We start from the raw sequence: 56,387 nt of genomic DNA on the forward strand, positions 1-56,387 counted from the left end.
GGAGGGGCCAGAAGGCGTTCTGCTGGTGGACGTCGAAGTAGGCGTACGCCATCGAGCCGGAGGCGATCAGCGCGGCGCCCCGGGTGCCGAGGCCGAGCAGGACGAGCGCGCCCGCGACGAGCTGGATCACCGCCGCGTACCAGCCGGGCCAGCTGCCGGCCGGGACCGTCCCGCCGTGGGTGCCGACGGCGCCGCCGAGCACGCCGAAGAGCGAGGCCGCGCCGTGCACGGCGAACAGCAGGCCGACGACGATGCGGAAGAGCCCGAGGGCGTAGGGCTGGGCGGCGTTGAGCCGAGCGGACATGGGGGGTCTCCTCTTCGGTTTACGGCGCGCCCGCGCGTCCGGCGACGCTGCCGGACGGGGGCCGCCGGGCCGTTGGTGGGGGCGGCGGGTACCGAACGAGGGGAAAGGTTAGGTGAACCTAATTTGTGCTTGCAAGTTCAATATCAGGCCATGGTCGCGTTTCGTCATGCGCCTGACACAAGAGGCGGGGGGTGCGGGGTGGGTGTGGGTGCATCTGGGCGGGAATGGCGACGGCCCGCCTTCGCGGGCAGGCCGTCGGTGTGTCCTGATTCCGTTGTCCGGCCGTGCCGGTGTCCGCTCGCGTGCCGGTGTCCGCTCGGGTCAGCAGCCCGAGAGGTAGCTCGTCAGCGCGCTCTTCTCCGCGGAGTCGACGGACAGGTTGTAGTAGTACTTCACCTGCACCCAGGCGCGGGCGTAGGTGCAGCGGTACGACGTCAGGGACGGCATCCAGGTCGCCGGGTCCTGGTCGCCCTTGGACTGGTTGACGTTGTCGGTGACCGCGAGGAGCTGCGGGCGGGTGACGTCGTTGGCGAACGCCTGGCGCTGCGCGGTCGTCCACTGGCTCGCGCCCGAGTCCCACGCCTCGGCGAGCGGCACCAGGTGGTCGATGTCCACGTCCGAGGCCGCGCTCCAGGTCGCGCCGTCGTACGGCGAGTACCAGCTGCCGCTGGTGGCGACGCAGGCGGAGTCGGTCGTCACGTTCGTACCGTCCCGCTTGAGGATGTACTCGCGGGTGTTGCACGTGCCGCTGATGGTGATCCAGGTCGGGAAGAGGTCCCGCTTGTAGCCGGTGCGGTTCTCGGTGGCCACGGTCAGCTGGGAGAGGTAGCTGCGGGCGGTGGCGCCGCTGACCGGCGTCGGCAGGGCGGCGGAGGCGGTGGGGGAGTTGAACAGCGCGGCGGAGGCGATCAGGCCGGTGGCGGCGGCGAGCGTGGCCAGCCGTCGACGCGCGTAGAACCGAGGCATACGGGGCATACGGAACATCTGAACTCCCTTGTGGGGTGAGGGTTTTGGGGGTCCGGACCGGGGTGTGACGGACGTGCGCGAGGGAATGCTCGCGGTGCGGTGTTGCTGTGGGGTGAGCGCTCGGTTAGAAGTTAGTGACGTGCTCATGACAGGACAAGGTTGTGGGCGGAATTTTCACGGGGTCTGGCGGGGGTGGGGGGTGTTTTTGGGGGTGGGTGCGTGGTTTGTGCCCGGGGGTGATTGGCGTCCTGTGCTTGGGGTGTTGAGTGGGGGCCGGTGTTCAGGTGGTGCGTGTGGCGGCCGGTGTTCGGGTGTGCGTGGTGGCGTGCCTGGGTGAGTGGCGGTCTGTGCGCGGGCGGTGAGTGGCAGCCGGTGCTGGGGGGAGTGGCGGTCTGCGTCCGGGTGTGAGGGGCGGCCGGTGCCTGGCCGTGGGCGGGCGTGTACCTAGCCCTGAGTGGGCGTGCTGTGCCCGGGTGGGAGTGATCCAGCGCACCAGCTCGCCCGGCTCACGACCCGGAGGGCGACGTCCCGTACGATGGGAGGCGCAGAAGGGGAGTAGCTCTTCGCCGGACCGTCGACATACTGCTCAGCGAGCCTGAGCCGGCGCCCGGAGGCGGTGTCCCATGGGGACCGCCAGCGAGACCTTCGGCAAGCAGTGCACGCCCGTGCCCAGTGGCATGGGTGTCCGAGTGCGCTGCCGTGCCGAGGTCTCCCTTGTGAGGTGCAGCCATCTCGGCGGGGCAGCCCCGACCGATTGAGGAACCTTGATCAGCATCACCGTGACGGCGCTCGTCTTCGGCGTCATCTTCCTCGCCGAACTGCCCGACAAGACCGCGCTCGCCGGTCTCGTCCTCGGTGCCCGCTACCGCGCCTCGTACGTCTTCGTCGGCGTCGCCGCCGCCTTCACCCTGCATGTCGTCCTGGCCGTCGCGGCCGGCAGCGTGCTGACCCTGCTGCCGCAGCAGATCGTCCACGCCCTCACCGGCGTCCTCTTCCTCGGCGGGGCCGCCGTACTGCTGCTGAAGAAGGACGAGGGCGAGGAGGAGATCAAGAAGCCCGCCGACCAGTCCTTCTGGAAGGTCGCGGGCACCGGCTTCACCCTCATCCTCGTCGCCGAGTTCGGCGACCTCACCCAGATCATGACGGCGAACCTCGCCGCGCGATACGACGACCCGCTCTCGGTGGGCCTGGGCGCGGTGCTGGGTCTGTGGGCGGTGGCCGGTCTCGGCATCGTGGGGGGCAAGGCGCTGATGAAGCGGGTGCCGCTGCGGCTGATCACGCAGATCGCCGCGCTGTTGATGGTGGGGCTGGGGGTCTGGAGCCTTTACGAGGCTGTGGCGGGCTAGGGCTTGCTGGGGGGCGAGTGCCGTCGGGGCGTTGGGCCGGGCAGGTCCAGGGGGGTGTGGAGTGGTTGCCCGGGGGTTCCTGTGGGCGGGGGCCGCGTCCGCCGGGGGCCGGGGGCGACATCGAGTGCCGAGTGCCTTCGGGGCGCCGGGCTGAGTCGGATCCGGGGCGTCCGGAGCGATCGTCCCGGGAGTTCCTGCGCGTGGGCCGTGGGGTTCTGGCAGGCGACCCGCTGAGTCTCTGAGGGCGGGAGAGCCGCGCCTGCCGGGGCAGAGGTGAGGTCGCATGCCGAGTGTCTTCGGAGTGCCGGGGCGGGTCAGGCCGGGGGTGTCCGAAGCGGTCGACTGAAGAGTTCCTGTGGAGCGGGGCTGCGTCCGCCGGGGATTGGGGAGGTCGGGCCGAGTGCCTTCGGGGGTGTCGGCGGAGTCGGGCTGTGGGGTGTCCGGAGCGGTCGTTTCGGGAGTTCCTGCAGGTGGGCCTGTGTCAGGCGAGCAGGGAGCTGAGCTTCTGTGGGGCGCGGGCCGCGTGCTTGTGGGGGCGATGGAGCGCGCGCCAGTCCCCTGGTGCGGGATAGCCGTACGGCTCCCGGGCTCTCGCGGGGCGGCTGCTCGCGCTCCCGGCGTCTCGCGTGGGCGGCTTCTCAAGCTCCTGGGGGTCTGCGCGACACGTGTTTCAGGCCCGTGGGCGGCGCGCTGGCCCAGGCGGGGCACCGCACCGCGCTGAGGCCAGCCGGGCCGCCGAGTCCGCTCCCCCTGGACGAACGCGCGGTGAACGCTTCCCCGGTGCGCTGGCGGGATGCGGGCGCAGTTTTGTACCGTGGAGGAACAAAGTGGCTCCCGCCCGCTACCCCTGACCGGTGGGCGGGGCCGCCTTGTCCCTCTCAGGCCCCCTCCGACCGGGGGCCTCGCGTCTTCTGGAGCTGCCGATGCCGGTCACCGCCACGCCCGTCGTCCTGAACGCCCGCGCCCTCCTGCTCGACATGGACGGCACCCTCGTCAACTCCGACGCCGTGGTCGAGCGCATCTGGCGCCGCTGGGCCGCGGAGCACGGGCTGGACGGCGACGAGACGATGAAGGTCGTCCACGGCAGGCAGGGCCACGCCTCCATGGCACTGCTCCTGCCCGACCGCCCCCACGAGGAGAACCTCGCGGACAACGCCCGCATGCTCGCCGAGGAGACCGCCGACATGAACGGCGTCATCGAGGTCCCCGGCGCCGCCACCTTCCTCGCCGCGCTACGGGGGTTGCCGCACGCCCTGGTGACCTCCGCCGACGTCCCCCTCTCCACCGCCCGCATGGCCGCCGCCGGCCTCCCCCTCCCCGACCTCCGCATCACCGCGGAGTCCGTCGGCGCCAGCAAGCCGGACCCGGAGGGCTTCCTCAAGGCCGCCGCCGCCCTGGGCATCGACCCGTCCGACTGCGTCGTCTTCGAGGACTCGGGCGCGGGCATCGCGGCCGGTCGCGCCGCCGGGATGCGCGTGGTGGGCATCGGCGAGCGCGCCGGACAGCACGGCCCGGACGTGACGGTCCCCGACCTCACCCGAGTGAAGATCGCCGCGTCGACGGACGGCGGGATCCAGCTGACGGTGGGCTGACGACGGGAACCTTCGCGGAACCTGACACGCGGTGGCGCGTCCGGCGGCCGGTGCCCTCAGGGCGTCGTCGGTCACCGGACGCGCAATGGGGATGGAGCACCGCTCTCCTAAAGAGGGCGTCGCGGGTTCGAATCCTGCCGAGGCGCCACGGAGTACCACTTTGACCTGGGGATCGGTCGCCATCAACGAGGACTCCTCCCCGGCTGAGTCGACCGCCCGTTCCGTCCGATGAAGCCCGCGGACAGCAGCAGACCCAGCAGCAGCGTCGCTGTGGCGATGATTAGAGCGGTGCGGCTTCCGTCCGTGGGGCCGGAGGCGTGCAGCACTGAGCCGAGTACCGAGACTCCGATGACGGCACCGGTCTGACGTGCGGAGTTCAGCACGCCTGAGGCGATGCCGACCTGCTCCTTCGGTGTGGCCGACACGGTCGCCGTCACCAGGGAGGGGATCGCGAAGGACACGCCGAAGCCGAAGACCAGCATGCCGAACCCGATCAGCACGGTGTACGCGGTCCCCGTGTCCGTGATGCCGACCGCGAGAACGGCGGCGCCGAGCGTCAGGAGCCCGAAGCCCAGAACGGACGGCTTCCGCGGCCCCGATCGCGCGACCAGCCGACCGGTGTAGATGGGGTTGAAGGCCGTCGGCAGGGTGAGCGGCAGGAAGGCGCAGCCGGCCATCAAGGCGGAAAGGCCACGCGCCTGCTGGAAATACAGGGACATGACGAACAGCAGCCCGGAGAGGCCGAAGTTGACGAGCAGGCCGTTGAGCACGCTCGCCGAGAAGGTGGCGTTGCGGAAGAGCATCAGCGGGAGCATGGGGCCGCGCGGCCCGGCCGGCCGGCGTTCCACGACCAGGAAGACGACCCCGGCCACCAGGGCGACGGCGAGCGCCGCCAGTACGGGCTTCGAACTCCAGCCGAGATTCTCGCTCTGGATCACGCCGAACGTGATCCCGGCGAGCGCCAGCACCGCGCTGATCTGGCCGGGAAGGTCCACCCCGCGGCCGGTGTTCAGCTTGGTCTCGGGCGCGAGAGCGCGCGCGATGAGCACGCTGACCAGCGCCACGGGCACGTTGATGGCGAAGATGCTGCGCCAGCCGAGGGCATCGGTGAGCACGCCGCCGAGGACCGGCCCCGCGGCCAGTGCGGCACCGGTGATGGCCGCCCAGGAGCCGAGCGCGCGGGCGCGCTGAGCCGGGTCGGTGAAGGTGGTGGCGATGACGGCCATCGAGGAGGGCAGCAGCGCGGCACCCGCGACGCCGAGCAGGGCGCGCATGGTGATCAGCATGCCGAGGTTCGGCGAGAAGACCGTGATCAGTGACGCGAGCAGGAAGGCCCAGGTGCCGACGACGAAGACCCGGCGCCCTCCGAAACGGTCGGACAGGGCGCCCATGGTGAGCAGCAGTGCGGCGAACGTCAGGGTGTAGCCGTTGACCACCCACTGCAGCCCGGACAGTCCGCCTCCGATGTCGCTGCGGATGGCGGGCAGCGCGACGTTCACCACGCTGGTGTCGAGGAGAACCATGAAGTAGCCGAGCGAGAGCCCGATGAGCAGCAGCCGTCGGCGTGCGGGGTTCTCGGCCGACGTCTCGCCGGAGACGCCGGGGGCCTGCGTGGCTTGCGCGGACATGACATACCTTCCGTGAAGCGGAACGGCCGGATACCAGAACGGTGGCCGTCGAAGGGCTCGGTTCGAAGGGGTGAGAACTGAAGCCTGGCAAGAGCTGAAGTCGATCGGAAACGGGAGCTTCCGATGGCATCATCGGGAGAACCGATACCTATGCCGGGGGGACAGCACCATGCAGCTGCGGCAGCTCAGTACGTTCCGCACCGTGGCCGACGCCCTGAACGTCACTCGCGCCGCCGAGCGGTTGAACTACGCGCAGTCGAGCGTGACCGAACAGATCAAGGCGCTGGAACAGGATCTGGGGGTGCGCCTGTTCGAGCGGTCCAACCGGGGGCTACGGCTCACCCCGGCCGGTCGCCGTCTGGTCGACTACGCCGAGAGAATGCTCTCCCTCGCCGAGGAGGCCAGGGCAGCCGTCACCGAAGTCGGCAGTCCCGGAGGGGAGTTGCTGATCGGAGCGCCGGAGACCCTCTGCGTCTACCGGCTCCCCTCGCTGCTCACCCGCTTCCGGGAGGACTGCCCGAAGGTGCACGTGGTGCTTCGCCCCGGGAACCGGGAGGACTGCCGCAGCGGCGTGCGTGAAGGAGCCCTCGACCTCTGTTTCACCTTCGGCGCACCCCCGGACCACCCGGACCTGGAGAGCATGCCGCTGTTGCCGGAACCCGTCGTCGTCGTGGCCCCCAAGGACCACCCGCTGACGCGACAGGAGTCGGTGACCACCTCCGACCTCGCCGGTGTCGACTTCCTGGTGACGGAGTCCGGGTGCAGCTACCGGCTGATGTTCGAAGAGGCTCTCGGCTCCGCGCCGGGGCCCCGCCCCCGGGTCGCGGCGGAACTCACCAGCATCGGCGCCCTGCGGACCTGCGTCGCGGCCGGTATGGGGTGTGCGTTGCTGCCCCAGATCGCCGTGGCCGCGGACCTCGCCCGGGGGACCGTCGGCCTGGTTCCCTGGCAGGGGCTCCAGTACGAGGCCCCGATCCACGCGACCTGGCGGCGCGACGGGCCGCAGGCCCCGGCGCTGCCGCCCTTTCTCGACATCACCAGGACGCTGCTGGGCCGGGACACCGGGAGCTGAGGCACCGGCCGCACCTCCGGGGGCCGCCCATGGCACCCGACGACGGAGTCTCCGTCCCCACCCCCCAACAGGCCGTAATCCCCCCCACCCTCGACCATGGAAGGTGGTGGTCGAGTGCTGGGAGGTCTTCATGGCCCTGGATACGCATGGGGCGGCGGAGGGGGGGCGGCGGGGGGAGCATGTTTCGGCGAATGTGCTGGTTTCCATCAGCGCGCTGCTGCTCGGGCTGCTGCTGGCCGCGTTGGATCAGACGATCGTGGCGACCGCGTTGCCGACGATCGTCAGTGATCTCGGTGGGCTTGAGCATCTGTCCTGGGTCGTGACCGCGTATCTGCTCGCGTCCACCGCGGCGACACCCTTGTGGGGGAAGCTCGGGGACCAGTACGGGCGGAAGCGGCTGTATCAGCTGGCCATCGTGATCTTTCTGGTCGGGTCCGCGCTGTGCGGCATGGCGCAGAACATGGCGGAGCTGATCGGGTTCCGGGCGTTGCAGGGGCTCGGGGGCGGTGGGCTGATGGTGTTGTCCATGGCGATCGTGGGGGACATCGTGCCGCCCCGGGAGCGCGGGAAGTACCAGGGGCTCTTCGGGGCCGTCTTCGGGGCCACCAGTGTGCTGGGGCCGCTGCTCGGGGGGCTGTTCACCGAGCAGCTGACCTGGCGGTGGGTGTTCTACGTCAATCTGCCGCTCGGGATCATCGCCCTCGCCGTGATCGCCGCCGCGCTGCACATCCCGCGCCGTACCTCCCGGCACCGGATCGACTACCTCGGTACGTTCCTCATCGCCGCCGTCGCCACCTGTCTGGTGCTGGTGGCCTCGCTCGGCGGGACGACCTGGGCGTGGGGGTCGGCGCAGATCATCGGGCTCGCGGTGCTCGGCGTCGTCCTCGCCGTCGCGTTCGTCGGGGTGGAGCGGCGGGCCGCCGAGCCCGTGCTGCCGCTGAAGCTGTTCCGCATCCGGACCTTCAGCCTCTCGGCCGTGATCAGCTTCATCATCGGGTTCGCGATGTTCGGCGCGATGACCTATCTGCCGACGTTCCTCCAGGTCGTGCACGGCATCTCGCCCACCATGTCGGGCGTGCACATGCTGCCGATGGTGCTCGGGCTGCTGCTGACCTCGACCATGTCCGGGCAGATCGTCAGCCGGACCGGCCGCTGGAAGATGTTCCCCGTGGCGGGCACCGCCGTCACCGCCATCGGGCTGCTCCTGCTGCACCGCCTCGACGAGCACAGCTCGACCGCCGAGATGAGCCTCTACTTCTTCGTCTTCGGGCTCGGTCTCGGCCTCGTCCTCCAGGTCCTCATCCTCATCGTGCAGAACGCCGTCTCCTACGCGGACCTGGGCGTCGCCACCTCCGGCGCCACCTTCTTCCGCTCCATCGGCGCCTCCTTCGGCGTCGCGATCTTCGGCACCGTCTTCTCCAGCCGCCTCGGCGACAAGCTGGCCGACGCCTTCCGGGGCGTACGGCTGCCGCCCGGGGTCTCGCTCGGCGGCCTGGAGGCCGACCCGCGCGGCATCGGCGCGCTGCCCGCCGGACTGCGACCGCCCGCGCTGCACGCCTTCTCCTCCTCGATCACCGACGTGTTCCTCTACGCCGCGCCGGTCGCGGCGGTCGGCTTCGTGCTCGCCTGGTTCCTCAAGGAGGACCGGCTGCGCGGCTCGGTCACCGCGCCGGACGCCTCCGAGACGATCCCGCCCAACCCGGTCCAGCGCTCGTCCTACGACGAGGTGTGCCGCGCGCTGTCCCTGCTCGGCACGCGCGAGGGGCGCCGGGAGGTGTACGAGGACATCACCGCGCGGGCGGGGTACGACCTGCTGCCCGCGGCGAGCTGGCTGCTGCTGCGCATCCGGCGGTACGGGTCGGTGGAGCCGTATGTGCTCGCCGAGCGCAGCCCGGTGCCGTTGCAGACGGTGCTCGCGGCCGAACGGCAGGTGGAGGAGCGGCGGCTGGTCGAACGGCAGGGTCTCGACCTCACGCTCACCGACACCGGGCGGGTGGTGGCGGAACGGCTCGCCGCCGCGCGGGAGGACTCGCTGTCCGAGCTGCTGGGGGACTGGTGGGAGCCGGGGCGGTCCACCGATCTCACGCAGCTGGTCAAGGAGTTGACGTCCGAGATGTGCGGGGCGGCGAGCGAGCGCCCGCACAACGGGTCGGTCAAGCGGACGAGTTGATCCGTTCCGGCGACAACAGGTCTTTCCTGAACCAGTGTTCGGCGTAGACGTCGGTGTTGTGCGGGGCGGTCTCGGTGTAGCCGAGGCGGGCGTACAGGGCGCGGGCCTCGGTCAGGTCGCTGCGGGTGTCCAGGACCAGATGGCGGGCCCCGAGGTCGCGGGCAGCCGACTCGGCTGCGGTGACGAGGAGTTGGGCGGCACCCCGGCCGCGCAGGTGGGGGTGCACGAACACCCGGGTGAGTTCGGCGGTTCGGGGATCGAGGAGGCGTACGCCCGCCGAGCCCCCGGGTTCGCCGTCGTGCCGGGCGATCAGCAACTGGCCGTTCGGCGGGGTGAGTTCGGCGCCGGTGCGGGCGGTGATCCCACGTTCCAGTTCGGCCGGGTCGGTGCGATGGCCCTGGTGCAGCAGGTACCAGCGGTCGCTGACCTCGGTGTAGTACGCGCGCCAGAGGGCGGTGGCGGCGGGGGAGTCGTACGGCTCCGGGGCGATGGTCCAGGTCGTCATGGCAGGTATGCCAGCCGAGGGCGACGGGGGCGCGCAAGCGGTTATCGGGCGCCGGGGTCAGTCCTGTTCGCGGCGGCGGTGCCACTCGCGCACGACCTCGTCCACGTCGTACGGCTTCTTGCCGAGCGGCGGTCCCGGCGGCGGGCGGAACATCATGGCGCGGATCTTGACGTTGACGTCGGTGATGATCCGGCGGGCGGTGGCCTCGGAGGGGGCCGTGTACGCCGCCTCCAGCGCGTCCTCGGCCTCCTTGCGCAGGGCGAGGGCCGGGGGCAGGGCGGTCAGTCCCTCGCGGGCCATCTTCCGCTTGACCCACCACAGGTCGTCGTACGACGAGTCGAGACCGGCGGGGAGGGGTTCGCCCGCGCCCGGGAGGCGGTCGAACTCGCCGCGTCGCTGCGCGGCCGAGATCTGGTGGTCCACCCAGGACTCGAACGGCACACCCGGTGGCTTTCGCTCGGTCATGAGGCCATTGTGCCGGACGCGGCCGGGCCGGGCGTTCTATCATGCGGCGGCGGTGTGCGGCGACCGGCGTACGCACCGGACGTGTAGGGGGAAACGCGCGTGCTCGAACTCACCATGGCCTCCGTCTCCAGGGAGGAAGCGGGCGCCACGGCCGGAATGGTCATGGCGGAGGCGCCGAGCGAGCCGGGTGCCGTGCTGCGGGTGGGGCGGGACGCGGCGGTGTGCCGCCTGGTCACCCCGGAGGACTGGCTGTTCGTCTCCCGCGTCCACCTCGAGTTCCTGTGCGGCCCCGACGGCGTCTGGCAGGTCACCTGGCTCCGCGGCTCCCAGACCGAACCCTCCTCCGAGGTCCGCCTCACCGTCGGCGACTACGCCCAGCCGATCCCCTACGGCGGCACCGTCCGCCTCCCCCACGGCGCGGGCGGCGAACTGGTCGTCCAGGACCGGACGGCGCCGCGCAGCGTGAACGTGGGCTTCTACCACGAGGTGTGACCGCACGATCGCGCGACCGTGCCGCCCCACGGTCCGGGCCGTTCACCCCACCACCCGCGCCAGCGCGAACCCGTCGTACCCCTTCGGGCCCACCGTCTGCAGGGCTGTGCCGCTCAGGCGGGGGTGGGTGGCGATGAGGTCGATGGTGGCGCGGGTGCCGAGGGTGTCGGGGTCGGTGGTGGTGGAGTCCGTGACGCGGCCCTGGCGGACCACGTTGTCGATGACGATGAGGCTGCCGGAGCGGGACAGGCGCAGGGCCCACTCGACGTAGTGGGGGGTGTTGGCCTTGTCGGCGTCGATGAAGACCAGGTCGAAGGGGGGCGGGTTCTCGTCGGCCAGGTGGGGGAGGGAGTCCAGGGCCGGACCGGTGCGGACCTCGACGAGGCCGTCCAGGTCGGCGCGGGCGATGTTGCGGGTGGCGATCTCGGCGTGCTTGGGGTTGTACTCCAGGGTGATCAGACGGCCGTCGGAGGGCAGCGCGCGGGCCAGCCAGATGGTGCTGTAGCCGCCCAGGGTGCCGATCTCCAGGACCGTACGGGCGCCCTGGATCTGGGCGAGGAGCTGGAGGAGCTTGCCCTGGGTGGGGGTGACGGCGATGGGCGGCAGCCCGGCCGCGTCGCTGTCGCGCAGGGCCGCGCGCAGGACGTCGTCGTCGGCCGCCAGCCTGCTGGTGAAGTAGCGCTCCACGTCGTCCCACACCTGCGAGTCGCCCATGCGTCTGCCGCCCTTCCCGAGTGTCCGCTCAAGCCCTTCAGGCCCAGTCTCCCCGGGATGGGCGCGAAAACGGCGAAGTGGGCGCGGGGAACCTTGTGACCGGTTTCCCGCACCCACCCCGGGCGCCCCTGGCGTACGCCGGGCCGCCGTGAGCCGCGGATGATCAGGCGCGCTCCACCGAGGGCGCGGAGCCCGGCAGCGGACGGCCCGCGGACTCGCTCATCCGCCACACCGCGAAACCACCGATGACGGCGGCGCCCATCATGTAGTACGCGGGCATCATCAGGTTGCCGGTCGCGCCGATCAGCGCGGTGACCACCAGCGGGGTCGTACCGCCGAACAGCGACACGGAGACGTTGAAGCCGATGGACAGCGAGCCGTAGCGCACCCGGGTCGGGAAGAGCGCCGGGAGGGCGGCGGGCATGGCCGCGGTGAAGCAGACCAGGAGCAGGCCGAGCGCGCCCATGCCGAGGCCGACGGCGAGCAGGCTGCCCTGGCGGATCAGCAGCAGCGCCGGGATCGACAGGAACAGGAAGCCCGCGCAGCCCGCGGCGATGACCGGACGGCGGCCGACCCGGTCGGTCAGCGCACCGGCGAACGGCTGGACGATCATCATCAGCGCCATGACACCGAGCACGACCAGCAGACCGTGCGTCTCGTCGTACTTCAGCTCACTGGTGAGGAAGCTCGGCATGTACGACAGCAGCATGTAGTCGGTGACGTTGAAGACCAGCACCAGACCCATGCACAGCAGCAGCGCCTTCCACTGGCCCGCGACCATGTCGCGCAGCGGGACCTTCGGGCGGGCGGCCTCGGCCTTCTCGACCTCGGCGGCGAAGGCCGGGGTCTCCTCGAGGCGCATGCGCAGGTAGAGGCCGATGATGCCCATCGGGCCCGCGATCAGGAACGGGATGCGCCAGCCCCAGGAGAGCAGGTCGGCCGAGGACAGCAGGGCCGTCATCAGGGTGACCAGGCCCGCACCGCCGATGTAACCGGCCAGCGTGCCGAACTCCAGCCAGCTGCCGAAGAAGCCGCGCTTCTTGTCGGGCGCGTACTCGGCGATGAAGGTGGAGGCGCCCGCGTACTCACCGCCGGTGGAGAAGCCCTGCACCAGGCGGGCCGCGAGCAGGAGCAGCGGCGCGCCGACGCCGATCGTGGCGTACGACGGGATCAGGCCGATGGCGAAGGTGCCCGCGGCCATCATGATCATCGTGACGGCGAGGACCTTCTGGCGGCCGACCCGGTCGCCCAGCGGTCCGAAGACCATGCCGCCGAGCGGCCGGACCAGGAAGGCCGCGGCGAAGGCGCCGAAGGTGGAGAGCAGCTGCGCGGTCGGGTTGCCCGAGGGGAAGAAGACCTTGCCCAGGGTGACCGCGATGTAGCTGTAGACACCGAAGTCGAACCATTCCATCGCGTTGCCGAGCGCCGCCGCCTTCACGGCGCGCTTGACGAGCGCGGGATCGGTGACCGTGACATTCCCGGCCTTGGAGGCCCGGTGGGTCTGCGGACGGGGACTGACGGCAGTGGCGGTCGCCAAAACGGGGCTCGCCTACCTTTCGACGGGAACAGGACAGGCCCGGACGAACGGCGGCGACGCTGTGCACCGGGCAGAAAAGCGACGATAAGAGGAATTCGGCCCCTTACGTCCTGTGCACAAGTCATTGCATAGAGCACGTAAACCTTGTGTACGCAGGGACGTCTGCCCGTAAAGCCGCAGGTGATCCCGGCCGTAACTGTGATCCTTATCGCTCGATCCGGGTGCAACCACGCGCATCCCGGGCTATCGTCCTGCGGATAAAACGGGGTCCGGACGTCAGGTGAAGCGGGGGTTGCCCGCGTCCTGCCCCGTGGGGGCCGTGAGCGCATAGTGTTCGCGGGGGAACTCTCGGGCAGCGGCGCCCGGGGTGACGGGGCGGGAGGCCGACGGGGCGTGGTGAACGTGGAGCACAGCGGACGACCGGCGAACGGCCTCGGCCCGGCGGACGGGCCCGGAGCGCGGCTGCGCGCGGCCCGGCTCGCGCTGTGGGCGGTGGCGGCGATCCTCGCGGTACGGCAGATGACGGCCGTCCTGACCAGTCCCAGCGGCAAACGCCTCACCGATCTGGAGACCTGGGTCGGCCCGCAGGGCGTCCTCCATGTCAACGGCTCGCTCTACGACTCCACCCGCTTCACCGGCACCCCCTTCGCGGGCCTCGTCCTCAAGCCCCTCACGCGTGCGGCGGAGAACGCCCTCGGCTGGGGCTGGACCTTCGGCACCCTGCTCCTCGTCGTCGCGCTCGGTCTGGTCGCCGCCCGTGCGCTGCCCCAGCCGGTGAGCCGTCGTACGGCCCTGCTCGCGGCCCCGGTCGCCCTCAGCCTGCTGATGCTCTCGCTGCCGGTGCGCAACACGCTCTGGCTCGGGCAGACCAGCGTCATCCCGGTGCTCCTCGTCCTGCTCGGCTGCCTCGCGGTGCGCGACGAACGCGCGAGCGGGGTGCTCGTCGGGCTCGCCGCGGCCCTCCAGCCGACCGTGCTGCTCTTCGTGCCGCTGCTGTGGTTCACCGGGCGCCGCCGGGCCGCGGTGAGCACCGGGATCACCTTCGCCGGGGGCACCGCGCTCGCGTGGGCCGCGATGCCGCACGACTCGTACACCTACTGGGTCCACCACATGGCCGGGGCCGGGCTCGGCGGCCAGGCCGACGGGCTCGCCAACCAGTCCCTGCACGGCGCCCTGCTCCGCCTCGGCCTCACCGGACCGCTGGAGATCGCGCTCTTCCTGCTGCTCGGCGCCGCCGTCGCCGTCCTCGCGCTGCGCCGCGCGGTCGGCTACGCCCGCGACGGACAGCTTCTGCTCGCCGTCGCCGTCACCGGCTGCGCGGCGGTCGCGGTCTCGCCGACGAGCTGGCAGCACCAGCTGCTGTGGCTGCTGCTCGCGGTGGTGGGGCGGGTCGGCACGCGGGCCGCCGACCGCACCGTCTGGCCCGTCGCGGTGGTCCTGGTCACCACGCTCCCGGCGAAGATGATGCTGCCGAACACGCCGGTGCTCTTCCCGCTGCGCGACAACCTGGTCCTGCTCGCGGCCCTCGCCGCCGCCGTGGCCGTGCCCTTCCTGCCGCGCTCCTCCCCTTATTACGCGGCTCCCGTGCCCACCGACTACGCCCGGCAGCTCCCGGCCCGCTGGCGGCGCGTTCCGCTGCTGCCCTTCCTGCGGCGCTCGCTCACCCGCCCCAACCTGCTCCTGGAGCTGCTGCTCATCCGCGTCACCTACGCCGCCTACCAGCAGGTACGGCTCGCGGCGACCGGCGGCAGCAACGAACTCGCGCGGGCGACCGCCGAGCACCACGGGCGCATCGTCTACGACATCGAGCGGTTCCTGCACATCGACATCGAGCACGCCGTCAACCACGCGGTCGTGGGGGTCGGCTGGCTGCGGGGCTTCCTCGACTTCTATTACGAGTCCTTCCACTTCGTCGTACCCCTGACCGTCCTCGCCGTCCTCTACTGGCGCCGCCCGGTCGACTACCGCTGGGCCCGCACCTCCCTCGGCTTCGCCACCCTGCTCGCCCTCATCGGCTTCTGGCTCTTCCCGCTGGCCCCGCCCCGCCTGATGCCGGGCCTCGGCTTCGTCGACACCGTCCACGGCGTCCAGGACCTCGCCCACCCCGACTACGGCGCGATGACCGCCATCACCAACCAGTACGCCGCGATGCCCTCCCTCCACTTCGGCTGGTCCCTGTGGTGCGGCGTGGTCATCGCGATCCTGGCCCCACGCTGGTGGATGAAGGCGCTGGGGCTCCTCCACCCCCTTTTCACCGTCACCGCGATCGTGGCTACCGCCAACCACTGGGTGCTGGACGCGGTGGGCGGCGCGATGGTGGTGGGCGGCGGGTTCGCGCTCGGCTATCTGCTGATCGGGCCGCGCGGGGTGCTGGCCTCGACGGCCGCCGAGGGTGTGGGCCGGCCGCCGGGACAGCGGAAGGCCCCGGACGAGGAACGGTCCCTGACGACGAGCTGACCGGGGGACCGGGGTGACCAGCCAGTTACCGATACGGGAGCGGGCGGCGGACCGTCCGCCCGCTCCCACCCCGGAGCGCGGCGCGAGCCGCCCGCTCACCGCCGTCCCCCTTGGTCCTGCCCGCGCTCGCCGCCCTGCTCCTCGGGCTGTGGGGGGCTCACCCGGCAGGGCAGCCTGTGGCGGGACGAGTCGGTGACCTGGCAGGTCGCCCACCGCCCGCTCGACGACCTCGCCCTAGCCCGCACCCTGGCCGCCTCCCGCACCCTCCAGGGCACGGAACTGCCTCCCGACACGATCCGGCACCGCTTGCTGTCGGCGGACAGGGTGATAGCCCTGACCGACTCCGAGGGCCAGCCTCTCGCCCCCTTCGCACAGGAGGTGGTCAAGTGGCGCACGCTGGGGGAGGGGCGCCGAATCGTTGTGCTCGGGCGAGCCTGCCGTGTGGGCGGGGGAGTTCGCCCAGGTGGCCGACTGGCCGAGGCAGCCTCGTCAGGAGAGGCCGAGGACGGGCCCGCGTTGGGGTAGCGAGGCCGGCGCGACAAGCTCGTCGGGCGTCGGCTGGCGTTCTCTTCTACACGATCGGAGGGCGGCCGGCGCGGGTGAGGCGCCAGACGGTGCGCCAGGACATCGGTCGGCGGGCACCGTGTCCGCCTCGCAAGCCTTCGCGAAATCCGGTGAACCAGGTGGCGAGAGCCTTGCGGGAGCGGATTCGGGCGACGGTGATCAGGACCCACGCGGTCAGGTAGATGGGAATCAGCGGGGCAGGTAGGCGCCGGTAGGCGACCCAGACGCGGTTGCGGGCGACGAGGCGCAGGTAGAGGGCATGGCGTGCGGGATCGGTCGCGGGGTGGTGGATGACGATGTCCGGGGCGTACCAGCCGGTGTGGCCGTCGTCCCACAGCCGCCAACTGAGGTCGAGACCCTCGTGGTAGAGGAAGTAGTGGCCGGGCCAGCCGCCGGCCTGCTCGTAGGCGGCGCGGCGGACAAGGACGACGCCTTCGGCCATGACCGTGACGGTTCCCGGCCGGGTGGGGTCGCCGGCACGCAGTTGGGGCACCCAGCGGCGGACGGTGATGCCTGTGTCGGGGTCGGCGATGCGGGGCTGAATGTAGGCGGCATCGGGGTGTTGGCGGGCCTGGTCGACGAGCCGGGCCAGCACATGGGTGTCGGGCAGGTGAGCGTCGTTGTCGAAGAAGAAGATGTACTCGCCCGCGTCGGGTCCGGCAAGGGCGTCGGCCCCGACGTTGCGGCCTTCGGGGATACCCAGGTTCTCCGGCAGGGCGACGACCGCGACACCGTCCGGTACATGGTCGGGCTCGCAGCCGTTGCCGACGATGACCACCCGCAGGTCGATGTCCTGCTGGGCGAGGAGGGAGGCCATCGCCCTCGGGAACTCGGCCGGGCGGTCGTTCATGGTCAGCACGACCGCGTCGACGGTGGCCTTGGGACGGGAGGTCAACGGGTTCTCCGGGGTTGGACGGGCTCAGTGAGGCGGTCGGTGATGAGGTGGTGGATCTCGGCTGCGGCTGCGGCTGCGGGGCGACTGCCGCCGTTGGTGACGGTGAGCCAGTGCTGCTCGGTGGAGACCTCGCGCAGCCGGGTTGCGATGAGTTCGGTGAAGCGCCCGTAGCCGTCGGGATCGCGGCTGAGGCAGCCGGTGTGGTCGAGGTAAGGGTCGGGGCAGCCGTCGGCCCGGTACCAGGTGATGCGGTCCTGCTGGGTGGTGTCGATGTGGATGGTGAGTTGCTGCCGGTCGGGCGGGAGGAGGCTTTGCTGCCAGGCGGCGAACGCGTGCTGTTGCTCGGAACTCCAGCCGTGGTGGGTGGCTGCTTCAACACCCAGGCGGATCCGGGTCTTCTCCCACCAGCTCTCGGCTATGACGATCTCGCCGGCATCGAGGGCGGGGACGACCTGGGCGTGCAGGATGGACCGGTACTGGACGGCGGCTGCGAGGCTGAGGTGTTCCCAGCCGGCGTCGGTGGCGGTGTCGGAGCGGAACAGCTGGTCGATGGCGCGGACGAGGTCGGCGTGGGCGCGGTCGCCGTCGGGCCGCGCCCGGTCGATCCTGCGCACGGCCCTGCCTGTGCTCGCCAGGGCGGGCACGAGGTGGTCGACGATGGTGGTTTTGCCGGAACCGTCGGCGGCCTCTATGACGACGAACAGGCCCGTAACCGGGTGTTCAGCCACAGTGTGGCTCCTGTTCCGCCTCATGATGGGGCACCACCGTATAGGGCCGGGCGGCGTCCGGGGACGGGCCGCGTCCGGTGAAGGCGTCAAGCGCTGCTACCAGGAGCTGCTGCAGAGCGGCCCCGAGGCGGGGAGAGTCAGCGCGGGGTGTGCGATTGACCAGGCAGTCAGCGGTCGCGAACGCGGCGGCAGTCGGCAGGTGGCGGTGGTGGCCGACGGCGAACAGGCCGGCAGCCTCCATCTCCACGGTGAGGATGCCGTGCTGGGCGTACAGGTCTGCTTCGGCGGCGCTTTCGCGGTAGAGGGCGTCGGTGGTCCAGGCCGGTCCCCTGGTCCACGTCGCCCCGATGCCGCTCAGCGCTGTGGCGAGCGAGGCGGTGAGCTGCGGATCCGGGTGCGCGAAGAGGCTTGGCGGCAGGTAGTGGCGGGAGGTGCCTTCTCCGCGTAGCGCCTTCTCGCAGAGCACGAGGTCGCCCGGTCGCAGGGCGGGGATGAGGGCGGCTGCAGTGCCGATGGATATGACTGCGGGGACGCCGAGCGCGGTGAGCTGCTCGGTGACGAGCGCGGTGGCCGGTGCCCCGGCGCCAATGCCGGAGCACAATGCCACGGTCTGGCCACGGTGCTTCAGCAGGTGGAGGTCTGCGCTCGCCCACCCTGTGCGGAGCTGGGCGGCGGGGTGCGCGGCCAGGGCGTGGCGCAGCAGGCTGTTCTGGTGGACGAGAACGGCCCCGGCGGTGTGGGCGAGAGTGGCGCCGGGGCATCGGCTGCGGACGTAGGTGGCGTGCTCGGCCGGGTCGATCGCGGCGGCCATCGCGTGCTTGCCGGGCAACGTGGTGCGCAGGGCGGGGCGGCGGGTCACGCCGGGACCGCCGCGCGCGCTCGGAGGGCGTTGGCGAGGGTGTGCTCGTGCTCGGACCGGACGGTGTTGACGGTGTGCCAGGGCAGGAGACCGGTGTCCATGGCGCGCAGGTGGTGGTCGAAGCTGAGGCCGTGGAGGGCCAGGGCCTGGTGGAGTTGGGGCTTGGTGAGGCGGGTGAAGTCGGCGCCGATGTCGTGGAGGTGTTCCAGAACGTGGCCGACACGGCGGTCGCCGCGGTCGCAGATGGCTTCGAGCAGCAGACGGGAGTGCTCGCCCCACAGGACGCGGAAGCGGTCGTGGGCGGGGCCGGCCAGTTCGGTGAGACGGTCGCGGATCGCGGCGACCCACCCGTTGACGAGGTCGGGGTCCGCCATCGGCAGGCGCTGGCTGACGGTGCCGGGCTGGGGCATGAACTGCTGCAGCTTGACGATGACCGCGCCGTCCGGGCGGTCCAGGCGCTTGAAGACGCGCAGGGCGTAGTCGGCGATGGCCAGCCGGTCCGCGTGGGTCTCGCCGGGGGCTCCGAGCATGAAGTACAACATGACGGTGCCGAAGTGGGTTGTGGCACGGCACAGGTCCAGGGCACGCCCGACCTTGGCCTCGTCCATTGTCTTGCCGAAGATGCGCACGAGGTCCTCGGCGGCGAACTCCGGGGCGATGGTGATCACGCCGCGAGGGGCGTCCAGATTCAGCTCGGTGAACAGGTGGCCGGGGTCGAGGCGGGCGACTGCGTCGAGATAGCCGGCGGTGACCTCGTCGGCGCGGACCGAGCCAATGATCACGCTCACGGGCTCGGCGGCGCGGTTGGCGTAGGCCGCGATGCGGTCGAGCAGTTCGTCGCGGTACCGGTACTGGGTGAAGGTCGGCGAGCTGATGATGATCGTACGGATGCGATGACGCTCCAGTGTGTCGATGTAGGCGGTGAGCTGTTCGACCGGGGCGTTCCGAAAGGGCGGGGTGCCGAGCGTGCACATGTGGCAGGAGTGCCGACAGCCGAGGTTGGCGATGACCACCGCACAGGAGCCGTCGCTGATCGGTGATGTGAAGTGGGCGGCCCCGAGATCGCGGGGGGTGAGGTACTGCGGGTGAACGGTGCCGGGAGCGGCCGGGATACGAGGACGGATCGCGGCGGTTCCGCCACCGGGCAGCAGGGTGTGCTCGTAGAGGGAGGGGACGTACAGACCGGGGATGCGGGCGGCCTGTTCCAGCAGCGCGGCACGGGGACTGTCTCGGTGCTGGCGGGCGAGGCGGATCAGGTCGAGGAAGGAGCGCTCGGCCTCGCCGAGGGCCACGACGTCCAGGAAGTCGGCCATGGGTTCGGGATTGGCCAGGCCGCCACTGCCACCGACGACCAGCGGGTAGCGCCCCGCGACGCGGTCGGCGCTGCGCCGTGGAACGCCGGCGAGGTCCAGCAGGCGTAATACGGAGTGCAGGTCACCGGCGTTGGTGACGCTGACGCCGATGATGTCCGCGTCGGCGACGGGGGCAGGGTTCTCGATCGAGCGGTACGGCTCGCCATGGGGGGTACGCAGCCGGTTCCCGTCGGCGACGAGGCACTCGTAGGCGAGGGCTCGTTCGGCGGTGGCAGGGACGTCTGAGCGGCGGTTGACGAGGTCGTACAGGGCCATGGGGCCGGTTGCGAGCAGGCTGTAGGCGTGTCCGTACGGTGAGAGGAAGACTACGCGCAGGTCGTCGGGCCGTCGGGTACGGGAGTACGGGCCGTGGAGGTGGATCTCGTGGCGGCGGATGTGGGCGGTCTCGGTGGCGAGGGCTGCGGTCACGGGTGTGTCCTGTCGGGTCGGCGGGAGTGGGCGCAGGTGGCCGGAATGGTGTGCGGGGCGGGGCGGCTGGAGGGCGCCAGGACGGCGTGCACCGCGTCGGCGGCCATGAGCCCGGTCGGCTTTCGCTCACCGGTCAGGAAGGTCTCGGCGATGTAGTCGCTGGTGAGGACTCGGCGCGCTGAGGCCGGCAGCGGCTCGGGCCAGGTGGCAATGGGCCCGGCCAGGTGGGCAGCCGTGTGGTGGCGGAGCCAGGCGGTCCAGTCATCGGGGGCGTCGGCGATGACGAGGTGGTTGGCGAAGGGTTCCAGGGCGAGCAGGTCGGCGGTGGTCAGCGTGATGCCGAGCCGGGCCGGGCGCAGGCCGCTGTCGGAGAGGACGACCGGCAGACCGTGCTGGTGATGCAGGTGGCGGGCGACGGCGGTCAGCAGGGCGTGCCGGTCGGGGGTGGTGTCGGCCCACGGGAGGGCGATGGCGCCAAGCGGTTCGGCGAGGTACGCGGTGAGGCGGTCGATCCGGGTGGTGATGTCGGCCAGTTCGGTGGGAGCGGTGCCGTGTCCGGGCAGGGTGTGGTGACTGGCGCTCCACTGGCCGTCGGGGCGGAGGTCGGCCTGGGCGTAGCCGCGGGCGTACTCAAGGCCCTTGAGGACCATGGCCCGCCCGGCGGGGGTGGGGTTGTGGGCGCCGCTGTGGCAGTGGCCGGCGAAGACCAGGTCGAGGTGGGGGACCGCTTCGGCCAGGGCGAGGTCGTGGTCGAAGCCGGCGTGGCTGAGCAGCACCCACGAGTCCACGCCGGGGGTGGTGGCGGCCAGACGCTTCAAGGCGCGGGCAGGATCGACCAGATGGAGGCCGGGGCGCTGGGAGACGCGGATCGCGTCGAACGCGTCCGGGCCCATGACGCCGGTGACGGCAACGCGGCGGTCGCTGATGATGGTGCGGTGCACGGTGTGGAATGCCGGGCTGCCGTCGGATCGGTCGACGTTGGCGCACACGGTGACGCGGTGCAGTTCCTTGTGGCGCAGGTAGTTGACGAAGCCGTGGTTGCCGGGCACCACGGCGTCGTAGAGGCGGGTGAGGATCTGCCGCTCGACGGCGCCGCCGCCGAGCTGGTGGTAGCCGGTTCCCTCGAACCAATCGCCGGAGTCGACCACCAGGTGCCGCTGACGGGCCTGGTGGAGGTGGGCGAGCAGGGCAGGGGCGCTCTGGAGGCTGGAGTGAACGTCGGTGGTGGCGGTGATGCCGGTCAGCTGCCGGGTTCTCATCCGGGTACTCCCCTGGGGCGGGGCCGGGGCCGGCCCGGTGGCGGGCCCCGGCGGGTGGCGGGTGCTCAGCTGCGGGTGGCGGCCACCGTGCGGACGGCGTCCCCGATCGCCTCGGTGATCTCCTCGTTCTCCATCTCGCTCATCAGAGGGTGCAGGCACGGGTGCAGCGCACGGTCCGCGGTGCGTCCGGCGACCGGCAGGTGCTGCCCGGTGGTCGCGCGGGCGATCAACTCGTGCCCGAGCGGGGTGGGCCGCTCGCCTGGCAGGCTGCCGACGCCGTGCCGCGCCGCGAGGAGGCGGCGTACCTCGTTGCGCCCGGCCGCGCCCCAGTTCTCGGGCAGCAGCAGGTTGTAGAGGTAGTGGGTGTGGGCGCGGCCGATGCTCGGCGGCAGCACCATCCCTGGAATGTCGAGGGTGCGCAGATGCTCGGTGCGTTGCTCGGCGAGATGGATCCGGCGGTCGTTCATCTCCTGTAGGCGGCGTAGCTGGACCAGCCCGACGGCGGCCTGCAGTTTGCTCAACTTGTAGTTGCTGCCCAGCAAGCGGCTTTTGCCGAAGCTGCGCAGGCGCCGTAGCCGCACGGCCAGGTCCTCGTCGAAGGTGGTGACCATGCCACCCTCGCCCAGGGTCGTCATCCCCTTCTTGCTCTGGAAGGAGAAGACACTCGCCCAGCCGACGCGGCCGACCGGTCCGATCTCCGTCTCGGCGCCCACCGCGCGGGCGGCGTCCACGATGATCCGGGCAGGGCCGTGCTCGGGGTGGGGGTGGCGCTCAACCAGATCGAGCAGGGCCCGCAGATCCGCGACCTGGCCGTTCATGTGGGTGACCAGGATCGCCCGGGTCCGGCCGGTCAGAAGGTGCGCGACGTGGTCAGGGGCGAGGTTGAACCCGCCGGGCGAAGGCTCGGCGAGCAGCAGGCGCCCACCAGCGCGCAGTACGGACAGGTGCGGGCCGACGAAGTTCAACGCGCCGGAGATCACCTCGTCTCCCGGCCGTAGTCCGAGGCAGGCGAGGACTTGGTCCATCGCGGTACCAGCGCCGTTGTAGGCGATGGCGAACGGGGCGGCGGCATGCACGGCGAAGGCGTCCTCAAACGCGATCTCCCGCGTCTTGGCCCGGAATCCGGTGCGCCAGTCGGTTGAGTCGGTCAGGGCCTGCATCACTGCGTCGATCTCGTCCTGGGTGTACCAGCCGCCGAGGGCGGGCTGGTCCGGCCAGCGCAGTACGGCGGTACCCGGCGCAGTGGTGTCGGAGGTCGTCATCACCGCACCCCCGTGGGGGCGTGGCCAGCGCGGTCCAGGACGTCGTACGTCGCGCGGTAGGCGATCCGGGCGGCGTCCACGGCGGGCAAGGCATGCAGGTCGGGGTGCTTGACCTCCACGCTCACCGGGCCGGTCCAGCCCCAGGCGTCCAGCTCGGCGAGCAGGCGGGGCAGGTCGATGACGCCTTCGCCGGGCAGCACCCGGTGCTCGTCGCGCAGTTGCTCCGGCGCGATTCCGGCCGGAGCGTCGTTGAAGTGCACCCACAGCGGCATCGCCGGGGGGATCTGGCTCAGGCCCGGGGAGCCGGACAGGTGCCAGTGGTAGGAGTCGATCAGGACGCCGACGTTGGATCGGCCGACCCGGGCGAGCACGTCCAGCGTGCCGGGCAGGGTCCGCACGCCGTTCTCCGGTGGGTCGGTGGGGCGCAGCCCCATGTACTCGACGCAGACGTTCAGGCCCCGCCCGGCGGCAAGGTCGGCAACAGCGCCGATACGGTCCTCGACCTCGGCCGGACCGGGGACCGGGGCACCGGTGTCGTCGACGTGCGGGAGGACCAGTGTGCCGCTGCGCGCCCCGAGGCCGGCGGTGAGGTCCATCGCGGCCGGGGCACCGGTGATGGTCCGCGCCCAGCGGGCGGTGTCCCAGCTCAGACGCAGGTTCCATCCCGCGTGCCAGGGGCTGAGGTCCTCGGCGTTGAGCAGCCTGAGCAGGTGCCGGTCCTGTTCGAGGGCGGTGCGCCACTTCTCGGCGGACAGCTCGACGTGCCGGAAGCCGGCCGCGCGGGCCGAGCGGACCGCCTCGGCGCAGGGGCGGCGTTTGTTCATGGTCGAGCGGGTGATGGACAACTCCATGCCGGAGTCCCCCTTTTTTTCAAGCGGATGGGGTGATGCCGGGCGTCATAGCCTGGCTGGGACGGACCGCGTTCAGGCCGGGTGATGATCCCGTGTCCGCTCATAGGCGGTGATCGCCGCGACCTTCGCCGCAGCAGAGGTGGCGGGGTCGAAGCGGTGGACGAGCCACGCGGCCAGCAGCTCACGGGCCCGCTGCAGCGGCACGATCGCCTGCCCCAGGCACAACACTTGGGCGTTCGTGTACCGGACGGCGTGCTCGACGCTGTACGGGTCGTGAGCAGTGACGGCGCGGATACCGGGGACCTTGTTCGCGGCGACGGCCACACCCAGGCCCGTGTGGCACACCAGCAGCGCCCGGTCCGCGCCTCCGTCGGCGATGAGGCGGCCGGCGGCGAGCGCCGCCTCCGGATAGGGCGGCGGATTGCCGGGCGTCAGATCGACGACACACTCGACCAGCGGGTGACCCGCGAGGTCGGCGGCCAGCGCCTGTCGGTGAAGCGCGCCGGCCGCATCCGAGGCCACCGCGATCCGCAGCCGCTCGGACAGAGGTTCAGCCACCAACGACCGTCCTCTCCCTCAGTATCCCGGAGGTGGCCGACAGCTGGCGGGCCGGGGCGGGGCAAACATGGTGGACAAGTGACCTCCAGGGAAGCCGCGGATCCGTCCGCATCACGGCGGACAAGGCCCATGAGCCGCCCGTGCCAGGCCGGACGGCACCCCGGCAAGGACCGGCCGGGCGTCCACTCAGGAAATCCCAACGCCCCTCGCTCAAGCGATGTCAGACCGCCGGAAGTTCTGATGCAAGAACGCCTGGCCCGAAATTTCCGGCCTTCCGTCACTGTCGCGCGCCGTCACCGCTTCGCTACCGTCGAGCAGTAGGCGGAGCCACGTGGAAAGGAGCGAGCGGCCGCATGGATGGGGAGGGTAACGAGGCGTTCCGTCGGTTCCGCGAGGACACGTGGAAGATGAGTCGTACCGAGGCCGCCGCATTCCTGGTGACCAAGGCCCTCGAACGCGGCATGACCGTCCACTTGGGCACCAGGACGATCGCCAACTGGGAAGACGGCGTCACCCACTGGCCGCGGGCCAAGTACCGGCGCCTGCTGCACCACGTGACCGGCCGCACCCCGCAGCAGCTCGGCTTCACACCCCCGCCCCGCCGGGTAAGCCGTACGACGAAGCCCGAGACCCTCGAGCTGCAGGAAGAAGGAGGGGACGACATGCACCGACGCAGCGTCCTCTTAAGCGCCGGGGCCGCCGCACTCGACGCCGCCGTCTCCGACATGGGCAGCTCTCGACCCGCTCTCGGGCCGAACCACCTTCAGTCGCTTATGACCGCCGAGCACGAGCTGTACGCCCAGGACCGCGACCATGGCTCCGCCGACCTCGGCCGCAAGGCCGCCGCCGCGCTTCACACCGCCCACTCCTGGATTGCTCAGGGATGCTACGGCGAGGATCTCGGTCGCCAACTCCACACGGCAACCGGCATGCTGTCCGTCGCCGCAGGCTGGCTCGCCCTCGACGCCCGCCGGACCGCCGACGCCCGCTCCCTCTACACCGAGGCACTCGCCAACGCCCGCCAAGCCGACGACGCCGGCCTGGAAGCCCATGCCTTCGCCTGTCTGTCCCTGCTCGCCCACTCCACCGGCCGGCCCCGCGAAGCCGTCACCACCGCCCAGGTGGCCCAGCGCACTGCCACCGGACTCGGATCTCCCCGCTGGCTGGCCCTGCTGGCGATGCGCGAGGCCCGCGGATGGGCACTCCAGGGCGACCAAGCACTCACCGAGAAATCCTTGATACGGGCATACGACCTGTACGCGAAGGGTCCACGGGACGCGGACCCCAACTGGCTCGCATTCTTCGTCCCCGCCGAGCTGGCCGGACTGGAGTCACTGTGCCGCGCCGACCTAGGGCAGCACACGCGGGCCACTGCCGGAGCGGAGCAGGCGGTGATGCTCTTCGCCGACGGCCACCCGCGCAACCGCGCCCTGTACACCGCCGACGTCGCCCTCCATCACGCCCACAGCGCCAAACCCGACCTCGACGCCGTCACCGACGCCGGGTACCGAACACTCGCCTACTTGCCTGACGTCCGCTCGGAGCGTCTGATCCGCTCATTGCGCGACATCGCCGGCGCCCTCCAGCCCCACCACAAAGTGCCGTCTGTTGCCAACTACCTCGACATCTACCGATCCGCCGTGACCGCCGCCTGAAGGACTTCATGCGCACCTCCCTCACTCTGCAGCGCTACGGCGCCGGAGACGCCTCTGACCTACTCGACACCATTGCCGATGTCTGGGCCGAAGCCCACGCCGGGCACGACGACGTAGCTAAGGCCGGCTTCACCCCCGACACACTGCGCCGTCAGATCACCAGCCACGCCCGCCGCGACGACTTCGTCCTTATCGCCGCCTACGCACAAGGCCAGATCGTCGGCTTCGGCTACGGCTTTCGCTGCACCCCCACCTACTGGTATGGCGAGCAGCTCCTACCCGCCATCACGCCCGCCGCCCGCGACACCGACTCACTGGCCGGAATCTGCGAACTCGCCGTCCGCACCAGTTGGCAGGGCCAAGGCGTGGGCTCCCGCATCCACACCGCGCTACTGGAGACACTGCGGGCCGAGTGGGTCTCGCTCCTGGTGATGCCGGGCGACGGGCCCGCCCGGCGACTCTACGATCGCCTGGGATATCAGTACGCCGGACCGTATAGCGCCAGCCCCGATGGACCAACGCTCGATCTTCTCCTTCTGCGCACCACCTGCTGAAGCCTCTAGGAGCACAGCCGGGTTGTCGGACTTTTGTCGCAGGAATACTGGTTGCCTGCGGCGGAGCCTTTTTCGGCGAAGTCCTGTCAGTCCCGGTCCGACGCCGCCACCGCCAATCCGCCGGAGGCTACCGCTGCGGCGAGGAGGGGTGGGCCCAGGCCGTAGGTGCGGACCAGCCAGGCGCCTAGGCAGGCGCCCAGGAACATGGCGAGGACGGCGGCGGCGCGGCGGGGGGAGCGGCGGGGCGGGGCGGTGGCGTCGCCGAGGCGGGAGTCGGAGGCGAGGCCGGTCAGGGTCATGGTGAGGACCGTGGTGGTGAGGTCGGGGATGCCGAGTTTGCGGACGGTGGCGTTGCGCAGGCCCATCGCCAGGGCGGTGAGGGCGATCAGGGCGTAGCGGGTGCCGGGGGCGTGCGGCCAGGCGAAGGCGATGCCCGCCGAGGCACCGACCAGCAGCGCCTCCACCACCAGGGTCAGCCGGGTCCGGTCGCGCCGGGCCTCCGCGCCCAGGCGGTTCGTCAGCCTGCCCCCGGCCGCCGCGCCGATCAGGAAGCAGCCCAGTGACGTCGCGATGTGCGGTACGGAGAAGCCGGGCGTGCCCACGGCGGCGAAGCCGAGCACGACCACGTTGCCGGTCATGTTGGCGGTGAAGACCTGGCCGAGGCCCAGATAGCCGACCGCGTCGATCAGCCCGCTCACCACGGTCAGCAGCAGAAGCACCACCGTGAGGCGCATCCCGCGCGGACGCGGCACGGGTGTCGAACCGGTCGTGGGCGCCGCCATCTCTACCTCCGGTCGTCCGCGCGGGCAGGGCGGGGACCAGTGGATCACGGGGGTGGGGCCCGGCGCGGGTACGGCGCGGTCACGAGGAGTGGCACAGTGGCGTACGACAGCTCAACTCGGCCTGCGCGGAGCGCGATTCGCCCCGGACATGCGTGCGCACCCTCGCCTCGCGGGCAAGGGTGCGGATATCGGTCGGGGCGCTCGTCGGCCCCGAGGGCTTCGAGCGAAGCGGGTGGTGCGACCCGGCCGGTCCGGCCGGGCGTCGCTGGACCCGGGGTCCAGTGGCGGGGTCAGTGGGCTACGGCTCAGTACCAGCCGTGGGTCTGCCAGAAGTTCCAGGCCTGAACCGGGCTGCCGTAGCGCGAGTTCATGTAGTCGAGGCCCCACTTGATCTGGGTGGCCGGGTTGGTCTTCCAGTCGGAACCGGCGGAAGACATCTTGGAGGCGGGCAGGGCCTGGACCAGACCGTAGGCACCGGAGGAGCTGTTGGTGGCCGAGGGGTTCCAGCCGCTCTCGTGCGACACGATCTTGTTGAAGGCGGCGTACTGCGCCGAGTTCGGGATCATCTGGTGCGCGATCGACTGGGCCGAGGAGGACGAGGTCGTCGCGGCCTGGGCGGGCGCGGTGCCGAGCGCGATGCCGGCGGTGGCGGCGGCCAGGGCGGCGACGGTGACGGCCTTCTTCGGGGTGGCGACGCGGCGGATGAACGAGAAAGACATGAAAATCCTTTTGCTTGGGTACAGGGCGGCGCCTCGTACGTCCCGGCCGCGCTCCGCGCTGCAACGCGCTTCACCCGCCGGCCGCATACGTCGGCGCCGCGGCCTGTGAGGGCTCGTGGCGCCTGGCGACGTCATCCAGAGAAACAGGATTCCGGGATGTCCGCAATGACCCCTTTTACTAGTGGTGGCCGGACCGTTGGCGTCGGCCGACTGTGTGACCGGCGTCTCAAATCGCAGGTCATGAGGGGTGCAAATATGGATGTATCGGACATTTAAGTCTACGAAGCCGCCTCGTAGGTGACGTGCGTCATGTGGGGTGCTTCACCGGGCGACCACCTCGGCGCCGACCCTCCGGATACGGCCTCTCACGCTCCGGGCGCGTCGAATGTGACCGCCGTCTCGAAGGCGGCCCGCCGCGTGGCCCGGCGCAGCGCGCGCAGCACCGCAGGGCCGAGGGCCACGGTGAGAACGACCGTGCAGACCGCCCGGCCCAGGTCCCAGCCCATGGAGGTGGCCAGGCAGTAGGCGAGGAAACGGGCCAGGTTGGCGGGCACGGAGGCGTGCGGATCGAAGGCGATGTCCGAGGCCATGGTGCCCATGAACGGCCAGCCGGCCAGGTTCATCACCGTGCCGTAGGCGAACGCGGCGACGAAGCCGTAGCCGCCCAGAAGCAGCAGCTCGGCCCGGCCGCGCAGCCGGGAGCGGCCCGGCAGCAGGCCCGCGCCCATCGCGAACCAGCCCATCGCCAGCATCTGGAACGGCATCCACGGCCCGACCCCGCCGGTCAGCAGCGCGGAGGCGAACATCGTCACCGAGCCGAGCACGAAGCCGAAGCCGGGACCGAGGACGCGTCCGCTGAGCACCAGCAGGAAGAACATCGGCTCGATGCCCGCCGTACCCGCGCCGATCGGCCGCAGCGCCGCGCCCGTCGCCGCGAGCACGCCCAGCATCGCGACCGCCTTCGGGCCGAGGCCCGACTCGGAGATCGTCGCCGCCACCACCGCGACCAGCAGCACCAGCAGCCCCGCGAACAGCCAGGGCGCGTCCTCGGCGTGCGCGCTCAGCTGCGAGGCGGGCGGCGCGAGGAAGGGCCAGCCGAAGGCGACGATGCCTACGGCGCTGACGAGCAGGAGCGCGGCGAGGGAGCGGGGTCCTAGGCGGACGGCGTGGGTGGGGCGGGCCGGGGCGGGGGCCGGGGGCCGGGCTGCCGTGGTGGTCGGCGGAGCGGGAGTCGGTGTCATGCCAGGGCCCTCCTGACCTCGGCGACCGTCAGCCAGGGCTGGGGGGCCAGGATCTTGGTGACCTGGGGGGCGAAGGAGGGGGAGGAGACCACGATCTCCGCCGTGGGGCCGTCCGCGATGACCTCGCCGTCGGCCAGCAGGACCACCCGGTGCGCGATCTCGGCGGCCAGCTCCACGTCGTGCGTCGCCAGCACGATCGCGTGCCCCTCGGCCGCCAGGCCGCGCAGGACGGTGACCAGGCGGGCCTTCGCCGCGTAGTCCAGACCGCGCGTCGGCTCGTCCAGCAGGAGCAGCGGCGGGCGCGCGGTCAGTACGACGGCCAGCGCGAGCGCGAGGCGCTGGCCCTCGGAGAGGTCGCGCGGGTGGGTGTCGTCCGTGATGCCCGGCAGCAGCCCGGACACCAGCGCCCGGCAGGTCCCCGGCTCCGCACCCGCGTCCCGGTCGGCGGCGGCGCACTCGGCGGCCACCGTGTCGGCGTACAGCAGATCGCGCGGCTCCTGCGGGACGAGACCGACCTTCTGTACGAGTTCCCGTGGCGTGATCCGGTGCGGTACGGCCCCGCCGACCCGCACCGAGCCCGCCGTGGGCTCCACCAGCCCGACCAGGGAGCCGAGCAGCGTCGACTTCCCGGCGCCGTTGCGCCCCATGAGCGCGACGGTCTCGCCGGGGCGGACGGTGAGGTCCACACCGGCCAGGGCGCGTATCCGCCCGCGCCGGACACCGAGGTCGCGCACCTCGGCGACCTGGGGGGTGGCGGGGGAGCCGTCGGTACGCCGGAGGGGGCGGCGGAAGAAGGGGAGCGCACGGGCGCTCACCGGCCGGGGGCGGGCGGTGGCCCGCCCGGTGGGCCGCTCGATGGACCGGGAGGGGAGGGCAGCGGCTGCCCCGCCCGGCCGGCCTTCGGCGACGGACGCCGGGGCGCTCGACGGGGCATCGGAACCGGTGGGCGTCGGCGCGTCCGGCCCGTCCGCTCCGGTGGGTGTCGGCTCGTTCGTACGGGTGGGTGTCGCCCTGTCCGCTCCGGTGGGTGCCGACCCGACCGCTCCGGCTGACGCCGAGTTGCCCGCTCCGGCGGATGCCGACTCGTCCACTCCGGCGGGTGCCGCCCTGTCCGCTCCGGCCGACGCCACCCCCGCCAGTCGTTCCCGCAGTGCCGGAGCCCTGCGGCGGGCATCTCGCACGGTCAGGGGCAGTGGGGACCAGTCCGCCAGGCGGCCCAGTTCCACCACCGGGGGATAGACCGGGGAGACGGCCATGATCTCGGCCGGGGTGCCCGTGAGTGGGGGCTCGCCCGGGGCGGGGAGGAGGACGACGCGGTCGGCGTACTGGATCACGCGTTCCAGGCGGTGTTCCGCGAGCAGGACCGTCGTGCCGAGGTCGTGGACCAGGCGCTGGAGGACGGCCAGGACCTCCTCGGCGGCGGCCGGGTCGAGCGCCGAGGTCGGCTCGTCCAGGACGAGCACCTGAGGGTGCGGGGTCAGCACCGAGCCGATGGCGACCCGCTGGCGCTGGCCCCCGGAGAGCGTGGCGATGGGACGGTCGCGCAGATCGGCCAGGCCAAGGAGGTCCAGCGTCTCCTCCACCCGGCGCCGCATGACCTCGGGGGCGAGGCCCAACGACTCCATGCCGTAGGCGAGTTCGTCCTCCACCGTGTCCGTCACGAAGTGCGCGAGCGGGTCCTGCCCCACCGTGCCCACCACGTCGGCCAGTTCGCGCGGCCGATGGGTGCGGGTGTCCCGGCCCGCGACCGTGACCCGGCCGCTCAGCGTGCCCCCGGTGAAGTGCGGCACCAGACCGCACACCGCGTTCAGCACGGTCGACTTGCCCACCCCCGACGGGCCGACGAGCAGCACGAGTTCGCCCTCGGGCACCTCGAAGTCCACGTCCCGTACGGTCGGTTCGGCCGCGCCCTCGTAGGTGACGGCGACCTTCTCGAAGCGGATCACGCGCGCTCCCTGGGTTCCTGGGGGACGACGAAGGCGGGCAGCAGCGCGAGCAGCACCGAGGCGGCGGGCCACAGCGGCAGCGCGGGCGCGGCGAGCGGGACGACACCCGGGTTCAGCGCGTCCGGCTCGCGCGCGGCGGCCAGGGTGAGCAGCGCGGCGACCGCTGCCCCCGAGCCCGCGACCAGCCACGCCCGTACACCCCACGGCGCCGGACGGTACCGGGTGCGCGGCGACCGCCGCCCGCCGAGCCGCAGCCCGGCCAGCGCGGCGGCGGCCCCGGCGAACAGCACGGGCAGCCCGTAGGTGCCGCCCTCGGCGGTGAGCAGGCCGTACGTCCCCGCGCACACGCCCAGCAGCCCGCCGAGGGTGAGCGCGGCCGTCGTACGCCGTACCCGCGCGGGCACCTCGGCCGTGCGGCCGAAGCCGCGCGCGTCCATCGCGGCGGCCAGTGCGACCGAGCGCTCCAACGCGCCCTCCAGGACCGGCAGTCCGACCTGGAGCAGCCCCCGCACACCCCGGTCCGGGCGCCCGCGCAACCGCCGGGCCGCGCGCAACCGCCGTACGTCCGCGATGAGATGGGGCGCGAAGGTGAGCGCGACGACCACGGCGACGCCCGCCTCGTACAGCGCGCCCGGCAGCGACTTCAGCAAACGGGCCGGGCTGGACAGGGCGTTGGCCGCGCCGACGCAGATCAGCAGGGCGGCCAGTTTCAGGCCGTTGTACGCCGAGAAGAGCAGCGCCTCGGCCGTGACCGGGCCGCCGAGCCGGATGCCCTGCGCCCAGTCGGGCAACGGGAGTTCGGGCAGCGTGAACAGCACATGCGTACCCGGGACGGGCGAGCCGAGGAGGACCGTGAAGGCGAGGCGTACGCACAGCACGGCGACGGCCAGCTTGGCGAAGGCCGCGTAGGAGCGGGCCCAGGGCGCGGCGGAGCGGTGGGTGGCCACCACATAGCCGGACGCGGCGACGAGCAGGGCCAGCAGCAGCGGGTTGGTGGTGCGGGTGGCGGCGGTGCCGAGCCCGAGCGCCCACAACCACCAGGCACCGGGATGGAGTTGAGGGGACCGCTCAGGCATTCCGGCGCCGCCGGGCCTGCCACACCGCCGCCCCGGCGAGGACGGCGATCACGCCCGCGCCGACGGGCAGCCCGAGGGAGGGACCGCCGGAGTCCTTCGCCGCGGGCTTGTCCCGCTGCTCGGCCGTCTTGCCGCCCGCCGTGATCTGCTCCCCGCAACCCCGGTGCGGATAACCGGAGATGGCGCACAGCAGCGCGTTGGTGTCGTAGCGCAGCGGCTTGGCGACCTGGGCCAGGGCCTCGGCGGTGGTTGCGTCGGGGGCGACGCGGACGCAGGCCGTACGGACCGGCGGCGGCTTCTCGCCCGAGGGCGCGTCGGCCGGGGTGCCGAAGTCGATGACGAGCGCGACCCGCTTGGTGCCCTGCTTCGCGGGCGTACGGGCGCAGAGGGTGGCGAAGTCCGCCGTGCCGCGCGGACGGGTCGCGTCCGCGGAGTCCTCGCTGACCGCGAACCGGAAGCCCTGCACGTCGCCGTCCTCGGGACGGGTCGTCGAGGGCCCCTGGCTCGCGTACGTCCAGTGGCCGCCGGAGCGGTCCCAGAAGGACCAGTACCGGTAGCCGGTGGCGTGGGCCTGGGCGGCCCCGGCCACGAGGAGCAGGGCCGCGACCAGGAGCGTCGCGGCACGGCGGACGACGGTCACGTCCGGTTCTTCTTCCGGCCGCTGGCCAGGAAACCGGCGCCGATGCCCGCGAAGAGGCAGGACCCGACGAACCACCACACCTGGTGGTTCGACTTCTTCTCCTCGGCCTTGTGCGCGGCGGCCTTCTTCTCCTGCTCGGGCGCCGGGCCCAGCTTGTCCAGCGCCTGGACCAGGTTGGTGCCGCCGAATTCCTTCGGGTTCTCGCCGAGCGCGTGCGCGGCCAGGATCAGCTGGGCGTAGGCGGCGGGCCCACTCTGCCGAGCCCACGGACCGGCGTTCTTCTCCAGCCAGGCGTACGGCTTCTTCGCCTGCGCGCCCCAGCCGTCGGCGGCGAGCGCGACCACCGTGTCGGCGGTGTTGCCGAAGTCCGGCTGGTCCTTGGCGCCGGGCATCGCCGACATCAGGTGACCGCTCTTGGCGACGGCACCGAAGAGGTAGGCGGCGGCGTTGTCGGCCAGGCGGCCGGGGGTGGCCTTGCCGGAGTCCGTGCAGGCGGGGGCCTTGGCGCGGGGCTCGGCGGGCTCGACCACGAAGTTCTTGCCGAGGGCGCCGAGCACCGCGGCGGCGGTGGCGTCCGCGTTGGCGGCGAGCCTGCCCTTCTTGTCCGGCTGGTAGGCGAAGGCGCCACCGCCGTCCTTCGCGCACGGGATCGCCAGGGCGGCCAGCGCCTCGGCCGGGGCCTTGCCCTTGGCGTGCTGCTTGGCCGGGTCCAGACCGACGGCGGTCAGCGCGCCGACGACCACGGAGGTGGAGTTGGCGTCGCTCGGGGAGCCGGGGGAGTAGCCCCAGCCGCCGTCCTTGTTCTGCTGCGCCTTCAGCCAGCGCACGGCCGAGCCGGTCTCGGCGCGGTGGCCGCCGAGCGCGGCGAGCGCCTGGACGGCGGCGGCGGTGCTGTTGGTGTCGGGCTGCGCGCCCTTGCCGCCGCACGGCTTGGCGGTGTCGGCGCGGAAGGCCGCGAAACCGCCGTCGGCGCACTGCTGGCCGGTCAGCCACTTCACCGCGGCGGCGGCAGGGCGCTCACCGACGGTGTGCTGGGCGAGCAGGGCCAGCGACTGGCGCCAGACGCCGTCGTAGGTGGGGTCGCCCTTGCCGAACAGCCCGGCCGGGACCGTCGCCTTCGGGGACGGGGACGCATCGGCGGCCGTGGCGGGCGCGGCTGCGGCCAGCACGCCTATCGCGGCGAGAGCCGCGGCACTGCGGCGGACGTTCATGGTCGGCGACTGCCTCTCCTGCGGGGAAGCCGGGCAGCGCACGGGCAACCCCGGGCGGCTCGGCTCCGTAGACCTCGACGGTGCCGTGCGCGGCAGGGGCGCCGCACACGCGAGCCGGTCACATCCCGCAGGGGCGCTCCGGCTCACCGCCTCTGCGGGCGGCTCACGGTTGCGGGCTCAGCGCCGGAATCGCACCGGCTTCCCCCCGTACGGGTGTATGACGACCTGGCCACTTTACCGGCAGCCGACGACGCCCCGGCAGTGGCCGCCACCACACCGGCACCCTTCCGTGACCCTCGGTGAACAGGGCCCCGGACGCAGGTGACCGGCACCGCCCGGCCGTGGCGCGAATCACCTGGTCCACCGGTCACGGCCGCCCTACCAGCCGGTAGATTCGGAGCTTCCTGGATGATCAGCTGAAACTTGTTCCACATTGACGTCCCGTCGTAGTCTCGCGGGACAGCGCAGGGAGAAGGGGGCCCAGAGTGACCGCTGAGGCCAGTCAGGCGGGTTCCCGGCAGGGCCCGGCTGCCGACGGCGGGGCACCGCTCGACATCGCGCTCCTCACCTACAAGGGCAATCCTTTCTGCGGCGGACAGGGCGTCTACGTACGTCATCTCTCCCGCGAACTGGCCCGGCTCGGGCACCGCGTGGAGGTCATCGGCTCGCAGCCGTACCCCGTGCTCGACGAACACGAGGACTACGACGGCCGGTTGAGCCTGACCGAGCTGCCCAGCCTCGATCTCTACCGGCAGCCCGACCCCTTCCGCACCCCGAAGCGGGACGAGTACCGGGACTGGGTCGACGCCCTGGAGGTCGCCACCATGTGGACCGGCGGCTTCCCCGAGCCGCTGACCTTCTCGCTGCGCGCCCGCCGCCATCTGCGCGCCAGACGCGGCGAGTTCGACGTCGTGCACGACAACCAGACCCTCGGGTACGGCCTGTTGGGCGACGTCGGCGCGCCGCTGGTCACCACGATCCACCACCCCATCACCGTGGACCGGCAGTTGGAGCTGGACGCCGCCGAGAGCCGTCAGCGCCGCCTTTCCGTGCGTCGCTGGTACGCCTTCACGCGGATGCAGAAGCGCGTCGCCCGCCGCCTGCCCTCCGTGCTCACCGTCTCCGGCAGCTCCCGCCAGGAGATCGTGGACCACCTCGGCGTGCGCGACGAGCGCGTCCACGTCGTCCACATCGGCGCCGACACCGGCCTGTTCGCCCCCGACCGGGCCGTGGCCGAGGTGCCGGGGCGCATCGTCACCACCTCCAGCGCCGATGTCCCGCTCAAGGGCCTGGTGTTCCTGGTCGAGGCCCTTGCCAAGGTCCGCACCGAACACCCCGACGCCCATCTGGTCGTCGTCGGCAAGCGCCCCGAGGAGGGCCCGGTCGCCCAGGCCGTCGAGCGCTACGGCCTCGAAGGCGCCGTCGAGTTCGTCAAGGGCATCTCCGACGCCGAACTGGTCGACCTGATCCGCTCCGCCGAGGTCGCCTGCGTCCCCTCGCTGTACGAGGGCTTCTCGCTGCCCGCCGCCGAGGCCATGGCCACCGGCACCCCGCTGGTCGCCACCACCGGCGGCGCGATCCCCGAGGTCGCGGGCCGCGACGGCGAGACCTGCCTCGCCGTACCCCCCGGCGACGCGGGCGCCCTCGCCGCCGCCCTCACCCGGCTGCTCGGCGACGCCGACCTGCGCGCCCGGCTCGGCGCGGCCGGACGCGAGCGGGTGCTCGCCCGCTTCACCTGGGCCCGCGCCGCCGAGGGCACGGTGGCCCGCTACCGCGAGGCCATCGACCGCGCCCGCACCGGCCCGCGCCCGGCCGCACCCATCGGTCCGCACACCGCCGCCGAACCCGCGATTCCGGTCGCCGCCCCCGTCGCGGGCATATCCTCCGCATCCTCCGAAAGCAGGGCCACGTGCTGACCGTCGACTTCTCCCGGTTCCCGCTCGCCCCGGGCGACCGAGTCCTGGACCTCGGCTGCGGGGCCGGACGGCACGCCTTCGAGTGCTACCGGCGCGGCGCGCAGGTCGTGGCCCTCGACCAGAACGGCGAGGAGATCCGCGAGGTCGCCAAGTGGTTCGCCGCGATGAAGGAGGCCGGGGAGGCGCCCGCCGGAGCCACCGCCACCGCGATGGAGGGCGACGCGCTCGCGCTGCCCTTCCCCGACGAGTCCTTCGACGTCGTCATCATCTCCGAGGTGATGGAGCACATCCCCGACGACAAGGGCGTGCTCGCCGAGATGGTCCGCGTGCTCAAGCCCGGCGGCCGGATCGCCGTCACCGTGCCGCGCTACGGCCCCGAGAAGGTCTGCTGGGCGCTCTCCGACGCCTACCACGAGGTCGAGGGCGGCCACATCCGCATCTACAAGGCCGACGAACTCCTCGCCAAGATGCGCGAGGCGGGCCTGCGCCCCTACGGCACGCACCACGCGCACGCGCTGCACTCGCCGTACTGGTGGCTCAAGTGCGCCTTCGGCGTGGACAACGACAAGGCGCTGCCGGTCAAGGCGTACCACAAGCTCCTGGTCTGGGACATCATGAAGAAGCCGCTGGCCACCCGGGTCGCCGAGCAGGCGCTGAACCCGCTCATCGGCAAGAGCTTCGTGGCGTACGCGACCAAGCCGCACCTGCCGCGCGCCGAGGCGGGCGCCGAGTGACCACCCCCCGGACCGACCACCTCGTCCTGCCCGGGGTGCTCACCGCCGAGCAGGCCGCCGCGACCGTCCGGGGCGTCCTCGCCGTCCAGCGCGAGGACGGCGCGATCCCCTGGTTCCGCGGCCACCACCTCGACCCGTGGGACCACACCGAGGCCGCCATGGCGCTGGACGCGGCGGGCGAGCACGAGGCCGCCGAGCGCGCCTACGCATGGCTCGCGCGCCACCAGAACCAGGACGGCTCCTGGTACGCCGCCTACGCCGACGGCGCCCACGACGACGTCAGCGACCGCTCGCTGGAGTCCAACTTCGTCGCCTACATAGCCGTCGGCGTCTGGCACCACTACCTCTCCACCGGCGACGACACCTTCCTGGACCGCATGTGGCCCGTCGTCTACGCGGCGGTCGAATGGGTGCTGCGGCTCCAGCGGCCCGGCGGCCAGATCGGCTGGCGCGTGGACGCGGACGGCACGGCGGCGGACGACGCCCTGCTCACCGGCAGTTCCTCGGTCCACCATGCCCTGCGCTGTGCGCTCGCCATCGCCGAGCAGCGTGAAGAGCCGCAGCCCGACTGGGAGTTGGCGGTCGGCGCGCTGCGGCACGCGATCCGCCGTCACCCCGAGCGGTTTCTCGACAAGGGCCGCTACTCGATGGACTGGTACTACCCGGTCCTCGGCGGCGCCCTCACCGGGGCCGAGGCCAAGGAGCGCATCGAGTCCGACTGGGACCGCTTCGTCGTCCCCGGCCTCGGGGTGCGCTGTGTGGTGCCCAACCCCTGGGTGACCGGCGGCGAGTCCTGCGAACTCGCCCTCGCGCTCTGGGCGATGGGCGAGTCCGACCGGGCCCTGGAGATCCTGCAGTCCATCCAGCACCTGCGGGACGCGGACAGCGGCCTCTACTGGACCGGCTACGTCTTCGACGACGACGCGATCTGGCCCCGCGAACTCACCGCCTGGACCGCCGGTTCGCTCCTCCTCGCGGTCGCCACCCTCGGCGGCCACGACGCCACCTGCGCGGTCTTCGGCGGCGAACACCTGCCGGTGGGGCTGACCCCGGACTGCTGCTGACCCCGGGCACCGGCGCTGTCGCTCAATGCCGGTGCAGCCTGCCCGCGATCGCGTGGCCCACGAACAGGTAGACCACCGCGGCCAGGCCGTAGCCGCAGACCACGCGGGCCCATGCCTCGTCGAAGGTGAACAGGTCGTGGGACCACCCGGCGAGCCAGGCAGCCGCGTCGTGGACGAACTCCACCAGGTCGTTGGCCCGGTTGGCGTCCAGCAGGTACATCAGAATCCACAGGCCGATGATTCCGGCCATGACGTCGGCGATCACGGCGATCACCGTGCCCGCCTCGTTCCCGCCTCTGCGATATCTCGACATGGAGTTCGGATTGCCGCTGAGCGCCCCGTGAAACGCCCGCGAATCCGGCCCCGGTTCCCGGACGGCGTCGTCCGGCTGGCGGCGCGCCCGGTCGCGGGTGAGGCTGCCCATGGAAGCAGCCGCTCGGGGAGATACGTCCGGAGGACCGCGTGCCCGTTCCGATACGGCGCCTGTTCGTGGCGCTCATGGTGTCCTGCGTGTTGATGGCCGGTACCGCCGGCTGCGGCGGGGACGACTCCAGTAAGCAGCAGTCCAGCGCGTCCTCGCCCAGCCCGAGCACGTCCGCCGAGAAACAGAAGTTCGCCAAGACACGGTTCGTGGCGAACGCGGGGCTCGCCGCCGGGGCCACCTACCAGTGGATCGTGAAGCCCTGGAAGGCGGGCAAGTTCAAGAAGGGCGCCGACGGCCGCAAGGTCGCCCTCGTCAAGGCCGGACTCGCCGGGGCCTTCGCCTACAACCGGCTCAAGGCCGCGCAGAAGAACGCCCAGGGCGATCCCACCCTCGCCAAGGCGCTCGCCCCGCTCACCGCGGGCATCGACGCCCTCAAGGACCTGCCGTCCAAACTGCGCAACGGCGACACCAACGCGGCCAGTTCCTTCGACCAGATCATCGGCCAGGTGAAGGACGCGGGCCAGAGCGCGGGCGCCCCGGTCAAGGACCAGGTGCCCTCCACCTCCGACCTCAACAAGGGCTGACGGCTCACCACCCGTCGGCAGAGCCGGACATGGCGACGGCCCCCCGCCCGTGAGGGACGAGGGGCCGTACGCGCACGGAGCCTCTAGCTGCCGCGCTGGATGCCCGTCGTGTCCTGGAGCACACCCCGGCGCCCGTCCTGGGTCTGCGCCACCAGCGCCGCACCGCGCTGCTCGACCGCCAGGTACCAGGTGCCCGGCGCCAGTTCGGCCACCGGAGCGGGCGAGCCGTCCTCGCCGAACAGCGGCCGGGTCACCGGCACCGCGAACCAGAACGGCGAGAACTCCGCCGTCGGCTGCTGCTGGCCGTAGGACTGCTGCGGCGGCTGCGCCCCGTACGGCTGCTGCGCCTGCGCGCCCGGGTAGCCGTAACCGGCGGGCGGCTGCGCGCCGTAGGGCTGCGGGGTGACCGGCTTCGGGGCCGGGATCAGCGAGCCCTGCAGGGCCGGGACCAGCGGGGTGGCGACGGCCGCCGCCGCCATGATCAGCGTCGCGACGAAGGCCAGGACCAGGCCCGTGCCCGCGCTCAGCGCCTGCTCGGAGGAGCCCGTGTTCAGGCCGCCGACCGGGTCGATGACGTTGCCGAGCCCGCTCCACGCCGCGAACACCGCGAACGCCACGCCGAAGGAGCCGAGTTCGAGCCCGGCGACCTTGACCGGCTGCGGCAGCGCGCGGGCCGCGACGATGAGCCCGGCGGCGATGATGCCCGCCAGTACGACGCTCAGCAGAACCGGTCCGTTCTCCCAGAGGCTCGGCAGATCGATGCCGTCCGGCCCGTCGTACGAGTAGTTGTCGAAGAACGACGCGATGAACAGCAACACCGCTGCTCCGATCACCACGCCGTCGCCTCTAGTGAGGGAGCGGATATTCACTTCAGGTCCTTCGTAGGTCGTCTCGTCGTCGGTAGACAGTACCGTCCGCGTTGTCCGGCTGTCCGGCCTCTTCCACGTGCCGGTCACGACTCGCGCAGGAAACTCACGATTCCCTCAGAGATCCCTTGCGCGGCTTTCTGCCGCCAGGCGGCGCTGGTCAGCTCGGCCGCGTCGGTGGCGTCGCGCATGTTGCCGCACTCGATGAAGACCTTGGGGACCGTGGAGAGGTTGAGTCCGCCCAGATCGGTCCGCGTCACCAGGCCGGCGCCGTCGCCCAGGTAGTTGGAGAACGGCTCGCCGGTCGCGTGCCGGTAGCCGGAGGCCACCCGCTTGCCGAGGTCGCGGGAGGGGCCGGTGATGGGGCGGGTGTCCGCGCCGCCCGCGTGCACGGCGCCGGGCATGATGACGTGGAAGCCCCGGTTGCCCGGCGCGGAGCCGTCCGCGTGGATGGAGAGCGCCGCGTCCGCGTGCGCCTTGTTGCCGATCTCGGCCCGCTCGTCCACACACGGACCCCAGGCCGGGCCGTCCTTGTCGTGCGTGAACTTCACGGTCGCGCCCTGCTTCTCCAGCAGCGCGCGCACCCGGTGGGACACGTCCAGGGTGAACTCGGCCTCCGGATAACCGGCGTTGGTCTCCGTCCCCGTGGTGTCGCACTCCTTGTGCCCGTTGCCGACGTTCACCTGGCGCGCGATCTCGGCGGTGTGCCGGAAGTTGCCCGGGTTGTGCCCGGGGTCGATGACCACCACCTTGCCCGTGAGCGGCAGCGCGGAGGCGGACGGCGAGGCGCCCTTGCCGTCACCGAAGCCGGGGGCGGCCACCGACGGCGAGGCGGTGCCCGCCGGGTGCGCGTCCCCGCCGGAGCGGCCGAGATGCGCGTAGGCCGCCCAGCCGAGCAGCGCCACCGGCACCAGCGCGGCCAGGGTCACGGTCAGCGGACGGCGGGAGCGGCGGGGTGCGGGGGGTTCGAATTCCGGGCCTGCGTACGACACGCCTGCCACCCTAACGAAACACCCGAGCGCCCCCGACCCCGCCCGCCTGACGAGGTGTCAGATCCCGGCTCCGGTGCGCCGCAGCACCCGCAGCGAGCCCGTCACCGACACCTCCGTGAACGCCCCGGACGCCAGCGCCCGCAGATACACCCGGTACGGCGCCTGCCCGGTGAACTCGTCCTCGGGCTCCGGGAACACGTCGTGCACGACCAGCAGCCCGCCCTCGGCGACATGCGGCGCCCAGCCCTCGTAGTCGGCCGTCGCGTGCTCGTCGGTGTGACCGCCGTCCACGAAGACCAGGCCGAGCGGCGTCCCCCACAGGGCGGCGATCTGCGGGGAGCGGCCGACCAGGGCGATCACATGGTCCTCCAGGCCCGCCTTGTGCAGGGTCCGGCGGAAGGCCGGCAGGGTGTCCATGAGGCCCACCTCGGGGTCGACCGTCTCCGGGTCGTGGTAGTCCCAGCCCGGCTGCTGCTCCTCGCTGCCCCGGTGGTGGTCCACGGTCAGCGCGAGGGTGCCGCTCTCCCGCGCCGCGTCCGCGAGCAGCACCGTCGAGCGCCCGCAGTACGTGCCCACCTCGAGCAGCGGCAGCCCGAGCCGCCCCGCCTCCCGCGCCGCCGCGTACAGCGCCAGCCCCTCGTCCACGGGCATGAAGCCCTTCGCCGCCTCGAACGCGGCCAGGATCTCGGGCTTCGGTGCCGACATGGGGTTCCTCTCGGTCGTACGGCTGCTCAGGCGCCCCATGCTGCCGCACCCCCCCCGCCGGAGTCCGGCGGGGGGTGCGGTGCGGGGGAGTCTCACGGGGGAGGTCAGGCGCTGACGGTCTCTCCCGGCAGCGCCAGGTCCAGTTCCACGGCCAGCTCGTCCCCGGTGTGCGTGGCCGAGGAGGCCAGCGGGCCGTGTCCGGCGGCCTTGGCGGCCAGGACGTAGGCGCCCCCGGCCGGGACCGCGAGGGCGTAGCCGCCGTCGGGGCCGGAAAGGGTAGCCCCGGCCTGGCGGCCCCGGCGGTCGATCAGGGTGACCTTGGCCCGCGCCACCGGGGCGCCCCCGGCGTCGAGCACCCGCCCGGTGAAGCCGCGCAGCACCGCACGGGCGTGCTCCAGGTTGGCGTCCTCCTCGCTGCTGGCCCGCAGCTGGGTGTGCCGCTCGGCCGGACGCGGGGTGCGCGGCAGGAAGAACGCGAGCGCGAGGCCCACCACGACGGCGGCCGTGGCGATCAGGAAGGAGACCCGGAAGCCGTGCATGGTCGGGACGGCGAGCCCGCCACCGACCGGCTGCGCGGTGTTGGCGAGCACCATGCCGATGACCGCGCTGGAGACGGAGGTGCCGATGGACCGCATCAGGGTGTTCAGACCGTTGGCCGCACCGGTCTCCGAGGCCGGGACCGCGCCCACGATCAGCGCGGGCAGCGAGGAGTAGGCCAGGCCGATGCCCGCGCCGAGCACCACCGAGGTGATGATCGTCTGCCAGGCGGCGTGCATCAGGCCGAGACCGCCCGCGTAGCCGACGGCGATGATCAGCAGACCGATGATCAGGGTCGTGCGCGGGCCGTAGCGCGCGGACAGGCGGGCGTAGACCGGCGCGGTGAACATCATCGTCAGGCCCAGCGGGGCCACGCACAGACCCGCGACCACCATGGACTGACCGAGGCCGTACCCGGTGGCGGTGGGCAGCTGGAGCAGCTGGGGCAGGACGAGGGAGACGACGTAGAAGCTGACGCCGACCATGATCGAGGCGAGGTTGGTCAGCAGCACCTCGCGGCGGGCGGTGGTGCGCAGATCGACCAGCGGCGCCGCGACGCGCAGCTCGTACACGCCCCACAGCAGCAGGACGGCGAGGGCCGTGCCGAACAGGCCGAGCGTGGTGCCCGACGACCAGCCCCAGTCGCTGCCCTTGGTGACCGGCAGCAGGAGCAGCACCAGGCCCACGGACAGGCCGAGGGCGCCGAGCAGATCGAAGGAGCCCTCGGCGCGCGCCGGGGACTCGGGGACGACGAGCAGGGTGAGGACGATGGCGAGCACACCGAGCCCGGCCGCGCCGTAGAACAGGACGTGCCAGTCGGTGTGCTGGGCCACCAGGGCGGCGGCGGGCAGCGCGAGACCGCCGCCGACGCCGATCGAGGAGCTCATCAGGGCCATGGCCGAGCCGAGCCGTTCGCGCGGCAGCATGTCCCGCATCAGGCCGATGCCCAGCGGTATCGCGCCCATGGCGAAGCCCTGGAGCGTACGGCCGACGATCATCACGATCAGCTGGCTGGTCAGCGCGCTGACCAGGGCGCCCGCCACCATCACGGCGAGGCTCAGGATCAGCATCCGGCGCTTGCCGTAGAGGTCGCCGAGGCGGCCCATGATCGGGGTGGCCACGGCGCCGGAGAGCAGGGTCGAGGTCAGGACCCAGGTGGCGTTGCTGGGCTCGGTGCCGAGCAGCTGCGGCAGGTCCTTGATGACCGGCACGAGCAGGGTCTGCATCACCGCGACCACGATGCCCGCGAAGGCGAGCACCGGGACCAGGGCTCCGCCGGCCCTCGGGGTGGGGCGATCGGTCGTGTGGGGCATTGAGTGAGGTTCCTCCCGCGTGAATGAATCACCGGGAGAAACGTCGTATGCACGGGCAACTATTCCGTTGCTTCGGGCCTCTAATGAATCCTTGACCGATCCATGGGTTACTGATCCGGAGTCAGAAACCGGGGCGCCGGGGCGGTGCCTACAGCCAGCCCTGCTGCCGCGCCTCCCGCACCGCCTCCGCGCGGTTGCGGGTACCGGTCTTGCCGATCGCGGCCGAGAGATAGTTGCGCACCGTCGACTCGGACAGATGGAGCCGTACGGCGATGTCGGCCACCGTCGCCCCGTCCACCGCCGCCCGCAGCGCGTCGCGTTCGCGCGCCGTCAGCGGATTGGGGCCCGCGCTCAGCGCGGCGGCGGCCAGCGCCGGGTCCACCACCGTCTCCCCGGCCAGCACCCGCCGTACCGCCCGGGCCAGCTCCTCCACCGGGCCGTCCTTCACCAGGAAGCCCGCCGCGCCCGCCTCCATGGCCCGGCGCAGATAGCCGGGCCTGCCGAAGGTGGTCAGGATCAGCACCCGGCACCCCGGCACCCGCTCCCTCAGCTCCGCCGCCGCGTCCAGGCCGCTCATCCCGGGCAGCTCGATGTCCAGCAGGGCCACATCGGGGCGGTGCTCCAGCGCGGCCGGCACGATCGCGTCCCCGGCGGCGACCTGCGCGACCACCTCGATGTCGTCCTCCAGGCCGAGCAGCAGCGCGAGGGCGCCGCGCATCATGCCCTGGTCCTCGGCGAGCAGTACGCGGATGTCGGTCACCGGATCAGCGTAGTGGGGCCGGGGCTCAGCACCCGGCCACGGAGGCGACCGCGTACGGGTCCGCCGGTTCCACCGGCAGCTCCGCCGTCACCGTGAAGCCGCCCTGCGGCGCCGGGCCCGCCGTGAGGGTGCCGCCCGCCGCCGCCAGGCGCTCGGTCAGGCCCGTCAGACCAGTGCCGCCGATCCCCTCGCCCTGGCGGGGGACCGGGGTGCCCGTGCCGTCGTCCGTCACGGTGAGCCGGACCCGCTCGGCGGAGCCCTCGACCGTGATCTCGCAGCGGCGCGCATCGCTGTGCCGGACCACGTTGGTCACCGCCTCGCGCACCACCCAGCCGAGCAGCGCCTCGGTCTGCGGGGCCAGCGGCGCCCCCGACTGCCGTACGACCGGCTCCACGCTCGTCGCCGCCAGCGCCGAGCGGGCCCGGGTCAGCTCGGTGGCCAGGCTGCCCTCCCGGTAGCCGGTCACCGCCTCGCGGATCTCGGTCAGCGCCTGCCGTCCGACCGACTCGATGTCCCCGATCTGCGCGAGCGCCGCGTCCAGGTCCCGTCCGGCCAGGCGCCGGGCCGCCTCCGACTTCACCACGATCACCGAGAGCGTGTGCCCGAGCAGATCGTGCAGATCGCGCGAGAAACGCAGCCGCTCCTTCTCCACCGCCCGCCGCGCCAGCTCCTCGCGCGCCGCGCGCAGCTCCCGCACCGCCTCGGACAGGCCGAGGATCGCGGCCGTGACCATGCAGGACAGGAAGGTGGCGTAGCCGATGTTCGGCGCCTGCGACCAGTCGCCGCGCAGCCCGGTGAGCACCGCCGCGTACGCCGAGAGCAGCATCCCGAGGCGGCCGAGGAGCGGACCGCGCAGCGTGGCGCCCACGGCGAGGCCGTACAGCGGGAAGAACAGCAGCCAGTTGCCGCCGTAACCGAGCCCGAGCGCCGTGGTCAGCAGGCCCATCAGCACCAGCGCGACGCGGGTGGCGGTCGACTGCCGCTTGGCGCGGTCGAAGGCGCGGAAGGTGATGTAGACGTAGAGCGAGTTGAAGGCGAGCAGGCCCAGGCCGCCGATCAGCGGGTTGGGGGTCTCGCCCTGGAGCAGGTTGGAGAAGGCGCCCAGGCCCATGAGCAGCCACGGCAGCAGGGCGAACCCGGTCGGCGGCGGTCCCGCCTGCACGTGCTCGGCGAGCGCCGGGTTCTCACCCCGCGCGTGGGCGGCCTTCTGCGCCGCCCTGGCCCGCGCCATGTCGGCCTTGGCGCGCGCCATGTCCGCCCGCCACTGCCGCCGCGCCGCACCCGCCGCGCGCAGCCCGCGCCGCGCCCGCGCCCACCATGACATGTCCGTGTTCCCCGCGTTCCCCGTGGTCTCCGCCGCTGCCTCGCCCGTCCGTTCGACGGGGCGACGGTACAGGGTAGGAAATGCTCGCCTCTGTCCGCATCCGGCCGGTTCGGCGCCCCGCGTCTCCGTCATGCCTACGACGGTAGAAGCGGGGCCCTGCGGGCGGCAGAGGCGGACGTACGGACTGTGGCGGTACACGGATACCGGCGGCGGGCGGGACAAATGTCACCGCCGTGCGGGGCCCGGATACGACGAAGGGCGGGGGTACGTCATCCGTACCCCCGCCCTCGCGATCCGGTCAGGACCGCTGCTGCCCCTCGGCCCCCGTGCCCGGCCTGCGGTGACGGCCGCGCGGGGCCGCCTCGCCGTCCTGGGAGGCCAGCTGGCCCCGGTGCCTGCCGTGGCCGTCCGGCTCGGCGGCGGCCAGGTGCGGCTGCGGCCAGGCGGAGTCCGTGGCCGGCGACGGCGCCTGCGTCGTACTGGTGTCGGTCATCGGAAGTGTTCACCCCGTCAACATGATCTTTTTTGGCCGGGCGAGTCTAACCGGCAGGACCGGGGGTGAAACCAGGCGGCCACGCCGATCGGTGCTGTTTGGTTACGAGTTGGCCACCGACGAGGAGGCGAGGGGAGCCTTTTGCAGGGGAACCGGTCGGGCCGCCTCCGTTTCCTCGGCGGCCCCCTCGGGTGTCCCGCCAGCTCCCTCCGGCGTCCCGTCGGCCCCCTCCGCCGTCGGGACCGGGCCCTTCACCGTCAGCTCCGCCACCCCGCACGGGGTCTCCGCCGTCGCGTACGGCAGCCGCAGCACGCCCTCCGGGGTCCACAGGCCCGCCCCCGCGAGCCAGCCCTCCGGGGCCGGAAGATGCCGCACCCGGCGCTCGGCCGGACGCCAGGTCCCCACCCAGGTGCCCAGCGGGCCGTCGACGCGCAGCGCGACCGCGCAGCTCTCCGGCATCAGCACCTGGCCCGGCTGGATCGCGAACGGCGTCACCGCGCAGTCCGGCAGCCGCAGCGAGGCGGGGAAACGGACCGGCAGCGTGCTGCCGAGGACCCCCCAGCCCAATCGTTCCTGCCCCGGCGAGGGCGCGTCCGAGGCGATCACCAGCAGCCCGCTGTCCGGGTCGGCCAGCAGCAGCCGGTCGTCGCTGTCCGGGGCGATCTGGAGCAGCGGCGTCACCGCGCCCCCGGCCCCGAGGTCCACCACCACCGTCTTGGTCCGGCCGCCCAGCTCCCGGTCCACCGCGAGCATCCGCCCGGCGGTGTCCAGCCAGACGCCGCCCGAGCAGCGGCCCGGCAGCTCCGCCAGGCGCTCGGGTCCGGCGGGGCCGCCCGCCACCCGCCACACCGCCGTGGAGCGGGCGCCGACCGCGAGGGCGTAGGCGCGGGTGCCGCAGGGCGCCGGGGGCAGCAGGGTGAGCCGGGTCTCCGGCTCGGGGCACTCGATCGCGCCGAGCGCCAGCTCACCGGTGCCGGGGCCGGTCGGGTACAGCAGGGAGAAGGCGTGGTGCCGCTCCACCAGGCGGTGGATCAGCACCCGTCCGTCGCCCATCGGCTGCACCTGGGTGCCGGGCTCCTCCGGCTGGTTCCCGGGCAGCGGCACCGCGTACGGCTCCGGGCCGTCCAGCGTCCAGCGCTCGGGGAACCAGGACTCCCCGTCCAGCGCGAGGCGGGCCGCGTAGGCGCCGTCCGCCGTGATGGCGTACGGCGGCACGGGCACCCCGGGCGTTCCCGGTACTGCCGGACGCGTACCCCGGCTCCCCGGATTCTCCGGGTCGCCGTCGTCCGCGCCGGCCGACGTGGTTTCGATCGCACAGGCCGTCATCGTTCGGTCACCTCCGGCGACGAAGCTAGTTTTCGTACGCACGGGCGGGGGGCCGGTGCAGCCAGGCTTCACACATACGGGTGGCGCAGAAGCGATTCCTCTGAGGAAGAGCGGCCCATGTGCTGCCCGGGCGGCGAGCGGGGGAGTAGCAGCGCCCGACCGGTACGGCCTTCCGGAACGGCCAGGTAGCCTTGGCACGTGCCCCGTCTGTCTGAAGTCATCGCCGCGCTGGAGACCCTGTGGCCCCCGGAGCGGGCCGAGTCCTGGGACGCGGTCGGCACGGTCGCGGGCGACCCCGACCAGGAGGTCGACCGGGTCCTGTTCGCCGTCGACCCCGTCCAGGAGGTCGTCGAGGAGGCCGTGAAGCTGGGTGCCGGACTGCTGGTCACCCACCACCCGCTCTATCTGCGCGGGACTACTACGGTCGCGGCGGACACCTTCAAGGGCCGCGTCGTGCACACCCTCATCAAGAACGACGTCGCCCTGCACGTCGCCCACACCAACGCCGACACCGCCGACCCCGGCGTCTCCGACGCGCTCGCCGGTGCCCTCGACCTCCGCGTCGTAGGACCGCTCGTACCCGATCCCACCGATCCGGAGGGCCGCCGGGGCCTGGGCCGGATCTGCGAGCTGGACCACCCGCTGACCGTCCGCGAGCTGGCCGCCCGCGCCGCCGCGCGGCTGCCCGCCACGCAGCAGGGCATCCGGGTGGCGGGCGACCCCGAGGCCGTCGTCCACCGGGTCGCCGTCAGCGGCGGCTCGGGCGACAGCCTCTTCGACCACGTGCGCGCGGCCGGAGTGGACGCGTTCCTCACCGCCGATCTGCGCCACCACCCGGCATCCGAGTTCGAGGCGTCCGTCGCCCACCGACCGCTCGCGCTGCTCGACGCGGCGCACTGGGCCACCGAGTGGCCCTGGTGCGAGCTGGCCGCAGCCCAGCTCGACCAGATCTCCGACCGTCACGGCTGGGGCCTGCGGGTCCACGTCTCCACGACGGTCACCGACCCCTGGACCGCCCACGCGGCGTCCATCACCACCACGAGTCCCCTGGGAGCCCCCAACTGAACGCCGCGCCCGCCGACCAGATCCGCCTTCTCGACGTCCAGGCCCTGGACGCCCGCCTCCAGCAGCTCGCGCACAAGCGGAAGTCGCTGCCCGAGCACGCCGAGATCGAGACGCTGGGCAAGGACCTCACCCAGCTGCGCGACCTGCTGGTGGCCGCGCAGACCGAGGAGAGCGACTGCGCCCGCGAGCAGACCAAGGCCGAGCAGGACGTGGACCAGGTGCGCCGCCGGGCCACCCGGGACCAGGAGCGGCTGGACTCCGGCGCGGTCACCTCGCCGAAGGACCTCGCGAGCCTCCAGCACGAGATCGCCTCGCTCGCCAAGCGGCAGGGCGACCTGGAGGACGTCGTCCTGGAGGTCATGGAGCGCCGCGAGGGCGCGCAGGCCCGGGTCGCCGAGCTGACCGAGCGGGTGTCCTCCGTCCAGGCCAAGGCCGACGACGCCGTCGCGCGCCGCGACGCCGCCTTCCAGGAGATCGACGGCGAGTCCGCCGCGGTCACCAAGGAGCGCGAGGTCGTCGCCGCGTCCGTCCCGGCGGACCTGCTCAAGCTGTACGACCGCCTGCGCGTCCAGGGCGGCGGGGTCGGCGCGGCCAAGCTGTACGCCCGCACCTGCCAGGGCTGCCGCCAGGAACTCGCCATCACCGAACTGAGCGAGATCCGCGCGGCGGCACCGGACCAGGTGATCCGCTGCGAGAACTGCGCGCGCATTCTTGTGCGTACGGCGGAGTCGGGGCTGTAGTTCCGGCAGGCGGGCGGCAACGGGAGTGCGCGGTGCGTGAGGCCGCCAGCGGGTCGCGGGGTAACCCCGGGCTCGCTGGTTACGGCGCGGTGGTCTGCGACGTGTCGACAGGAGTGCGCGGTGCGTGAGTTCATCGTCGAGGCGGACGGCGGGTCGCGGGGCAATCCCGGTCCCGCCGGGTACGGCGCGGTCGTGCGCGACGCGGTGACGGGGGTGTGCGGTGCGTGAGTTCATCGTCGAGGCCGACGGCGGGTCGCGGGGTAATCCCGGCCCCGCCGGGTACGGCGCTGTCGTCCGCGACGCGTCGACAGGGCAGACCCTGGCGGAGGCCGCCGAATACCTCGGCACCGCCACCAACAACGTCGCCGAGTACCGCGGCCTCGTCGCCGGCCTCCACGCCGCCCACGCCCTGGACCCCGACGCCCGTGTCCACGTCCGCATGGACTCCAAGCTCGTCGTCGAGCAGATGTCGGGCCGCTGGAAGATCAAACACCCCGACATGAAGCCGCTGGCGATGGAGGCGGCGCGGATCTTCCCCCCTGGCCGGGTGACGTACACCTGGATGCCCCGCGCCGAGAACAAACACGCGGACCGCCTGGCCAACGAGGCGATGGACGCGGGGGCACGGGGGACTCCGTCGGTTGGGCGGGGTGTCGTACCTGAACCTTCGGGCCCACCCGGAGACGCGGTCGCGGGGGCGGCTCGGGCCCGGGAGGCGTTGCGGGGGGTTGCGGCGTCTGCGGGTCGGGTGTCGGCGGCTGCCGACTGGCGCGGTGGTGTGGCGGACGGGCAGTTGGCGTGGCCTGTCGATACGACCTCGCCCGTGGGCGAGGAGAACGACGCTCGCGCGGCACGCACGCTGACCGGGTCTGCCTCTGGCCTGGCGGGCGCGATCTCTGAGGGTGCCGTCGCTCCGGCGGCTTCGGGGTCGGTCCCGGTGGGTGACTCCGGCGCGGAGGCGGTGGCTGCGGCTGCTCCTCAGGGCACTTCCGTCGCGTCGACGGCCTTGGGTTCGGCCCGGATGGGTGGCCCGGGCGCTGAGGCGGTGTCTGTGGCTGCTTCCCGAAGCGCTTCCGTCGCGCCGGTGGCCTCGGGGCCGGTTCCGGTGGGCGGCCCTGGCGCAGGGGCAGCGGCTGTCGGTGTCGCTCAGGGGGCTTCCGCCGATTCGACGGCGTCCGGCCCGGGCGCGGTGGGTGGTGCCGACTCTGGGGCGACCGTCGTCGGTGGGGGCGCATCGGCCGTCCGTGAGGGTCGGGAGGCTGACGGGTGCGCGGCGGGGTCCGCTGGGCAGACAGGTTCTGGTGGGGTCGGTGCGGCGTCTGCGCAGCCGTCCCCCGCTGCTCCGCGCCCCGGCACCGGTGATCAGACCTCCGCCACCACCGCGCCCGGCTGGAGCGCGGCTCCCGATCTCGGCGCCCCCGCCACCTTCGTACTGCTCCGGCACGGAGAGACACCCCTCACCCCGCAGAAGCGCTTCTCCGGAAGCGGGGGTACCGATCCCTCGCTGTCGGAGGTGGGGCGGGAGCAGGCGGAGCGGGTTGCCGGGGCGCTGGTTCGGCGGGGGACGGTGCAGGTGGTCGTCGCCTCGCCGCTGGCCCGTACCCGGGAGACCGCGGGGATCGTCGCGGCGCGGCTCGGGCTGGAGGTGACGGTCGACGACGGGCTGCGGGAGACCGACTTCGGGGCCTGGGAGGGGCTGACCTTCGGCGAGGTGCGCGAGCGCTACCCGGACGACCTGAACGCCTGGCTGGCCGACCCGACCGTACGCCCCACCGGCGACGGCGAGAGCTTCACGGAGACCGCCGAGCGCATCGAGACGGCCCGGGCCCGCCTGGTCGCCGCCCACGCGGGCCGCACCGTCCTCCTCGTCACCCACGTCACCCCCATCAAGACCCTGCTCCGCCTCGCCCTCGGCGCCCCGCCGGAGTCCCTGTTCCGGATGGAGCTGTCGGCCGCCTCGCTGTCGGCGGTGGCGTACTACCGCGACGGCAACGCGAGCGTGCGGCTGTTCAACGACACGTCGCACCTGCGTCCCTGACGAGTGCCCGCGCCGCTACGTCAGCGACACCCCGCACCCGCGTCCCTCAGCCCCGCCGCCGCCCGCGCCAGCTCCTCCACCCGCCCCCAGTCCCGCGCCGCCACCGCGTCCCCCGGGACCATCCAACTGCCGCCCACGCAGCCCACGTTGGCCAATGCCAGGTACTCGCCCGCGTTCCCCGCCCCGATCCCGCCCGTGGGGCAGAAGCGGGCCTGGGGCAACGGGCCTGCCAGGGAGCGGAGATAGGCCGTGCCGCCCGCCGCCTCCGCGGGGAAGAACTTCATCTCCCGTACGCCGCGCTCCAGTAGAGCCACCACTTCCGAGGCGGTCGAGACACCGGGGAGGTACGGCAGACCGGACGCGCTCATCGCGGCCAGCAGGCCGTCCGTCCACCCCGGGCTGACCAGGAACCGCGCCCCCGCCGCCCCGCACTCCGCGACCTGCCCCGGTGTGATGACCGTCCCCGCGCCCACCACCGCCTCCGGCACCTCGGCCGCGATCGCGCGGATCGCGTCGAGCGCGGCGGGGGTCCGCAGCGTCACCTCGATCGCGGGCAGGCCCCCGGCGACGAGCGCCCGCGCGAGCGGTACGGCGTCGGAGGGGTCGGACAGGACCACGACGGGCAGGACGGGCGCGAGGTCCAGCACGGAGGAGTCCACCGGTGAGGTCATGCCCGACATCGTGCCGAGCCCGATCAGCCTCCGCAACGGACGTTGCACATGCTGCAACGAAAGATCAGTGGACCTCGTCCACCAGCACATCCAGCGCCCACGGCTTGCCGCCGCGACCCGGCGCCGCCGCCTCCACCTCGTACCCGAGATCCCGCAGCGCGACGACCAGCTCGGCCGGACCGGCGGGCGCGGCCCCGGCGGACAGCAGGGCGCGGACGATCCGCCCCTTCGTCGCCTTGTTGAAGTGGCTGACCACCTTGCGGGTGGGCGCGTGCAGCACCCGTACGGTCGCGGTACGCCCCGCCACCTCGCCCTTCGGCTTCCACGCGGCGGCGTACGCGGCCGAGCGCAGATCGAGGACCAGCCCGGCACCGGCCGCCTCGGGCAGCGCCTCCGCCATCGGCGCCCGCCAGTGCGCGGCGAGCGCGCCGAGGCCGGGGAGCTTCACGCCCATCGAGCAGCGGTAGGAGGGGATGCGGTCGGTGACGCCGAGGGCGCCCCACAGGCCGGAGAAGACCAGCAGCGAGCGGGCCGCGCGCCGCTTGGCGGCGGGGTCGAGCGAGGCCAGGCCGAGCGCGTCGTAGAGGACCCCGGTGTAGATCTCCCCGGCGGGCCGGGCCCCCGCGGACAGCAGCTCCGCGTTCTTCGCGACCTCCCCGCGCAGCCCCTCGCTCAGGCCCAGCACCTCGCGCGCCTTCTCCGTGTCCCCGGCGCACAGCTCGACCAGCTCGTCGAGCACGGCCCGCCGCGCGTCGGTGAGTCCGGGCAGGGACAGCGACTCCAGGTTCAGCGGGGCGCCACGGCCCGAGGACGCCTTACCCTCCGAGGGCGGCAGCAGGACAAGCACGGGTACTCCTTCATCTCGCCTCCGCGCCAGCGTACGGGGCAGCCGCGCGGGTCGGCTCCGGCCCTCGGGCCCGGTAGCATGGTCGGCACGGCAGACGAGCCGGGCGGACGGCCGCGTGGAGCCCTTACGGGCTTCCCGAGGAACGTCCGGACTCCACAGGGCAGGGTGGTGGCTAACGGCCACCCGAGGCGACTCGCGGGACAGTGCCACAGAAAACAGACCGCCGGGGACCTCGGTCCTCGGTAAGGGTGAAACGGTGGTGTAAGAGACCACCAGTGCCCAGGGTGACCTGGGCAGCTAGGTAAACCCCACCCGGAGCAAGGTCAAAAGGAGCGCCGTGAAAAGCGCTCTGCGCGGACGATCGAGGGCTGCCCGCCCGAGTCCGCGGGTAGACCGCACGAGGCCGGCGGCAACGCCGGTCCTAGATGGATGGCCGTCTCCCGGCCGGCCGCGAGGCCGCCCGGCGACAAAATCCGGCGTACAGCCCGACTCGTCTGCCGCCCCCATGCGCGCGAAGCGAGGGCCCCCGGCTCACCCCTCCGCCGTCTCCCCGCTCACCCACGCCAGATACGCCCCGCTGCCCCGTACGACGGGCAGGGCGATGATCTCCGGGGTGTCGTAGTCGTGCGCGGCCAGGAGGTACGACTCCAGGGCCTCGTAGCGGTCGGCCGTCGTCTTGAAGTGGATGCGCCACTCCTGGTCCGAGTGGATCTCGCCCTCCCAGCGGTAGACGCTGGTGACCGGGCCGTCGATCTGGGCGCAGGCGGCGAGGCGGGACTCCACGGCGCCGGTGGCCAGGGTCTGGGCCTTGGCGGGGGTGTCGGTGGTGGTGAGGACGGTCAGGTGCTCGGACACGGCGCGTCTCCTTCGTGCGGTCTGCGAGGACCGTACCCGGAGCGCCGCTCACTCCTCGAAAAGCATCTCCTGTTCCACCGTCACGCTCTCCCGCAGCCGCTTGTTGCGGGCGCCGATCACCGCGGCCGTGGCGGCGGCGGTGACGCCGAGGGCGGCGGGGACCATCCAGCCTCGGTCCAGGACGTGGCCGAGGACGTGGTCGAGGGAGAGGCGGCCGGGGCCGGTGATGGCGAGGCCGGTGGCGGAGAGGCCGAGGCTGGCCGCGTACTCGTAGCCGCCGCCCTGGGCGAAGAAGCCGTTGGGGACGTGGACCGCCGCCGCACCGGCCATCGCACCGGCCGCCGCCGCGCCCGCCGCCGGGGTCGCGAGGCCGAGCGCGAGCAGCACGCCGCCGCCCGTCTCCGCGAGGCCCGCCATCGTCGCGCTGCGGCGGCCCGGCGCGAAGCCGACGGACTCCATGAACTGGCCCGTGCCCTCCAGGCCGTGCCCGCCGAACCAGCCGAACAGCTTCTGCGCGCCGTGCGCCGCCAGCACCCCGCCCGTGCCGAGCCGGAGCAGCAGCAGGCCAAGATCGCGTCGGTCGTAACAGCCCATGATGACTCCCCTACGGGTTCCGCCTACGGGTTCCGCGTGGCTTCCACCGTTCCACCGTCGCAGGCCGCCGGGCGCCGGGCCTGCCGGGGCGGGCGTTCGAGTGGAGGCGGCCGTGACGGTGACGCGCCGGGCCGAGCTTCACGCGCCGGGCCGATCTTCATAAGAGAGCAAATTCCTGGGCCGGAACCCACCTCCCAGAGGGAAACGGCTGTTCGAGGCGGTGTACGGTCCCGGGGTGCGTGAATGTTCCCGGCTCAGCCGACGTGCCGTCCTCGGGCTCACAGCGGCGGCCCTTCCCGTTTCCCTGAGCGTCTCCCAGAGCGCAGCCCCCGCCTACGCCGCCGGGACCACCGGTGTCATCGGCGGTGAGCAGCTGGCCCGCAAGGGCGTCCAGGTGCGCGGCGCCGGAGCGGTGCCCAAGAAGCTCACCGCCCGCGCCTGGGTCGTCGCCGACGCCGACAGCGGAGAGGTCATCGCCTCGTACAACGCGCACCGGCACCTCGCCCCCGCCTCCACCCTGAAGATGCTGTTCGCGGACACGGTGCTGAAGAAGTTCGACCGCGCCCAGCGCTACCAGGTCACCGACGCCGACCTCGCCGACATACCGGCCGGTTCCAGCCTCGTCGGCATCAAGCCCGGCATCACCTACACCGTCGAACAGCTCTGGCAGGGCGTCTTCCTGCGCTCCGGCAACGACGCCGTCCACGTCCTCTCCCACATGAATGGCGGCATCGACAGGACCGTCGCCGAGATGCAGGAGCGTGCCGAGTATCTGCACGCCCTCGACACCCACGTGGTCAGCCCCGACGGCTTCGACCACAAGGGCCAGATCTCCTCGGCGTACGACCTCACGCTGTTCGCCCGTCAGGGCCTCAAGGACGCCGACTTCCGCGCCTACTGCGGCACACGCACCGCCGACTTCCCGGCGGGCGGCAAGAAGACCTTCCAGATCCAGAACACCGACCGCCTGCTCACCGGCGCGTGGGGGCTGACCCCGTACGAGGGCCTGATAGGCGTCAAGAACGGCTACACCAGCCACGCGGGCAACACCTTCACCGGCGCCGCCACCCGGCGCGGTCGCACCCTCCTGGTCACCGTGATGCACCCCGCCGAGGGCAGTAACGCGGTCTACGAGCAGACCGCCGCACTGCTCGACTGGGGCTTCACGCACGGGAGTTCGGCCCGTGCGATCGGCACGCTCGTCGAGCCGGGCGTCCCCGCGACCTCCCGTCCGGCGCCCCCGGGCGGCAAGGGCCCGGCGGCGGACCGCGCGTCGGCGGCGGGCGCGAAGGGCCCCTCCGGCGTACGGATCACCGAGGGGGCGGCGCTCACGGCGCTGCTGGTCGGTGGCGGCACGTGGGCCGCGCTGCGGAGGCGACGCGGTCGTACGGCGTCGGCGTCGGCGGCGGCCGGTGCCGGGGACGCGGCGAGCGGGGCGAGCGCGGCTGCGGCTGCCGAGTCCGCGCCCGCGCCGCAGGAGACGGAGTCCGGAGGGCGGCACCGCCGCTGAACGGCGCGTACCCCGGCGACGCCCCCCGGCCGACCCGACCCCGACCCCCGCACTCCCCGGAGCTGAGACCATGGATGCCCTCCGGGGTCGCCCGGGAGTCCGAGGAGGGGACACATGACCGAGCACACGGCGGCGCCGGGGACACGGCACGCCTCCAGCAGCGCCGCACTCGTCCAGGGCGGCCGAGGGAGCCGGATGCTCGTCACCTTCCTGCTCGGCGCGCTGACCGCCACCACCCCGCTGGCGATGGACATGTACCTGCCGTCCCTGCCGGAGGTCACCCGCGCCCTGCACGCCCCCGCCGCGACCGTGCAGCTCACGCTCACCGCGTGCCTGGCCGGGATGGCGCTCGGGCAGCTGGTCGTCGGGCCGATGAGCGACCGCTGGGGGCGGCGCCGCCCGCTGCTCACCGGGCTCGCGGTCTACCTCGTCGCCACCGCGCTGTGCGCGTTCGCGCCCGACGTGGAGACCCTGGTCGCCTTCCGGCTCGCGCAGGGCCTCGCGGGCGCGGCCGGGATCGTCATCGCGCGGGCGGTCGTACGCGATCTCTACGACGGTGTCGCCATGGCCCGCTTCTTCTCCACCCTGATGCTGATCTCCGGCACCGCGCCGATCGTGGCGCCGCTGATCGGCGGGCAGATCCTGCGGTTCACCGACTGGCGGGGCGTGTTCGTCGTGCTGACCGGCATCGGGGTCGTCCTCACCGCGCTGGTGTGGTGGCGGCTGCCCGAGACGCTGGCACCCGCCGAACGGCACCGGGGCGGGGTGGGGGAGTCCCTGCGCACGATGCGCGGGCTCCTGGCCGACCTGCCCTTCACCGGGTACATGCTCGCGGGCGGCTTCGCCTTCGCCGCGCTGTTCGCCTACGTCTCCGCCTCGCCCTTCGTCGTCCAGGAGGTCTACGGCGCCTCCCCGCAGACCTTCAGCCTGCTCTTCGGGCTCAACTCGGTGGGCCTGGTGACCGCCGGGCAGATCAACGGCAAGCTGCTGGTCGGACGGGTCCGCCTGGACCGGGTGTTCGCCACCGGGCTCGCGGTGATCGTGCTCGCCGCGACCGCGCTGCTGCTGATGTCCACCGGGGTCTTCGGGCGGGTGGGCCTCGCGCCCGTCGCCGCCGCGCTGTTCGTGCTGATGTCCGCGATGGGCTTCACCCTGCCCAACGCCCAGTCCCTCGCCCTGCTGCGGACCCGGCACGCGGCC

General features: G+C 72.6%; 53 protein-coding genes, 1 other RNA gene, 1 pseudogene and 1 riboswitch (2 of these 56 cut by a window edge). Of the genes and pseudogenes, 20 read left to right on the forward strand and 35 right to left on the reverse strand.

Annotated elements, in window-relative coordinates; genetic code table 11:
• Window positions 1-304, reverse strand: the 5' portion of a protein-coding gene (locus B079_RS0108470) for a DoxX family protein (RefSeq protein WP_018545349.1). 155 nt of this gene lie to the left of the window's left edge; only the first 304 of its 459 coding nucleotides appear in the window; it begins with the start codon at window positions 302-304; the stop codon falls past the left edge of the window.
• Window positions 305-625: 321 nt separating this feature from the next.
• Window positions 626-1,270, reverse strand: coding sequence for an HNH endonuclease family protein (locus tag B079_RS0108475; protein WP_018545350.1), 645 nt, complete (start codon window positions 1,268-1,270; stop codon window positions 626-628).
• 764 nt (window positions 1,271-2,034) lie between these two features.
• Here B079_RS0108475 and B079_RS31555 point away from each other — a divergent pair.
• On the forward strand, window positions 2,035-2,616 hold the full coding sequence (locus B079_RS31555; protein ID WP_018545351.1) for a TMEM165/GDT1 family protein: 582 nt from the start codon (window positions 2,035-2,037) through the stop codon (window positions 2,614-2,616).
• Between the two features lie 923 nt (window positions 2,617-3,539).
• Window positions 3,540-4,208 carry an HAD-IA family hydrolase gene (locus B079_RS0108490; RefSeq protein ID WP_018545352.1) on the forward strand — a complete coding sequence of 223 codons (669 nt, stop codon included), beginning with the start codon at window positions 3,540-3,542 and terminating at the stop codon, window positions 4,206-4,208.
• A gap of 182 nt (window positions 4,209-4,390) precedes the next feature.
• Here the strand turns inward: B079_RS0108490 and B079_RS0108495 are convergent, their stop codons facing one another.
• Window positions 4,391-5,836, reverse strand: coding sequence for an MFS transporter (locus B079_RS0108495; RefSeq protein WP_018545353.1), 1,446 nt, complete (start codon window positions 5,834-5,836; stop codon window positions 4,391-4,393).
• 169 nt (window positions 5,837-6,005) lie between these two features.
• Between B079_RS0108495 and B079_RS31560 the strand changes: the two genes are divergently transcribed.
• Both B079_RS31560 and B079_RS0108505 read left to right on the forward strand, forming a co-directional pair.
• Window positions 6,006-6,908 carry a LysR family transcriptional regulator gene (locus B079_RS31560; protein WP_018545354.1) on the forward strand — a complete coding sequence of 301 codons (903 nt, stop codon included), beginning with the start codon at window positions 6,006-6,008 and terminating at the stop codon, window positions 6,906-6,908.
• Between the two features lie 130 nt (window positions 6,909-7,038).
• Window positions 7,039-9,078, forward strand: coding sequence for an MDR family MFS transporter (locus tag B079_RS0108505; protein WP_026248480.1), 2,040 nt, complete (start codon window positions 7,039-7,041; stop codon window positions 9,076-9,078).
• Here B079_RS0108505 and B079_RS0108510 read toward each other — a convergent pair.
• Together B079_RS0108510 and B079_RS0108515 are read right to left on the reverse strand one after the other, a co-directional pair.
• Window positions 9,062-9,583: a GNAT family N-acetyltransferase gene (locus tag B079_RS0108510; RefSeq protein ID WP_018545356.1), complete on the reverse strand. Its 522-nt coding sequence runs from the start codon at window positions 9,581-9,583 to the stop codon at window positions 9,062-9,064. The genes B079_RS0108505 and B079_RS0108510 overlap by 17 nt on opposite strands.
• 57 nt (window positions 9,584-9,640) lie before the next feature.
• On the reverse strand, window positions 9,641-10,048 hold the full coding sequence (locus B079_RS0108515; RefSeq protein WP_037801331.1) for a DUF1992 domain-containing protein: 408 nt from the start codon (window positions 10,046-10,048) through the stop codon (window positions 9,641-9,643).
• Between the two features lie 99 nt (window positions 10,049-10,147).
• Between B079_RS0108515 and B079_RS0108520 the strand changes: the two genes are divergently transcribed.
• Complete coding sequence (locus B079_RS0108520; RefSeq protein WP_018545358.1) at window positions 10,148-10,540, forward strand: FHA domain-containing protein; 393 nt, start codon at window positions 10,148-10,150, stop codon at window positions 10,538-10,540.
• A gap of 42 nt (window positions 10,541-10,582) precedes the next feature.
• Here B079_RS0108520 and B079_RS0108525 read toward each other — a convergent pair whose 3' ends face one another.
• Together B079_RS0108525 and proP are read right to left on the reverse strand one after the other, a co-directional pair.
• A complete protein-coding gene (locus B079_RS0108525) occupies window positions 10,583-11,254 on the reverse strand; it encodes an O-methyltransferase (protein WP_018545359.1) in 672 nt (223 codons plus the stop codon).
• A 163-nt stretch (window positions 11,255-11,417) separates the two neighbouring features.
• Window positions 11,418-12,791, reverse strand: coding sequence for a glycine betaine/L-proline transporter ProP (gene proP / locus B079_RS0108530; protein ID WP_018545360.1), 1,374 nt, complete (start codon window positions 12,789-12,791; stop codon window positions 11,418-11,420).
• Window positions 12,792-13,184: 393 nt separating this feature from the next.
• Between proP and B079_RS0108535 the strand changes: the two genes are divergently transcribed.
• Both B079_RS0108535 and B079_RS35465 read left to right on the forward strand, forming a co-directional pair.
• A complete protein-coding gene (locus B079_RS0108535) occupies window positions 13,185-15,248 on the forward strand; it encodes a bifunctional glycosyltransferase 87/phosphatase PAP2 family protein (protein WP_018545361.1) in 2,064 nt (687 codons plus the stop codon).
• A 192-nt stretch (window positions 15,249-15,440) separates the two neighbouring features.
• The gene (locus tag B079_RS35465) at window positions 15,441-15,773 is read left to right on the forward strand and encodes a hypothetical protein (RefSeq protein ID WP_018545362.1); all 333 of its coding nucleotides are present in this window, start codon (window positions 15,441-15,443) and stop codon (window positions 15,771-15,773) included.
• 46 nt (window positions 15,774-15,819) lie between these two features.
• Here B079_RS35465 and B079_RS0108545 read toward each other — a convergent pair whose 3' ends face one another.
• The 8 genes from B079_RS0108545 to B079_RS0108580 all read right to left on the reverse strand — a co-directional run bounded on the left by B079_RS0108545 (window position 15,820) and on the right by B079_RS0108580 (window position 24,005).
• Window positions 15,820-16,662 carry a glycosyltransferase family 2 protein gene (locus B079_RS0108545; protein WP_051095045.1) on the reverse strand — a complete coding sequence of 281 codons (843 nt, stop codon included), beginning with the start codon at window positions 16,660-16,662 and terminating at the stop codon, window positions 15,820-15,822.
• Between the two features lie 41 nt (window positions 16,663-16,703).
• Complete coding sequence (locus B079_RS0108550) at window positions 16,704-17,435, reverse strand: hypothetical protein (protein ID WP_018545364.1); 732 nt, start codon at window positions 17,433-17,435, stop codon at window positions 16,704-16,706.
• Window positions 17,428-18,294 (reverse strand): nucleoside phosphorylase, encoded by an 867-nt coding sequence (locus tag B079_RS31565; RefSeq protein ID WP_018545365.1) that lies wholly within the window; start codon window positions 18,292-18,294, stop codon window positions 17,428-17,430. Before B079_RS31565 ends, B079_RS0108550 begins: the two co-directional genes overlap by 8 nt.
• Complete coding sequence (locus tag B079_RS0108560; protein WP_018545366.1) at window positions 18,291-20,075, reverse strand: radical SAM protein; 1,785 nt, start codon at window positions 20,073-20,075, stop codon at window positions 18,291-18,293. Before B079_RS0108560 ends, B079_RS31565 begins: the two co-directional genes overlap by 4 nt.
• Window positions 20,072-21,334: a metallophosphoesterase gene (locus tag B079_RS35155; RefSeq protein ID WP_018545367.1), complete on the reverse strand. Its 1,263-nt coding sequence runs from the start codon at window positions 21,332-21,334 to the stop codon at window positions 20,072-20,074. The genes B079_RS0108560 and B079_RS35155 overlap by 4 nt, the downstream gene beginning before the upstream one ends.
• A 65-nt stretch (window positions 21,335-21,399) precedes the next feature.
• Window positions 21,400-22,596, reverse strand: coding sequence for a DegT/DnrJ/EryC1/StrS family aminotransferase (locus B079_RS0108570; protein ID WP_018545368.1), 1,197 nt, complete (start codon window positions 22,594-22,596; stop codon window positions 21,400-21,402).
• Window positions 22,596-23,447 (reverse strand): sugar phosphate isomerase/epimerase family protein, encoded by an 852-nt coding sequence (locus B079_RS33205; protein WP_018545369.1) that lies wholly within the window; start codon window positions 23,445-23,447, stop codon window positions 22,596-22,598. Before B079_RS33205 ends, B079_RS0108570 begins: the two co-directional genes overlap by 1 nt.
• Before the next feature lie 72 nt (window positions 23,448-23,519).
• On the reverse strand, window positions 23,520-24,005 hold the full coding sequence (locus tag B079_RS0108580; RefSeq protein WP_018545370.1) for an RpiB/LacA/LacB family sugar-phosphate isomerase: 486 nt from the start codon (window positions 24,003-24,005) through the stop codon (window positions 23,520-23,522).
• 353 nt (window positions 24,006-24,358) lie between these two features.
• On the opposite strand from B079_RS0108580, the gene B079_RS0108585 reads away from it, so the two are divergent.
• Both B079_RS0108585 and B079_RS0108590 read left to right on the forward strand, forming a co-directional pair.
• The gene (locus B079_RS0108585) at window positions 24,359-25,660 is read left to right on the forward strand and encodes a hypothetical protein (protein WP_018545371.1); all 1,302 of its coding nucleotides are present in this window, start codon (window positions 24,359-24,361) and stop codon (window positions 25,658-25,660) included.
• 8 nt (window positions 25,661-25,668) lie between these two features.
• Complete coding sequence (locus B079_RS0108590; protein ID WP_018545372.1) at window positions 25,669-26,214, forward strand: GNAT family N-acetyltransferase; 546 nt, start codon at window positions 25,669-25,671, stop codon at window positions 26,212-26,214.
• An 86-nt stretch (window positions 26,215-26,300) separates the two neighbouring features.
• Here the strand turns inward: B079_RS0108590 and B079_RS0108595 are convergent, their stop codons facing one another.
• From B079_RS0108595 to B079_RS0108625, 7 genes are all read right to left on the reverse strand, one after another.
• The gene (locus B079_RS0108595) at window positions 26,301-26,996 is read right to left on the reverse strand and encodes a YoaK family protein (RefSeq protein WP_018545373.1); all 696 of its coding nucleotides are present in this window, start codon (window positions 26,994-26,996) and stop codon (window positions 26,301-26,303) included.
• Window positions 26,997-27,301: 305 nt separating this feature from the next.
• On the reverse strand, window positions 27,302-27,715 hold the full coding sequence (locus tag B079_RS0108600) for a transglycosylase SLT domain-containing protein (protein ID WP_018545374.1): 414 nt from the start codon (window positions 27,713-27,715) through the stop codon (window positions 27,302-27,304).
• A 365-nt stretch (window positions 27,716-28,080) separates the two neighbouring features.
• Window positions 28,081-28,956, reverse strand: a complete 876-nt coding sequence (locus B079_RS0108605; protein ID WP_018545375.1) for an ECF transporter S component — start codon at window positions 28,954-28,956, stop codon at window positions 28,081-28,083.
• Entirely contained in the window at window positions 28,953-30,902 is a 1,950-nt protein-coding gene (locus B079_RS0108610; RefSeq protein WP_018545376.1) for an ABC transporter ATP-binding protein, read from the reverse strand. The genes B079_RS0108605 and B079_RS0108610 overlap by 4 nt, the downstream gene beginning before the upstream one ends.
• Window positions 30,899-31,978, reverse strand: a complete 1,080-nt coding sequence (locus B079_RS0108615) for a CbiQ family ECF transporter T component (protein WP_051095018.1) — start codon at window positions 31,976-31,978, stop codon at window positions 30,899-30,901. The genes B079_RS0108610 and B079_RS0108615 overlap by 4 nt, the downstream gene beginning before the upstream one ends.
• Window positions 31,971-32,618 carry an SCO2322 family protein gene (locus B079_RS0108620; RefSeq protein WP_018545378.1) on the reverse strand — a complete coding sequence of 216 codons (648 nt, stop codon included), beginning with the start codon at window positions 32,616-32,618 and terminating at the stop codon, window positions 31,971-31,973. The genes B079_RS0108615 and B079_RS0108620 overlap by 8 nt, the downstream gene beginning before the upstream one ends.
• Window positions 32,615-33,829: a prenyltransferase/squalene oxidase repeat-containing protein gene (locus B079_RS0108625; RefSeq protein ID WP_018545379.1), complete on the reverse strand. Its 1,215-nt coding sequence runs from the start codon at window positions 33,827-33,829 to the stop codon at window positions 32,615-32,617. Before B079_RS0108625 ends, B079_RS0108620 begins: the two co-directional genes overlap by 4 nt.
• 131 nt (window positions 33,830-33,960) lie before the next feature.
• A riboswitch (cobalamin riboswitch) is annotated at window positions 33,961-34,034 on the reverse strand.
• A 280-nt stretch (window positions 34,035-34,314) separates the two neighbouring features.
• Between B079_RS0108625 and B079_RS0108630 the strand changes: the two genes are divergently transcribed.
• The 3 genes from B079_RS0108630 to B079_RS0108640 are packed head-to-tail and all read left to right on the forward strand — an operon-like array spanning window position 34,315 to window position 37,543.
• Window positions 34,315-35,745, forward strand: coding sequence for a glycosyltransferase family 4 protein (locus B079_RS0108630; RefSeq protein ID WP_018545380.1), 1,431 nt, complete (start codon window positions 34,315-34,317; stop codon window positions 35,743-35,745).
• Entirely contained in the window at window positions 35,739-36,479 is a 741-nt protein-coding gene (locus tag B079_RS0108635; RefSeq protein ID WP_018545381.1) for a class I SAM-dependent methyltransferase, read from the forward strand. The genes B079_RS0108630 and B079_RS0108635 overlap by 7 nt, the downstream gene beginning before the upstream one ends.
• On the forward strand, window positions 36,476-37,543 hold the full coding sequence (locus B079_RS0108640) for a prenyltransferase (RefSeq protein WP_018545382.1): 1,068 nt from the start codon (window positions 36,476-36,478) through the stop codon (window positions 37,541-37,543). Before B079_RS0108635 ends, B079_RS0108640 begins: the two co-directional genes overlap by 4 nt.
• A gap of 22 nt (window positions 37,544-37,565) precedes the next feature.
• On the opposite strand, the gene B079_RS0108645 is transcribed toward B079_RS0108640, so the two are convergent.
• Window positions 37,566-37,856, reverse strand: coding sequence for a hypothetical protein (locus tag B079_RS0108645; RefSeq protein WP_026248484.1), 291 nt, complete (start codon window positions 37,854-37,856; stop codon window positions 37,566-37,568).
• A 149-nt stretch (window positions 37,857-38,005) separates the two neighbouring features.
• Between B079_RS0108645 and B079_RS0108650 the strand changes: the two genes are divergently transcribed.
• Complete coding sequence (locus B079_RS0108650; RefSeq protein WP_018545384.1) at window positions 38,006-38,551, forward strand: hypothetical protein; 546 nt, start codon at window positions 38,006-38,008, stop codon at window positions 38,549-38,551.
• 83 nt (window positions 38,552-38,634) lie between these two features.
• On the opposite strand, the gene B079_RS0108655 is transcribed toward B079_RS0108650, so the two are convergent.
• The 8 genes from B079_RS0108655 to B079_RS0108690 all read right to left on the reverse strand — a co-directional run bounded on the left by B079_RS0108655 (window position 38,635) and on the right by B079_RS0108690 (window position 46,867).
• A complete protein-coding gene (locus B079_RS0108655) occupies window positions 38,635-39,420 on the reverse strand; it encodes a DUF5336 domain-containing protein (protein ID WP_078495882.1) in 786 nt (261 codons plus the stop codon).
• Window positions 39,421-39,503: 83 nt separating this feature from the next.
• Window positions 39,504-40,409: an N-acetylmuramoyl-L-alanine amidase gene (locus B079_RS0108660; RefSeq protein WP_018545386.1), complete on the reverse strand. Its 906-nt coding sequence runs from the start codon at window positions 40,407-40,409 to the stop codon at window positions 39,504-39,506.
• A 57-nt stretch (window positions 40,410-40,466) separates the two neighbouring features.
• Window positions 40,467-41,114: a class I SAM-dependent methyltransferase gene (locus B079_RS0108665; protein ID WP_018545387.1), complete on the reverse strand. Its 648-nt coding sequence runs from the start codon at window positions 41,112-41,114 to the stop codon at window positions 40,467-40,469.
• A 104-nt stretch (window positions 41,115-41,218) separates the two neighbouring features.
• Window positions 41,219-42,964 (reverse strand): MFS transporter, encoded by a 1,746-nt coding sequence (locus B079_RS0108670; RefSeq protein ID WP_018545388.1) that lies wholly within the window; start codon window positions 42,962-42,964, stop codon window positions 41,219-41,221.
• Window positions 42,965-43,112: 148 nt separating this feature from the next.
• A complete protein-coding gene (locus B079_RS0108675) occupies window positions 43,113-43,724 on the reverse strand; it encodes a response regulator transcription factor (RefSeq protein WP_018545389.1) in 612 nt (203 codons plus the stop codon).
• Window positions 43,725-43,749: 25 nt separating this feature from the next.
• Window positions 43,750-45,048 (reverse strand): sensor histidine kinase, encoded by a 1,299-nt coding sequence (locus B079_RS0108680; protein ID WP_018545390.1) that lies wholly within the window; start codon window positions 45,046-45,048, stop codon window positions 43,750-43,752.
• A 298-nt stretch (window positions 45,049-45,346) separates the two neighbouring features.
• Window positions 45,347-45,541 carry a hypothetical protein gene (locus tag B079_RS0108685; protein ID WP_018545391.1) on the reverse strand — a complete coding sequence of 65 codons (195 nt, stop codon included), beginning with the start codon at window positions 45,539-45,541 and terminating at the stop codon, window positions 45,347-45,349.
• Between the two features lie 102 nt (window positions 45,542-45,643).
• A complete protein-coding gene (locus B079_RS0108690; protein ID WP_037801337.1) occupies window positions 45,644-46,867 on the reverse strand; it encodes a hypothetical protein in 1,224 nt (407 codons plus the stop codon).
• 198 nt (window positions 46,868-47,065) lie between these two features.
• Here B079_RS0108690 and B079_RS0108695 point away from each other — a divergent pair, with 198 nt between their 5' ends.
• The 4 genes and pseudogenes from B079_RS0108695 (at window position 47,066) to B079_RS31580 (ending at window position 50,710) form a co-directional block, all read left to right on the forward strand.
• Window positions 47,066-47,932, forward strand: coding sequence for a Nif3-like dinuclear metal center hexameric protein (locus B079_RS0108695; protein ID WP_018545393.1), 867 nt, complete (start codon window positions 47,066-47,068; stop codon window positions 47,930-47,932).
• Window positions 47,929-48,672: a zinc ribbon domain-containing protein gene (locus B079_RS0108700; RefSeq protein ID WP_199779898.1), complete on the forward strand. Its 744-nt coding sequence runs from the start codon at window positions 47,929-47,931 to the stop codon at window positions 48,670-48,672. The genes B079_RS0108695 and B079_RS0108700 overlap by 4 nt, the downstream gene beginning before the upstream one ends.
• Window positions 48,673-48,792: 120 nt before the next feature.
• A pseudogene (locus tag B079_RS36515) lies at window positions 48,793-49,298 on the forward strand (reverse transcriptase-like protein); the annotation flags it as partial.
• Between the two features lie 152 nt (window positions 49,299-49,450).
• A complete protein-coding gene (locus B079_RS31580; protein ID WP_420705764.1) occupies window positions 49,451-50,710 on the forward strand; it encodes a histidine phosphatase family protein in 1,260 nt (419 codons plus the stop codon).
• Between the two features lie 20 nt (window positions 50,711-50,730).
• Here the strand turns inward: B079_RS31580 and eda are convergent, their stop codons facing one another.
• Both eda and yaaA read right to left on the reverse strand, forming a co-directional pair.
• The gene (gene eda, locus B079_RS0108715) at window positions 50,731-51,381 is read right to left on the reverse strand and encodes a bifunctional 4-hydroxy-2-oxoglutarate aldolase/2-dehydro-3-deoxy-phosphogluconate aldolase (RefSeq protein WP_026248485.1); all 651 of its coding nucleotides are present in this window, start codon (window positions 51,379-51,381) and stop codon (window positions 50,731-50,733) included.
• Between the two features lie 64 nt (window positions 51,382-51,445).
• Entirely contained in the window at window positions 51,446-52,228 is a 783-nt protein-coding gene (gene yaaA / locus B079_RS0108720) for a peroxide stress protein YaaA (RefSeq protein ID WP_018545398.1), read from the reverse strand.
• A 95-nt stretch (window positions 52,229-52,323) separates the two neighbouring features.
• On the opposite strand from yaaA, the gene rnpB reads away from it, so the two are divergent.
• Window positions 52,324-52,725, forward strand: an RNA gene (rnpB, locus tag B079_RS33220) — RNase P RNA component class A.
• A gap of 34 nt (window positions 52,726-52,759) precedes the next feature.
• On the opposite strand, the gene cutA is transcribed toward rnpB, so the two are convergent.
• Together cutA and B079_RS0108730 are read right to left on the reverse strand one after the other, a co-directional pair.
• On the reverse strand, window positions 52,760-53,083 hold the full coding sequence (gene cutA, locus B079_RS0108725) for a divalent-cation tolerance protein CutA (RefSeq protein ID WP_018545399.1): 324 nt from the start codon (window positions 53,081-53,083) through the stop codon (window positions 52,760-52,762).
• A 48-nt stretch (window positions 53,084-53,131) separates the two neighbouring features.
• The gene (locus B079_RS0108730; RefSeq protein ID WP_018545400.1) at window positions 53,132-53,677 is read right to left on the reverse strand and encodes a DoxX family protein; all 546 of its coding nucleotides are present in this window, start codon (window positions 53,675-53,677) and stop codon (window positions 53,132-53,134) included.
• A gap of 235 nt (window positions 53,678-53,912) precedes the next feature.
• Here B079_RS0108730 and B079_RS31585 point away from each other — a divergent pair, with 235 nt between their 5' ends.
• Window positions 53,913-55,187, forward strand: coding sequence for a D-alanyl-D-alanine carboxypeptidase family protein (locus tag B079_RS31585; RefSeq protein WP_106432291.1), 1,275 nt, complete (start codon window positions 53,913-53,915; stop codon window positions 55,185-55,187).
• 114 nt (window positions 55,188-55,301) lie between these two features.
• Window positions 55,302-56,387, forward strand: partial view of a multidrug effflux MFS transporter gene (locus B079_RS0108740; RefSeq protein ID WP_018545402.1) — the 5' portion only. 318 nt of this gene lie beyond the right edge of the window; 1,086 of the gene's 1,404 nt are visible here — the first part of the coding sequence; the start codon lies at window positions 55,302-55,304; its stop codon lies beyond the right edge, outside the window.

The sequence above is a fragment of the Streptomyces sp. LaPpAH-108 genome, from assembly GCF_000373625.1.
In the GTDB taxonomy this organism is placed as follows: domain Bacteria; phylum Actinomycetota; class Actinomycetes; order Streptomycetales; family Streptomycetaceae; genus Streptomyces.

Coding starts and splice junctions, on each gene's coding strand:
- B079_RS0108590 (WP_018545372.1), top strand. CDS start 25,669: ATGCGCACCTCCCTCACTCTGCAGCGCTACGGCGCCGGAGACGCCTCT.
- B079_RS0108505 (WP_026248480.1), top strand. CDS start 7,039: ATGGCCCTGGATACGCATGGGGCGGCGGAGGGGGGGCGGCGGGGGGAG.
- B079_RS0108625 (WP_018545379.1), bottom strand. CDS start 33,829: ATGAACGTCCGCCGCAGTGCCGCGGCTCTCGCCGCGATAGGCGTGCTG.
- B079_RS0108605 (WP_018545375.1), bottom strand. CDS start 28,956: ATGACACCGACTCCCGCTCCGCCGACCACCACGGCAGCCCGGCCCCCG.
- B079_RS0108525 (WP_018545359.1), bottom strand. CDS start 11,254: ATGGGCGACTCGCAGGTGTGGGACGACGTGGAGCGCTACTTCACCAGC.
- B079_RS33205 (WP_018545369.1), bottom strand. CDS start 23,447: ATGGAGTTGTCCATCACCCGCTCGACCATGAACAAACGCCGCCCCTGC.
- B079_RS31560 (WP_018545354.1), top strand. CDS start 6,006: ATGCAGCTGCGGCAGCTCAGTACGTTCCGCACCGTGGCCGACGCCCTG.
- B079_RS0108595 (WP_018545373.1), bottom strand. CDS start 26,996: ATGGCGGCGCCCACGACCGGTTCGACACCCGTGCCGCGTCCGCGCGGG.
- B079_RS0108670 (WP_018545388.1), bottom strand. CDS start 42,964: ATGCCCCACACGACCGATCGCCCCACCCCGAGGGCCGGCGGAGCCCTG.
- B079_RS0108545 (WP_051095045.1), bottom strand. CDS start 16,662: ATGAACGACCGCCCGGCCGAGTTCCCGAGGGCGATGGCCTCCCTCCTC.
- B079_RS0108510 (WP_018545356.1), bottom strand. CDS start 9,583: ATGACGACCTGGACCATCGCCCCGGAGCCGTACGACTCCCCCGCCGCC.
- B079_RS0108495 (WP_018545353.1), bottom strand. CDS start 5,836: ATGTCCGCGCAAGCCACGCAGGCCCCCGGCGTCTCCGGCGAGACGTCG.
- B079_RS0108615 (WP_051095018.1), bottom strand. CDS start 31,978: ATGCCTGAGCGGTCCCCTCAACTCCATCCCGGTGCCTGGTGGTTGTGG.
- B079_RS0108680 (WP_018545390.1), bottom strand. CDS start 45,048: ATGTCATGGTGGGCGCGGGCGCGGCGCGGGCTGCGCGCGGCGGGTGCG.
- B079_RS0108585 (WP_018545371.1), top strand. CDS start 24,359: ATGGATGGGGAGGGTAACGAGGCGTTCCGTCGGTTCCGCGAGGACACG.
- B079_RS0108730 (WP_018545400.1), bottom strand. CDS start 53,677: ATGGGCTGTTACGACCGACGCGATCTTGGCCTGCTGCTGCTCCGGCTC.
- B079_RS0108490 (WP_018545352.1), top strand. CDS start 3,540: ATGCCGGTCACCGCCACGCCCGTCGTCCTGAACGCCCGCGCCCTCCTG.
- B079_RS0108665 (WP_018545387.1), bottom strand. CDS start 41,114: ATGTCGGCACCGAAGCCCGAGATCCTGGCCGCGTTCGAGGCGGCGAAG.
- B079_RS0108685 (WP_018545391.1), bottom strand. CDS start 45,541: ATGACCGACACCAGTACGACGCAGGCGCCGTCGCCGGCCACGGACTCC.
- B079_RS0108600 (WP_018545374.1), bottom strand. CDS start 27,715: ATGTCTTTCTCGTTCATCCGCCGCGTCGCCACCCCGAAGAAGGCCGTC.
- B079_RS0108515 (WP_037801331.1), bottom strand. CDS start 10,048: ATGACCGAGCGAAAGCCACCGGGTGTGCCGTTCGAGTCCTGGGTGGAC.
- B079_RS0108690 (WP_037801337.1), bottom strand. CDS start 46,867: ATGACGGCCTGTGCGATCGAAACCACGTCGGCCGGCGCGGACGACGGC.
- B079_RS35155 (WP_018545367.1), bottom strand. CDS start 21,334: ATGAGAACCCGGCAGCTGACCGGCATCACCGCCACCACCGACGTTCAC.
- B079_RS0108645 (WP_026248484.1), bottom strand. CDS start 37,856: ATGTCGAGATATCGCAGAGGCGGGAACGAGGCGGGCACGGTGATCGCC.
- B079_RS0108570 (WP_018545368.1), bottom strand. CDS start 22,596: ATGACGACCTCCGACACCACTGCGCCGGGTACCGCCGTACTGCGCTGG.
- eda (WP_026248485.1), bottom strand. CDS start 51,381: ATGACCTCACCGGTGGACTCCTCCGTGCTGGACCTCGCGCCCGTCCTG.
- B079_RS0108475 (WP_018545350.1), bottom strand. CDS start 1,270: ATGCCTCGGTTCTACGCGCGTCGACGGCTGGCCACGCTCGCCGCCGCC.